Annotated in this window: 59 protein-coding genes and 1 tRNA gene (1 of these 60 running past the window's edge); 12 read left to right on the forward strand and 48 right to left on the reverse strand. The window is 34.7% G+C overall.

Features of this window, described 5'->3' with window-relative positions; translation table 11 throughout:
• The 3 genes from ACP5O9_RS00705 to ACP5O9_RS00715 form a co-directional block, all read left to right on the forward strand.
• The coding region (locus ACP5O9_RS00705) for a TIGR02186 family protein (protein WP_428723245.1) at positions 1-613 on the forward strand (613 nt) is incomplete at its 5' end.
• Positions 614-630: 17 nt separating this feature from the next.
• Complete coding sequence (locus tag ACP5O9_RS00710) at positions 631-1,488, forward strand: universal stress protein (RefSeq protein ID WP_428723246.1); 858 nt, start codon at positions 631-633, stop codon at positions 1,486-1,488.
• Positions 1,485-1,901 carry a universal stress protein gene (locus ACP5O9_RS00715; RefSeq protein ID WP_428723247.1) on the forward strand — a complete coding sequence of 139 codons (417 nt, stop codon included), beginning with the start codon at positions 1,485-1,487 and terminating at the stop codon, positions 1,899-1,901. Before ACP5O9_RS00710 ends, ACP5O9_RS00715 begins: the two co-directional genes overlap by 4 nt.
• Positions 1,902-1,932: 31 nt before the next feature.
• Here ACP5O9_RS00715 and ACP5O9_RS00720 read toward each other — a convergent pair whose 3' ends face one another.
• The 23 genes from ACP5O9_RS00720 to ACP5O9_RS00830 form a co-directional block, all read right to left on the reverse strand.
• Positions 1,933-3,309, reverse strand: a complete 1,377-nt coding sequence (locus ACP5O9_RS00720; RefSeq protein WP_424904717.1) for an NADH-quinone oxidoreductase subunit N — start codon at positions 3,307-3,309, stop codon at positions 1,933-1,935.
• The gene (locus ACP5O9_RS00725; protein WP_353686905.1) at positions 3,306-4,919 is read right to left on the reverse strand and encodes an NADH-quinone oxidoreductase subunit M; all 1,614 of its coding nucleotides are present in this window, start codon (positions 4,917-4,919) and stop codon (positions 3,306-3,308) included. Before ACP5O9_RS00725 ends, ACP5O9_RS00720 begins: the two co-directional genes overlap by 4 nt.
• A gap of 24 nt (positions 4,920-4,943) precedes the next feature.
• The gene (nuoL, locus tag ACP5O9_RS00730) at positions 4,944-6,845 is read right to left on the reverse strand and encodes an NADH-quinone oxidoreductase subunit L (RefSeq protein WP_428723248.1); all 1,902 of its coding nucleotides are present in this window, start codon (positions 6,843-6,845) and stop codon (positions 4,944-4,946) included.
• A 1-nt stretch (position 6,846) separates the two neighbouring features.
• Positions 6,847-7,149 carry an NADH-quinone oxidoreductase subunit NuoK gene (gene nuoK / locus ACP5O9_RS00735; RefSeq protein WP_353686903.1) on the reverse strand — a complete coding sequence of 101 codons (303 nt, stop codon included), beginning with the start codon at positions 7,147-7,149 and terminating at the stop codon, positions 6,847-6,849.
• Positions 7,146-7,658, reverse strand: a complete 513-nt coding sequence (locus tag ACP5O9_RS00740; protein ID WP_428723249.1) for an NADH-quinone oxidoreductase subunit J family protein — start codon at positions 7,656-7,658, stop codon at positions 7,146-7,148. Before ACP5O9_RS00740 ends, nuoK begins: the two co-directional genes overlap by 4 nt.
• Complete coding sequence (locus ACP5O9_RS00745) at positions 7,642-8,238, reverse strand: NuoI/complex I 23 kDa subunit family protein (protein ID WP_353686901.1); 597 nt, start codon at positions 8,236-8,238, stop codon at positions 7,642-7,644. The genes ACP5O9_RS00740 and ACP5O9_RS00745 overlap by 17 nt, the downstream gene beginning before the upstream one ends.
• 7 nt (positions 8,239-8,245) lie before the next feature.
• Positions 8,246-9,247 (reverse strand): NADH-quinone oxidoreductase subunit NuoH, encoded by a 1,002-nt coding sequence (gene nuoH / locus ACP5O9_RS00750; protein ID WP_428723250.1) that lies wholly within the window; start codon positions 9,245-9,247, stop codon positions 8,246-8,248.
• Positions 9,247-10,440: an NADH dehydrogenase (quinone) subunit D gene (gene nuoD, locus ACP5O9_RS00755; RefSeq protein WP_424904712.1), complete on the reverse strand. Its 1,194-nt coding sequence runs from the start codon at positions 10,438-10,440 to the stop codon at positions 9,247-9,249. Before nuoD ends, nuoH begins: the two co-directional genes overlap by 1 nt.
• Positions 10,424-10,963, reverse strand: coding sequence for an NADH-quinone oxidoreductase subunit C (locus tag ACP5O9_RS00760; RefSeq protein ID WP_353686898.1), 540 nt, complete (start codon positions 10,961-10,963; stop codon positions 10,424-10,426). The genes nuoD and ACP5O9_RS00760 overlap by 17 nt, the downstream gene beginning before the upstream one ends.
• The gene (locus ACP5O9_RS00765; RefSeq protein ID WP_428723251.1) at positions 10,932-11,531 is read right to left on the reverse strand and encodes an NADH-quinone oxidoreductase subunit B; all 600 of its coding nucleotides are present in this window, start codon (positions 11,529-11,531) and stop codon (positions 10,932-10,934) included. Before ACP5O9_RS00765 ends, ACP5O9_RS00760 begins: the two co-directional genes overlap by 32 nt.
• Complete coding sequence (locus tag ACP5O9_RS00770) at positions 11,528-11,905, reverse strand: NADH-quinone oxidoreductase subunit A (protein ID WP_428723252.1); 378 nt, start codon at positions 11,903-11,905, stop codon at positions 11,528-11,530. The genes ACP5O9_RS00765 and ACP5O9_RS00770 overlap by 4 nt, the downstream gene beginning before the upstream one ends.
• 97 nt (positions 11,906-12,002) lie before the next feature.
• Positions 12,003-12,959 carry a thiamine pyrophosphate-dependent enzyme gene (locus ACP5O9_RS00775; RefSeq protein ID WP_424904708.1) on the reverse strand — a complete coding sequence of 319 codons (957 nt, stop codon included), beginning with the start codon at positions 12,957-12,959 and terminating at the stop codon, positions 12,003-12,005.
• Between the two features lies 1 nt (position 12,960).
• Positions 12,961-14,142 carry a pyruvate ferredoxin oxidoreductase gene (porA, locus tag ACP5O9_RS00780; RefSeq protein WP_353686894.1) on the reverse strand — a complete coding sequence of 394 codons (1,182 nt, stop codon included), beginning with the start codon at positions 14,140-14,142 and terminating at the stop codon, positions 12,961-12,963.
• Positions 14,142-14,429, reverse strand: coding sequence for a 4Fe-4S binding protein (locus ACP5O9_RS00785; protein WP_353686893.1), 288 nt, complete (start codon positions 14,427-14,429; stop codon positions 14,142-14,144). Before ACP5O9_RS00785 ends, porA begins: the two co-directional genes overlap by 1 nt.
• Positions 14,426-14,998: a 2-oxoacid:acceptor oxidoreductase family protein gene (locus ACP5O9_RS00790; protein ID WP_353686892.1), complete on the reverse strand. Its 573-nt coding sequence runs from the start codon at positions 14,996-14,998 to the stop codon at positions 14,426-14,428. Before ACP5O9_RS00790 ends, ACP5O9_RS00785 begins: the two co-directional genes overlap by 4 nt.
• 51 nt (positions 14,999-15,049) lie before the next feature.
• A complete protein-coding gene (locus ACP5O9_RS00795) occupies positions 15,050-15,664 on the reverse strand; it encodes a DedA family protein (RefSeq protein WP_353686891.1) in 615 nt (204 codons plus the stop codon).
• 11 nt (positions 15,665-15,675) lie between these two features.
• Positions 15,676-15,767, reverse strand: a tRNA-Ser gene (locus tag ACP5O9_RS00800).
• A 22-nt stretch (positions 15,768-15,789) separates the two neighbouring features.
• Positions 15,790-17,424: a methyl-accepting chemotaxis protein gene (locus tag ACP5O9_RS00805; protein WP_428723253.1), complete on the reverse strand. Its 1,635-nt coding sequence runs from the start codon at positions 17,422-17,424 to the stop codon at positions 15,790-15,792.
• Between the two features lie 15 nt (positions 17,425-17,439).
• Complete coding sequence (gene ychF, locus ACP5O9_RS00810) at positions 17,440-18,489, reverse strand: redox-regulated ATPase YchF (protein ID WP_353686889.1); 1,050 nt, start codon at positions 18,487-18,489, stop codon at positions 17,440-17,442.
• Complete coding sequence (locus ACP5O9_RS00815) at positions 18,486-18,749, reverse strand: hypothetical protein (RefSeq protein ID WP_353686888.1); 264 nt, start codon at positions 18,747-18,749, stop codon at positions 18,486-18,488. Before ACP5O9_RS00815 ends, ychF begins: the two co-directional genes overlap by 4 nt.
• Positions 18,733-19,524, reverse strand: a complete 792-nt coding sequence (tatC, locus tag ACP5O9_RS00820) for a twin-arginine translocase subunit TatC (protein WP_353686887.1) — start codon at positions 19,522-19,524, stop codon at positions 18,733-18,735. The genes ACP5O9_RS00815 and tatC overlap by 17 nt, the downstream gene beginning before the upstream one ends.
• 6 nt (positions 19,525-19,530) lie before the next feature.
• Complete coding sequence (gene tatB / locus ACP5O9_RS00825) at positions 19,531-19,851, reverse strand: Sec-independent protein translocase protein TatB (protein ID WP_353686886.1); 321 nt, start codon at positions 19,849-19,851, stop codon at positions 19,531-19,533.
• A gap of 15 nt (positions 19,852-19,866) precedes the next feature.
• A complete protein-coding gene (locus tag ACP5O9_RS00830; protein ID WP_428723254.1) occupies positions 19,867-20,658 on the reverse strand; it encodes a hypothetical protein in 792 nt (263 codons plus the stop codon).
• Positions 20,659-20,724: 66 nt separating this feature from the next.
• Between ACP5O9_RS00830 and ACP5O9_RS00835 the strand changes: the two genes are divergently transcribed.
• Positions 20,725-21,615, forward strand: a complete 891-nt coding sequence (locus ACP5O9_RS00835; RefSeq protein WP_428723255.1) for a selenium metabolism-associated LysR family transcriptional regulator — start codon at positions 20,725-20,727, stop codon at positions 21,613-21,615.
• On the opposite strand, the gene ACP5O9_RS00840 is transcribed toward ACP5O9_RS00835, so the two are convergent.
• Positions 21,605-22,342 carry a thioredoxin fold domain-containing protein gene (locus ACP5O9_RS00840; protein WP_424904701.1) on the reverse strand — a complete coding sequence of 246 codons (738 nt, stop codon included), beginning with the start codon at positions 22,340-22,342 and terminating at the stop codon, positions 21,605-21,607. The genes ACP5O9_RS00835 and ACP5O9_RS00840 overlap by 11 nt on opposite strands.
• 78 nt (positions 22,343-22,420) lie before the next feature.
• On the opposite strand from ACP5O9_RS00840, the gene tilS reads away from it, so the two are divergent.
• Together tilS and ACP5O9_RS00850 are read left to right on the forward strand one after the other, a co-directional pair.
• Entirely contained in the window at positions 22,421-23,803 is a 1,383-nt protein-coding gene (tilS, locus tag ACP5O9_RS00845) for a tRNA lysidine(34) synthetase TilS (protein WP_353686882.1), read from the forward strand.
• Positions 23,770-24,939, forward strand: a complete 1,170-nt coding sequence (locus ACP5O9_RS00850; protein ID WP_353686881.1) for a PDZ domain-containing protein — start codon at positions 23,770-23,772, stop codon at positions 24,937-24,939. Before tilS ends, ACP5O9_RS00850 begins: the two co-directional genes overlap by 34 nt.
• Here ACP5O9_RS00850 and hemW read toward each other — a convergent pair.
• A complete protein-coding gene (gene hemW / locus ACP5O9_RS00855; protein ID WP_428723256.1) occupies positions 24,875-26,014 on the reverse strand; it encodes a radical SAM family heme chaperone HemW in 1,140 nt (379 codons plus the stop codon). The genes ACP5O9_RS00850 and hemW overlap by 65 nt on opposite strands.
• A 17-nt stretch (positions 26,015-26,031) precedes the next feature.
• Here hemW and ACP5O9_RS00860 point away from each other — a divergent pair, with 17 nt between their 5' ends.
• Positions 26,032-27,006, forward strand: coding sequence for a radical SAM/SPASM domain-containing protein (locus ACP5O9_RS00860; protein WP_424904699.1), 975 nt, complete (start codon positions 26,032-26,034; stop codon positions 27,004-27,006).
• A gap of 38 nt (positions 27,007-27,044) precedes the next feature.
• Here ACP5O9_RS00860 and ACP5O9_RS00865 read toward each other — a convergent pair whose 3' ends face one another.
• The 14 genes from ACP5O9_RS00865 to ACP5O9_RS00930 form a co-directional block, all read right to left on the reverse strand.
• Positions 27,045-27,788: a 4Fe-4S dicluster domain-containing protein gene (locus ACP5O9_RS00865; RefSeq protein WP_424904698.1), complete on the reverse strand. Its 744-nt coding sequence runs from the start codon at positions 27,786-27,788 to the stop codon at positions 27,045-27,047.
• Positions 27,789-27,798: 10 nt separating this feature from the next.
• A complete protein-coding gene (gene fdnG / locus ACP5O9_RS00870; RefSeq protein WP_428723257.1) occupies positions 27,799-30,861 on the reverse strand; it encodes a formate dehydrogenase-N subunit alpha in 3,063 nt (1,020 codons plus the stop codon).
• Between the two features lie 247 nt (positions 30,862-31,108).
• Positions 31,109-32,518 carry a sigma-54-dependent transcriptional regulator gene (locus tag ACP5O9_RS00875; RefSeq protein ID WP_428723258.1) on the reverse strand — a complete coding sequence of 470 codons (1,410 nt, stop codon included), beginning with the start codon at positions 32,516-32,518 and terminating at the stop codon, positions 31,109-31,111.
• Positions 32,505-33,668, reverse strand: coding sequence for a sensor histidine kinase (locus tag ACP5O9_RS00880; protein WP_353686875.1), 1,164 nt, complete (start codon positions 33,666-33,668; stop codon positions 32,505-32,507). The genes ACP5O9_RS00875 and ACP5O9_RS00880 overlap by 14 nt, the downstream gene beginning before the upstream one ends.
• Positions 33,665-34,687, reverse strand: coding sequence for a phosphoribosylformylglycinamidine cyclo-ligase (gene purM, locus ACP5O9_RS00885; RefSeq protein ID WP_428723295.1), 1,023 nt, complete (start codon positions 34,685-34,687; stop codon positions 33,665-33,667). The genes ACP5O9_RS00880 and purM overlap by 4 nt, the downstream gene beginning before the upstream one ends.
• A gap of 2 nt (positions 34,688-34,689) precedes the next feature.
• A complete protein-coding gene (gene nadC, locus ACP5O9_RS00890) occupies positions 34,690-35,547 on the reverse strand; it encodes a carboxylating nicotinate-nucleotide diphosphorylase (RefSeq protein WP_428723259.1) in 858 nt (285 codons plus the stop codon).
• The gene (locus ACP5O9_RS00895; protein WP_424904694.1) at positions 35,548-36,027 is read right to left on the reverse strand and encodes a hypothetical protein; all 480 of its coding nucleotides are present in this window, start codon (positions 36,025-36,027) and stop codon (positions 35,548-35,550) included.
• Between the two features lie 9 nt (positions 36,028-36,036).
• Positions 36,037-38,862, reverse strand: coding sequence for a valine--tRNA ligase (locus ACP5O9_RS00900; RefSeq protein ID WP_428723260.1), 2,826 nt, complete (start codon positions 38,860-38,862; stop codon positions 36,037-36,039).
• Positions 38,863-38,866: 4 nt separating this feature from the next.
• On the reverse strand, positions 38,867-39,343 hold the full coding sequence (locus tag ACP5O9_RS00905) for a response regulator (protein WP_424904692.1): 477 nt from the start codon (positions 39,341-39,343) through the stop codon (positions 38,867-38,869).
• 1 nt (position 39,344) lies between these two features.
• Positions 39,345-39,950 (reverse strand): MlaC/ttg2D family ABC transporter substrate-binding protein, encoded by a 606-nt coding sequence (locus ACP5O9_RS00910; RefSeq protein WP_353686869.1) that lies wholly within the window; start codon positions 39,948-39,950, stop codon positions 39,345-39,347.
• Positions 39,950-41,311, reverse strand: a complete 1,362-nt coding sequence (locus ACP5O9_RS00915) for a TolC family protein (protein ID WP_428723261.1) — start codon at positions 41,309-41,311, stop codon at positions 39,950-39,952. The genes ACP5O9_RS00910 and ACP5O9_RS00915 overlap by 1 nt, the downstream gene beginning before the upstream one ends.
• The gene (gene mlaD, locus ACP5O9_RS00920) at positions 41,292-41,735 is read right to left on the reverse strand and encodes an outer membrane lipid asymmetry maintenance protein MlaD (RefSeq protein ID WP_353686867.1); all 444 of its coding nucleotides are present in this window, start codon (positions 41,733-41,735) and stop codon (positions 41,292-41,294) included. Before mlaD ends, ACP5O9_RS00915 begins: the two co-directional genes overlap by 20 nt.
• Positions 41,716-42,471, reverse strand: a complete 756-nt coding sequence (locus tag ACP5O9_RS00925) for an ABC transporter ATP-binding protein (RefSeq protein WP_353687080.1) — start codon at positions 42,469-42,471, stop codon at positions 41,716-41,718. Before ACP5O9_RS00925 ends, mlaD begins: the two co-directional genes overlap by 20 nt.
• Positions 42,468-43,238 carry an MlaE family ABC transporter permease gene (locus ACP5O9_RS00930; protein WP_353686866.1) on the reverse strand — a complete coding sequence of 257 codons (771 nt, stop codon included), beginning with the start codon at positions 43,236-43,238 and terminating at the stop codon, positions 42,468-42,470. The genes ACP5O9_RS00925 and ACP5O9_RS00930 overlap by 4 nt, the downstream gene beginning before the upstream one ends.
• Before the next feature lie 101 nt (positions 43,239-43,339).
• On the opposite strand from ACP5O9_RS00930, the gene ACP5O9_RS00935 reads away from it, so the two are divergent.
• On the forward strand, positions 43,340-44,212 hold the full coding sequence (locus ACP5O9_RS00935) for a peptidylprolyl isomerase (protein WP_424904688.1): 873 nt from the start codon (positions 43,340-43,342) through the stop codon (positions 44,210-44,212).
• Here ACP5O9_RS00935 and mnmE read toward each other — a convergent pair whose 3' ends face one another.
• Genes mnmE through thrS form a run of 7 tightly spaced genes read right to left on the reverse strand, consistent with a single transcriptional unit; the run spans position 44,213 to position 50,176 of the window.
• The gene (gene mnmE, locus ACP5O9_RS00940; RefSeq protein ID WP_428723262.1) at positions 44,213-45,595 is read right to left on the reverse strand and encodes a tRNA uridine-5-carboxymethylaminomethyl(34) synthesis GTPase MnmE; all 1,383 of its coding nucleotides are present in this window, start codon (positions 45,593-45,595) and stop codon (positions 44,213-44,215) included.
• The gene (gene yidC, locus ACP5O9_RS00945) at positions 45,592-47,136 is read right to left on the reverse strand and encodes a membrane protein insertase YidC (RefSeq protein ID WP_428723263.1); all 1,545 of its coding nucleotides are present in this window, start codon (positions 47,134-47,136) and stop codon (positions 45,592-45,594) included. The genes mnmE and yidC overlap by 4 nt, the downstream gene beginning before the upstream one ends.
• A gap of 4 nt (positions 47,137-47,140) precedes the next feature.
• Positions 47,141-47,365: a membrane protein insertion efficiency factor YidD gene (gene yidD / locus ACP5O9_RS00950; protein ID WP_353686862.1), complete on the reverse strand. Its 225-nt coding sequence runs from the start codon at positions 47,363-47,365 to the stop codon at positions 47,141-47,143.
• The gene (gene rpmH / locus ACP5O9_RS00955) at positions 47,347-47,487 is read right to left on the reverse strand and encodes a 50S ribosomal protein L34 (protein ID WP_012545609.1); all 141 of its coding nucleotides are present in this window, start codon (positions 47,485-47,487) and stop codon (positions 47,347-47,349) included. Before rpmH ends, yidD begins: the two co-directional genes overlap by 19 nt.
• Before the next feature lie 15 nt (positions 47,488-47,502).
• Positions 47,503-47,703 carry a 50S ribosomal protein L35 gene (gene rpmI / locus ACP5O9_RS00960; protein ID WP_353686861.1) on the reverse strand — a complete coding sequence of 67 codons (201 nt, stop codon included), beginning with the start codon at positions 47,701-47,703 and terminating at the stop codon, positions 47,503-47,505.
• A gap of 59 nt (positions 47,704-47,762) precedes the next feature.
• A complete protein-coding gene (gene infC, locus ACP5O9_RS00965; protein WP_428723296.1) occupies positions 47,763-48,269 on the reverse strand; it encodes a translation initiation factor IF-3 in 507 nt (168 codons plus the stop codon).
• A gap of 17 nt (positions 48,270-48,286) precedes the next feature.
• Positions 48,287-50,176: a threonine--tRNA ligase gene (thrS, locus tag ACP5O9_RS00970; RefSeq protein ID WP_428723297.1), complete on the reverse strand. Its 1,890-nt coding sequence runs from the start codon at positions 50,174-50,176 to the stop codon at positions 48,287-48,289.
• Between the two features lie 284 nt (positions 50,177-50,460).
• On the opposite strand from thrS, the gene dapA reads away from it, so the two are divergent.
• The 4 genes from dapA (at position 50,461) to ACP5O9_RS00990 (ending at position 55,514) form a co-directional block, all read left to right on the forward strand.
• Entirely contained in the window at positions 50,461-51,336 is an 876-nt protein-coding gene (gene dapA, locus ACP5O9_RS00975) for a 4-hydroxy-tetrahydrodipicolinate synthase (RefSeq protein ID WP_424904684.1), read from the forward strand.
• Complete coding sequence (recN, locus tag ACP5O9_RS00980) at positions 51,333-52,967, forward strand: DNA repair protein RecN (RefSeq protein WP_428723264.1); 1,635 nt, start codon at positions 51,333-51,335, stop codon at positions 52,965-52,967. The genes dapA and recN overlap by 4 nt, the downstream gene beginning before the upstream one ends.
• Positions 52,968-53,029: 62 nt before the next feature.
• Positions 53,030-54,355 (forward strand): MBL fold metallo-hydrolase RNA specificity domain-containing protein, encoded by a 1,326-nt coding sequence (locus ACP5O9_RS00985; RefSeq protein ID WP_428723265.1) that lies wholly within the window; start codon positions 53,030-53,032, stop codon positions 54,353-54,355.
• Complete coding sequence (locus ACP5O9_RS00990; RefSeq protein WP_428723266.1) at positions 54,345-55,514, forward strand: radical SAM protein; 1,170 nt, start codon at positions 54,345-54,347, stop codon at positions 55,512-55,514. The genes ACP5O9_RS00985 and ACP5O9_RS00990 overlap by 11 nt, the downstream gene beginning before the upstream one ends.
• On the opposite strand, the gene ACP5O9_RS00995 is transcribed toward ACP5O9_RS00990, so the two are convergent.
• Entirely contained in the window at positions 55,480-57,120 is a 1,641-nt protein-coding gene (locus ACP5O9_RS00995; RefSeq protein WP_428723267.1) for a radical SAM protein, read from the reverse strand. The genes ACP5O9_RS00990 and ACP5O9_RS00995 overlap by 35 nt on opposite strands.
• A protein-coding gene (gene ftsZ, locus ACP5O9_RS01000) for a cell division protein FtsZ (RefSeq protein ID WP_428723268.1) crosses the window boundary here: on the reverse strand, positions 57,104-57,671 show its 3' end. It continues 767 nt past the right edge of the window; only the last 568 of its 1,335 coding nucleotides appear in the window; its start codon lies off the right edge, out of view — the gene reads right to left on this strand; the stop codon is at positions 57,104-57,106. Before ftsZ ends, ACP5O9_RS00995 begins: the two co-directional genes overlap by 17 nt.

Genomic DNA, 57,671 nt, shown 5'->3' on the forward strand with positions numbered 1-57,671 from the left:
ACCTGGCTCAGATATTGTTGTTAAAATAACATCTCCTGATGTATCTCAGGTGTTTAGAAAAAAGGGGAAAGTTCTTGATTTTGTATGGATGAGTGTGGAAAATCTTCAATTTGACAATGTTCCAAATCTTTATATATTAAGAAGCACTAAAGAGTTAAAAGACATTTTGAACGAACAGGAAGCAGTAAAAAATAAAATAGGTTACTCAGCGCTTAAAAACTTTGCACAAATTACTCCAGTTTCAAATGAAAATGAAAAAGAAGAATTGTGGAATGACTTTATTAAATTCAAAGAAAAGTCAAAATTATATAATGTGAAAGCAGATATTGCAAAAAACGAGGAAAACGGACAGACTCATTATTATACTTTAATTCAGTGGCCCTATCAGGCTCCGCCTGGCATATACACTGTTACTGCTTATGAAATAAAAGATGGAAAAGTTATTGATACTGCTCAAGCCCAGATTAACGTAGAAAAAGTTGGAATATTAAAAATGCTTTCAAATATGGCAAAAAATAACTCACTGTTTTATGGAATTGTTTGTATATTAATTGCAATACTGGCTGGTTTTTCAGTAGGTGTACTGTTTAAGAAAGCTGGAAAAGCTCATTAATTTAAGGAGGCAAATTAATGTATAGCAATATTTTAGTAGCCTTTGATGGTTCAGATTTCAGCAAAGCTGCTCTGTTTGAAGCTGTCAGATGGGTAAAAAAGCATGGGGGTCACATAATAATGGTTCATGCAGTATATTTTGACGAAGAAGAATTTATTATAAGTCCTGAACAGAGGGAACAAAGATTAATACTGGGTAAACAGATCTGTTATCAGATGACACAGGAAGTATCAGAGAAATACAACATACAGGCAGAACTTATAATATGTGAAGGAGATGCTCCTGATGTAATTTTACAAGTAGCAGAAGATAAAAAAGCAGATTTAATAATTATGGGAACTTATGGTAAAAAAGGGCTTAAGAAGCTTATTTTAGGTAGCACTACCTATAAAGTTATTGTGGAATCCCCAGTAGATGTAGTGTTAGTAAAAAAGGCTTCTACATCTGATGAATTAAGTTACAGATCAATTCTTGTTGCCTTTGACGAATCTGAATACAGTAAAAAGGCTCTTCAAAGAGCGTGTGAACTTGCAAAAATAGAGAATGCTACAATTTCTGTAATTTATGTAATTCCAAAGTATCAGGAAATGATGGAGTTTTTCAGTACCGAATCTATAAAACATGCTTTAATTGAGGAGGCAAAAAAAATTCTTTCAGAAGCTGAGCAAATTGCTTTAAAATTTAATGTTCCTGTAAAAAAGATTGTTCATGAAGGTTCAATATCGGAAAAAATCGTTCAAATAGCTAATTTAATGCTTTGCGATTTAATCATTATGGGAACATATGGATGGAAAGGTGTTGACAAGGCAATCATGGGTAGCAATGTAGAAAGAGTTATTATTAATTCATCTGTACCTGTAATAATTGTAAAATGAAAGGTTACAGAAAATTATTAATTGCAGTAAATGGTTCAAATGATGTTTTAAAATACGAAATAAAACTGGCAAAAGACGAAGGATGCTGGGTAACTATTTTAAAAATAATTCCACCTTATGATGGAGATTTACATTTAACAGGAATTAAAAATGTTGCTGATATAATAAATAGCAATATAAAGATTTTTTTTAATGAAGTAAAAGATATTGCTGAATCTGAAAGAGCTTTAGTAAAAATAAAAGTACAAGAAGGTGATATTGAGGAAAAAATTCTGGAAGCCGCAGTTGAGGAAAATGTTGATTTAATAATTTTACAGGCAGAAAAACCCAATCCAATCAAAAAGTTATTTGGTAAAGACCTGATAACTAAAATTATAAATCAAGCACCATGTCCTGTTCTCGTTGTAAGATAGATTTCCAGCCAATTATTGCATAAAAAATTGATTATATTAAAAATATCGGCAGAATACCAAGTAATATCACACCTGTTGCACAGACAACAACTGCTATCTCAAGGTCTTTTGAATAAATTGGGGCAGGTGATTTCACGGGCTCTTTCATATACATATACATCACAATTCTCAAATAGTAATAAGCTGAAACAACTGTAAAAAGAACGGCAATCACCACAAGCCATGTAAATCCTGCTTTTACTGCCTGAAGAAAAATATTAAATTTTACTATAAATCCCGCTGTTGGAGGCACTCCTGTAAGTGAAAACATAAATATCAACATTGCCAGGGCAAGGGCAGGATGAAATTTGTGAAGTCCTTTATAATTTTCTATATTTTCTTCATTAAAAGCTACTACCATCGCAAAGGCACCAATGTTCATAAATGTATAAATCAGCATGTAAACAACCACTGCATTAAATCCTGCATATGTTCCAACAATTAACCCAATTGTTATATAACCTGCATGGGCAATGCTGGAGTAGGCAAGCATTCTTTTTATGTTTTTCTGAACAAGAGCAAAAAGATTTCCCACTGCCATTGTAGCAATTGAAAGCACAATAAGAAAGTTGCTCCAGTCAATGTAGTAGCCTTTGAAAATTTCAACTAAAACTCTACCAAAGGCACCAAGAATAGCAACTTTCGGTAAAGTTGATATAAAAGCAGTAACAGGAGTTGGAGCCCCTTCATATACATCTGGTGCCCACATATGAAATGGAACAAGTGCTATTTTAAAACAAAGTCCGATCAGGAAAAGTCCAAGACCTGTATAAGCCAGAGCAACATGATTTGAAAGAGCTTTTATCATAACTGAAAAATCTGTTGTATTTGTTGCTCCATAGAGAAAAGCTATTCCAAAAAGCATAATTGCTGAAGAAAGCCCGCCAAGCATGAAATATTTAACCGCAGCTTCATTTGACCTTGAATCATATTTTCTTATCCCAACGAGAATATATATGCTCAGAGACATAAGTTCAAAAGAAACGAAAAAGCTTATCAGTTCTCTTGCAGATACAAGAAGCATCATGCCAATTGCTGAAAAAAGAACAAGGGCTATACTTTCATTAAGCAAAATAAGTTTTTCTTTTAAATAAGAAGCAAGCACAAGCAGAGAAATTATGGCTCCAAAAATTATTATCAGCTTTAAGTATACTGCGAGGAAATCATTTAAAAACATTTCTCCAAATGCTTCTCCTTCAAAGTATGGAACAACCAGAGCAAGAAACAGTAAAAATATTACAGAGCTCCATATTAAAATTTCATTTCTAATTTTTAATAAACCAACAAGTAAAATTAATGAAGCAAAACCTGTAAGAGCAATTTCAGGAATTAAGGCATCAAAATTTAAAGGAATCTGAGGTATATTCATTTTATCGCCCCCGCTTGAATTACATGATTAATAAGTTCTTTAACTGATTGATCCATAAAGCTTAACAAAGCATTTGGATAGAACCCTATCCATAACACTGCTACCAGAAGGGGAAAAAGTGTGATTATTTCTCTTGCATTTAAATCTCCATAGCCCTGGATGTGATGGAGAAACTCTGGATTTGTTTTTTCAAAGAAAACTCTCTGGTAAAGCCAGAGCATATAAGCTGCACCTATTATTAATGCAGTTGCTGCAAAAACACACATTAATTTCCATGCTTTAAATGCTCCAAGAAGGATCAAAAATTCACCAATAAATCCATTTGTTCCTGGAAGTCCAATTGAAGCAAGAGTAAAGGCCATAAAAAATGCTGAATAAGCAGGCATTACTGTGGCAACTCCTCCATAATGAGCTATCTGACGCGTATGGGTTCTTTGATAAACAATTCCTACGCATAAAAACAAAGCTCCTGTAACAATTCCATGATTGAGCATCTGAAGGATTCCACCTTGAATTCCTTGCTGATTGAGAGCAAAAATTCCAAGTGTTACAAATCCCATGTGACTTACAGAACTGTAAGCAATAAGTCGTTTTAAATCTTTTTGGACAAGACATATTAAAGCACCGTATATTATTGCAATAACTGAAAGAATCATCATAAAAGGCTTCATTGCCAGTGTAGCTTCTGGAAACATTGGAAGATTAAATCTTAAAAAACCGTATGCTCCCATTTTAATAAGAATTCCAGCAAGGATCACGCTTCCTGCAGTAGGTGCTTCTGTATGGGCATCCGGTAGCCATGTATGCACTGGCCACATTGGAACTTTTACTGCAAAGGCTGCAAAAAAAGCCCAGAACAGCCAAAGCTGCATCTTATAAGGATACGGTATTTTCATTAATGTAAGAATATCTGAAGTTCCAGTATGGAAATATAAAACAAGAATTCCAACAAGCATAAGTACACTTCCAACAAAGGTATACAAAAAGAACTTTATTGCTGAGTAAATTCTTCTTGGACCACCCCATACTCCAATAATCAAATACATTGGAATAAGCATTGCTTCCCAGAAAATATAAAAAAGGAAAATATCAAGACTCATGAAAACACCAATCATGGCTGCATGAGTAAGAAGTAAAGCAGCATAAAACTCCTTTATTTTTTTATCAATTTCTTTCCAGGAAACTGTTACACAGAGAATTGTAAGAAGACTGCTGAGAAGAATAAATAAAACACTGATTCCATCAACTCCCAGAGAATACTTGATTCCCCATTGAGGAATCCATAAATGCTCCTCTCTGAATTGCATCGCATGAGTGGTTCTGTTAAATGAGATATACAAAGGAATGCTAAAAATAAACTCAGCAATTGAAATCATAAGTGCTGAAAACTTTATAAGTTCTTCTCTTTCTCTTGGAATTATAGTGAGCAGAGCTGCACCAGCAACAGGAAAGAATATAAGAGTTGAAAGTATTGGAAACTCAAAATTTTTAACCGCAATTGCAAAAAATAAACTAACTCCACCAACAATTATAATAAGCACAAGAGAGATTAAAAGATGTTTTCTTAGTTCCATATTACTGTTATTTTTAAGGGCTAATTCTTCATGCATTTTTTAACCTCGTTTATTCCATGTTTAAAATTTTCCAAGATACAGAATTATTAAAACAAAAACAACCACTCCAGCAATCATAAATATTGCGTATTGCTGAAGCTGTCCTGTTTGAATTGGTCTTATCCATGAACCAAGTCTATAGATAAGATTCGGAATTCCATTGACTATGCCTTCAATGATTTTTATATCTGTAAATCTTTCAATGAATTTATCGGAAATCCATAAGGTTGGTTTTACAAACAGGAAGCTGTAAAGTTCATCAACATAATATTTATTCCACAGGATGTTATATACTCCTTTGAAAGACTCTGTCAGCTTTTTTGGAACATCAGGTTTTAAAATATACATGTACCAGGCAATACCAATTCCCAGCAAACCTGCAATAATTGAAATTGCCATTACGATTTTTTCATATGCATGAGGCACTGCAATCCCTGGCTCGCTAACCAGAGGTTCAAGAAAGTGAGGAACTGAAAAGTATCCAACAATGATTGAGCCAATTGCAAGAACTATCAGAGGAATAGTCATTATTGCAGGTGATTCATGAACATGTCTGAATTCCTCATCAGAACCTCTAAATTTGCCATGAAAAGCCACAAAAACAATTCTAAAAGTATAAAAAGCTGTAAGAGCAGCTGTAATTGTCAAAAGGATCCAGACAAATTTTCCGTAAGGTTTTGCAGAGGCAAAGGCATACCAGAGAATTTCATCTTTACTGAAAAAGCCAGAAAGCCCGGGAATCCCAGAAATAGTTAAAGCAGCAATTAAAAAAGTGATATAGGTAATGGGCATTTTCTTTTTTAATCCACCCATTTTATATATATCAAGCTCACCAGCCATTGCATGCATTACACTTCCTGCTCCAAGAAACAACAGAGCTTTAAAGAAAGCATGGGTATAAAGATGAAAGACACCAGCACCATACGCAGCAACTCCACAGGCAGCAAACATGTATCCAATCTGGCTAATTGTTGAGTAGGCAATAATACGCTTCATATCTCTTTGAACAACTCCTATAGTCGCTGAATAAAAGGCTGTTACAGCGCCTATAATTGCTACAACTGTTAGAGCAGTTTCAGAGAGATTGTATAAAGGACTGAGTCTGCTTACCATAAAAACTCCAGCAGTAACCATTGTGGCAGCATGAATGAGGGCACTCACTGGAGTGGGACCTTCCATTGCATCAGGAAGCCATACATACAGTGGAATCTGGGCTGATTTCCCAATGGCACCGCAGAAAAGAAGTAAGGCAATAAGAGTAATTAAATCAATATTCCATCCAAGTAAATTCACTGCATGACCCTGAAGCCCCGGGATTTTTGAAAAAACTTCATTATAATTCAAAGCATAAACATTGATAAACAGAAGAAATATTCCAAGAGCAAAGCCAAAGTCACCTATTCTGTTAACAATAAATGCTTTTTTGCCTGCATCAGCTGCTGATTTTTTCTCATACCAGAAACCAATTAAAAAGTATGAACACAATCCCACTGCTTCCCATCCAAAGTAAAGCATAACAAGATTATTTCCCATAACAAGCATAAGCATTGAAAACACAAAAAGATTTAAATAGGCAAAATATCTTGGATATCCTGGATCACCATGCATGTATCCAACAGAGTAAACATGAATAAGCCAGCCAACAAAACAGACAACAAAAAGCATTACAGCTGTAAGTTGATCTATAAGATATCCAAAGCTGATTTTTAAATCATCTGAAAGTATCCATGTATATAAATTGTATTCAATGGTTTTACCATGCATTACCTCTGAAATTGCAAAAAGTGAAATAATTAAAGACCCAAGTATTGAAAAAGTCCCCACCCAGCTTACCCATTTTGAGTTTACAAATCTGCCAACTATAATATTAAAAAGAAATCCAACAAGAGGAAAAAGAAGAATCAAAACATAGTATTCTTTCATCTTAACCTCTCATTTTATTAATTTCATCAGAATGATTTATTCCTGTATTTCTCACAACAGCAAGAACAATAGCAAGGCCAATAACAGCCTCACATGCAGCAATAGCTATTGAAAATAAAACAAAAATTTGACCTGTAAGATTTGCATTATAATAACTGAATGAGGCAAAAGCAATATTTACGGCATTAAACATAATTTCAAGGCACATAAGCATTACAATCAAGTCTCTCCTTATGATAAAACCTATCAAACCTATACTGAAAACCGTAGCACTCAGAATTAAATACCAGCTAAGAGGCGTCATCTGCCCTCCCTATCAACAGGAGTCTTTTTTGCAATAATAATTCCACCTATAAGAGCAACAAGTAAAACTAAAGAAAGTATTTCAAATGGCAAAAGATAATAAGAAAATAAAAGTTTACCAAGTAAGGTTGTATTAGACTCAATTAAAACATTTTCATAGGATTTTACATGGCTTAAGAAAATATAAAGACTTATAAAAAATATGATAACTGCAGCTAATCCAGCAGTAGAAAATTTTACAAATCTTTTATGTCGTAGCTCTTCCTTGATATTCATTACCATTATAGCAAAAATAAATAAAGCAAGAACTCCTCCTGCATAAACAATAATTTGAATAACCATTAAAAACTCAGCATTTAAGAAAAGAAATACTGCTGCCACATGAAAAAGAAAAATCAATAAATAAAAAGCACTGTGAATGATATTTTTAGAGGCAATTACAGCGATACTTAAAATACAAAGGCTTACAAAAAAATATATGAAAAAAGCATGCTCAACGGCTGGATTCATCCGATTCCTCCTTCTTTATCTCAATAAACCTTTTAATTGGAATAGGTTTTTGTTCTCTCTTAGTCTTGGGCCATCTTGATGGGTCTATTCCTGGAGGTTGCCAGAACTTATTAAAATAAACATCATGGGGCCATTTACTTGCAAATTCATCCCAATTTTTAAGGAGTTGTTCTTTGTTAAAAATGAGGTTTTTTCTCATATAGTCAGAATATTCAAAATCCTCTGTCAGCACCAGAGCACATACTGGACAGGCTTCAACGCAATAGGCACAAAATATACATCTTGAAGCATCAATAACATAGTCTGTTACAATCATTTTATTTTCTGTTTTTTCTCTTTTAATGTAAATACATCTTGATGGACATACTGTGGTGCATCTCATACAACCAATACATTTTCCATCTCCTGTAAATGGGTCTCTCACAAGAGCATGTCTGCCTCTAAATCCAGGATAAATTTTTCTTCTCTGGAAAGGATATTGAATAGTTACAGGTTTACTGAAAAGCATCCTTAATGTGAGAAAAAGTCCCTTAAATATTTCAATCAGAAAAATCTTATTTATAATTTCTCTCAGTTTCATAGGCATCTCACAAATAATACTTGAAAATTGAAGTAATTACAATGTTAAACAAAGCCAAAGGGATCAAAACCTTCCATCCAATCGCCATTAGCTGGTCATATCTGTATCTTGGTAAAGTGCCTCTCAACCATAAAAACAGAAATATGTGAAAATAGACCTTCAAAAGAAACCACACAATGCCTGGAACAAATTCAAGAACTGGTAAAGCTTTTATTAAAACTGGAGGAATTGTCCATCCTCCCCAGAAGCATATTGTGGCAAGGGCAGACATACAAAACATTGCGAGGTATTCAGCAAGATAAAATAGTGAAAATCTTATTCCAGAGTATTCAACAAAATATCCTGCAACAAGTTCTGTTTCTGCTTCTGGTAAGTCAAAGGGAAGTCTGTTGGTTTCTGCAAGCATAGCAACAACAAAAACAAAGTATCCAATAATCTGCGGAAATAAAAACATTCCATACCAGTATTCACCTTGTTTATTAACTATCTCTGTCAGATTAAAGGACTCTGACATTAAAATAACACCAACAAGACTTAAACCAAGAGCGACTTCATAGCTTATCATCTGCGCTGCTGAACGAAGACTACCTAAGAAAGCATACTTTGAGTTTGATGACCATCCTGAAAAAATTATTCCATATGTTCCAATCCCTGCTATACCAATCACATAAAGTAAACCCACATTTATATCTGCAATAACCCAATTTTTATTAACAGGGATCACAGCAAAGGTGCTCAAAGCTGCAGACAGACTTATGAGAGGCGCTATTCTGAAAATTGCTTTATCTACTTTTATCGGAATAATATCCTCTTTGAATATGAGTTTAACAACATCTGCAATTGGCTGAAGTAGTCCATGGGGACCAACAACCATTGGTCCAAGTCTCAATTGAATATGTCCTATCACCTTTCTCTCTGCATATGTAGCATAGGCAACATGAAGCATAAGAATTCCAAAATAAATTAATGTTTTAAGAGTCGCTACCAGGATAATATAAAGTGTTTCCATTATCTATCACACTCTCCTAAAACTATATCTACTGAACCTATGTTTGCTATAACATCTGCCACCAGGGAGCCTTCACATAATTTTGGTAAAACACCTGCATGAACAAAAGAAGGTGCACGAACTCTCATTCTATAAGGCTTTGAAGAGCTATCACAAACAATGTAAAATCCAAGCTCTCCACGGGGAGCCTCTACCGAGGCATAAACTTCTGTAAATTTTTGAATAAACTCCTGAATTTGTTTGTCTTCAGTGTATATTTCAAAAAGAATATCTTTTTTATCAATCTTAAGAGGAGATTCCGGCATCCTTATTCTTAAAGCATTTTCAGCAAGAATAGGACCTTCTGGAAGTTTTTCAATGCACTGTTTTATGATTTTTGCGGATTGTCTGAACTCAAGCATTCTACAACGATACCTGTCATATATATCACCATTTTTACCAATAGGAACTTCAAAGTCCACTTTATCATAAGCATCATAGGGGAAAAATTTACGAACATCATAGTAAACACCTGAACCTCTAAGAGTTGGACCTGTAAGTCCCCAGTTTATAGCTTCTTCTGCAGTAATTACTCCAACTCCTTTTGTTCTTTTTAACCACACTCTGTTACGGTCAATTAATGTTTCATACTCTTCAACTTTTCCTGGAAATTCCTCTGTAAATTTATAAAGTTTATCAAGAAATTCATTGTCCACATCACATCTTACGCCACCAACTCTTGGATAACTTACAGTCAGTCTTGCACCTGTTACCATTTCAAATAATTCAAGGAGTGATTCTCTGTCACGCATGGCATATAAAAATACTGTCATTGCTCCAATGTCAAGAGCATGGGTAGCAATCCAGACAAGGTGGCTGCATATTCTTGCCATCTCAGACATCATTGTTCTTATAAACTTTGCTCTTTCAGGAACATTAATACCAACAAGTTTTTCAACAGCAATACAAAAACCTACATTGTTTACCATACTTGAAAGATAATCCAGCCTGTCAGTAAGTGGAAGAGACTGAACATAAGTTAAATCTTCAGAGAGTTTTTCAACTCCTCTATGTAAATAACCAATATAGGGAGTACATTTTTTGATTACCTCTCCTTCAAGTTCAAGGACAAGCCGTAAAACTCCATGAGTTGCAGGATGCTGCGGTCCCATATTTACTACAAGTTCTTTTACTGTTTTAACTCTGTTCTGCATTTTCCTTCCAAGCCTTTGCAGCTTCTTTTAATTCTTTATAGACTTCCCATTCTTTATCTCCCAGATCACTTCTTATAGGATAGTCTTTTCTTAGAGGAAATCCATTCCAGTCCTCAGGCATAAGAATTCGTCTAAGGTCTGGATGTCCTGTAAATTGTATGCCAAACATATCAAAACATTCTCTTTCAAACCAGTTTGCAGTTGCCCAGAGATCTGTAACAGAATCTATACAACATCCTTGCTCTGGCACCTGTGCCTTTATTCTTATTCTATGTCCGTGTTTAATGGACATCAGATGATAAACTACATCAAAACGAGGCTCTCTGAAACCAAGATAATCAACTGCTGTAATGTCTATGAGATAGTTAAAATCCAATCCTGGAGTATTTTTTAAGTAAGCAAGGATTTCTTTTATTTTTTCTTTTTCTACTGTAATTGAACATTCATCTCCGAAGCATACAAACCATAAAATATTTTCAGGAAATTGCTTTTTAATCTTTTTCACTATTTCGGCAGGATTCATAACTGCACCTTCTCTGAGATTTATCAATTAAACAAACACCTGAAATGCAACCTCTTTTTTTATAAGGTTCATTTTTTATTTTCTCCTGCAATTTCAATAATCCCTCAATTAAAGCTTCAGGTCTTGGTGGACAGCCTGGAATATAAACATCCACTGGTAGAATTTCATCAACACCCTGAACAGTGCTATAGGTATTAAAAATTCCACCACTGCAAGCACAACTTCCCATTGCAATAACATATCTTGGTTCAGCCATCTGATGATATAGATTAACTATTATTGGTGCCATTTTTTTTGTTACTGTTCCCGCAATAATCATTACATCTGCCTGCCTCGGTGTAGCTCTAAAAATTATTCCGAATCTATCAAGATCATAATGTGATGCACCTGTTGCCATCATTTCTATAGCGCAGCAGGCAAGTCCAAATGTAAGAGGCCAGAGAGAAGAACGCCTACCCCAGCTTGCTATTTTATCCAGTGTTGTGATAATTGTATTAGCTGCTGGAATAACTTTAATGCCTTCCTCTACCTCTACAGGCTCTGTAATTGTGTCAACAACCTGAATCATTCTTTGCTCCAGTTAAAAACTTTTTTACCAATAGCGTAAAAATACCCAATTAAAAGAATAAAAATAAAAAGATACATCTCTATCAATGCATAAAAACCGATTTTTTTATAAACTAATGCCCAGGGATAAAGAAAAATAGTTTCCACATCAAAAATAACAAAAACAAGGGCAACAATATAAAATTTAACATTAAATCTTTCCCATGTATCTTCTATGGAAGGAATTCCACATTCATAAGGAGTGAGTTTCAGGGTATAAGCTCTTTTTGGACGAAGTAAACTGCTAATTAAAAGCATGGACAGTCCAATAACAATTGAAATAATTATCACTATCAGAACAGGTAAATATCTTTGCGTTAAAGCCTCCAAGCCCATTTACCATCCTTCAAAAATAGTATCAAACATTATAACAAAAAATGCTTAAAAAAAAAGAAGGGCTCTCTGCAATGTTCTCACAGAGAGCTGATAAGTTTTATTGACTGTCTTGTTTTGAAATAAACATTTCTTCTTCTTTTAAAAGTCTCTCCCAGTTTTTATCAACCATTTCCTGAATCTCAGCAACCATTTTTTCTCTTCCAGGTTCAAAAAGATGTTTAAATCTTCCCTGTGCTTTAAGGAATTCTAAAACTGGCTTTTTCTCTCTTGGTTTAAAAGTAACTCTTGTAACTCCATTTTCAACTTCATAAAGAGGCCAGAAGCAGGTTTCCACTGCAAGTCTACTTAAAAGTATGGCATCATCTGTTCTTGTTCTCCATCCACGATTACATGGAGTAAAAACATTTATAAATTTTGGTCCTTCAATTTCAAGGGCTTTTCTAACCTTTTTCATTAAATCAGCCCAGTGACTTGGACTGGCTTGGGCAACATATGGAATTCCATGAGCAGCCATAATCCTTGTTAAATCCTTTCTCTGCTGAGGCTTTCCCGGTATAACTGAGCCTGCAGGACATGTAGTAGTATCAGCATATGTTGGTGTTGCGCCAGAGCGCTGAATTCCTGTATTCATGTATGCTTCATTATCATAACATACATAAAGCATGTTATGCCATCGTTCCATTGCTCCTGAAAGACTCTGAAATCCTATATCATAGGTTCCACCATCTCCGCAAATAGCAATAAATTTAATGTCTTTGTCAATCTTTCCCTGTTTTTTTAATGCTCTGTACATTGTTTCAACACCACTAAGAGTGGCTGCAGCATTTTCAAAAGCATTATGTATCCATGGCACCTTCCATGCAGTATATGTAGATATGCAGGATGAGACTTCAAGACATCCTGTAGAAGATGCTACAACAACAGGCCAATCACAGGCTGCAAGAAGAATCATTTTAACCACAGTCGGTGCTGCACATCCTGCACAAAGACGATGTCCTGCTGTGAATCTTAATTCATGTTTTGAAAGTTCTTTTAAATTTAATGGTGTAGCCATTTTATTCCCTCACTCCAATGTATTCTTTAAGAATTTTTAGTTTTCCTGTTTTTGTAATTTCAATTAATTCATCAATTACCTGTGCAGCATGCTCTGGCATGTAGTCTCTTCCACCAAGTCCGTATATTCTGTTAATTAAAACAGGTTTTTCTTTAAAATTACACAAACTTGCAGCTATATCAAGGTAAAGGGGACCAAATGAACCTCCAAAGGCATCTGCTCTGTCAAGAACGCAAACTGCTTTCAGATGTTTAAGGGCATTTCCAATCTCTTCATAAGGAAAAGGTCTAAAAAGTCTTGGTTTAAGTAATCCGATTTTAACTCCTTTATCTCTATATTCATCTATCACATCTTTTGTTGTTCCAGCTGCAGAGTTTAAAATTACAATTCCTATCTCAGCATCTTCAAGTCTGTAGGATTCAAAAAGTCCATAGCTTCTTCCTGATATTTTTTCAAATTCTTTTGCAACTTCTAAGACAACCTCTGGTACTTTTTTGTAAACCTCTGCATGAGCTTTTCTTACCTCATGATACAGATCAGTGAGAATCAACGGACCATAGCTTTTTGGATTGTCAACATCTAAAAGTGGATAAAGAGGCTTATATTGTCCAACAAAATTTTTTACAACTTCATCATCAAGATATTCAATTCTTTCTATTGAATGACTTATTATAAAACCATCATAACAGACCATTACAGGAAGCCTTATATCCATATGCTCAGCAATTCTAAATGCCTGAATTGTATTGTCATAGGCTTCCTGAGCATTTTCACTCCAAAGCTGAATCCATCCGCTGTCTCTTGCACCCATTGCATCAGAATGATCACAATGAATGTTTATTGGTGCAGAAAGAGCTCTATTTACAACAGGCATAATAATTGGAAGTCTTAATCCAGAAGCAATAAATAAAATCTCCCACATTAAAGCAAGACCCTGTGAAGATGTAGCTGTTACTACTCTTCCACCTGCTGCAGCAGCACCAACACAGGCACTCAAAGCAGAATGTTCACTTTCAACAAGAATCATCTCAGTCTTTACCTGTCCATTTGATACAAATGCTGCAAATCTCTGCATAAGCTCTGTTTGGGGAGTTATTGGATAGGCTGCACATACATCAGGTTCTACCTGACGAAAGGCATTTGCAACTGCTTCATTTCCTGTTACTGCCACAACCTTCGTCATTATTTTACCTCCTCTTCCATCACAATTGCTTTGTTACCTTTTTTCCCCGGACATTCCCGAGCGCATATACCACAGCCTTTGCAGTAGTCATAGTCAAAATCCATTCTTTTTCCGTCTTTAACTTTAACTGCATTGTCTGGGCAGTAAAGCCAACAAAGTAAACATTGAATACAATTTTCTTCTATCCAGCGGGGTTTAAATGCTCTCCACGACCCTGTTTTAAACTTAAGAGCACTTCCTGGCTCAAGTATTACCATTCCTGGTGGTATGCTTTTCCATCCCATCATCCTTCTTTCACCTCCTCGTAACCTCTCTTTACAGCAAGAAGGTTACCATCGATTATTTTCTGTGAAAATTTTTTCCCAAAACTTTTCTTCACATCTTCAAGAAGTGTTTCTAAATCTACCAAGCCTGTGACTCTGTTTAGAGCGCCAACCATTGGAGAGTTTGGCATTGGCCTTCCAAAACATTCAATGGCAATTTTTGTAGCATCTACTGTGTAAAGCTTTTGAGTTGGTTTAAGGTTAAGTTTTTTTCTCAATTCAGCAGGGTCCTTAGAAGTATTAATTATAAATTTAGCATCATCTTTTGCTCCCTCAGTAATATCAATGCTTTCTATTAATGTGGGATCAACAATTACAACCACATCTGGATGTGTAACAGGACAATGCATTCTTAACTCTTTTGAGCTTATTCTATTGTATGCCCGTAAAGGAGCTCCTGCTCTTTCCGGCCCATACTCTGGAAATGCCTGAACATATCTACCTCCACTAAGACATGCATCTGCAAAAACTTTTGCTGCAGTAACAGTCCCCTGCCCTCCTCTTCCATGCCATCTTATCTCCATCTTTTCCATAAAACACCTCTCAAAAAAGAGTTTTTAAATATTATAACAAAAAATCACTTTTTACTGTATTTTATTATTTGATTTTGTGAGATATTTATAGGAAAGATAAATTATCATTAAAATAACAGCAATGACAACTAAAAAGCCAATAATGTATTCTATATACAACATACCTTTTTGCACACTTTCTAAAAATTTTCCTCCAAGATATCCTGCAGTAACCATAATTGAAAGTACAACTGCAGAACCGACAGAATCAATGATAAGAAATTTTGCCATAGAAACCTTTGTAATTCCTGAAAGTAAAAAAACCTGAGCTCTGAAACCAACAAGAAGTCTACCAAGCAACATTATAAGAGTGCTATGTCGTCGAAACTTTTTTTCAATTAAAAAAAATTTGGAAGGTGACAGAATTTTTTCAAATCTCCTATTTGTTACTATCTTTCTTCCAAACTTTCTTCCAGCTAAGTAAAGCATAAAATCAGAAAAAATAAGACCTGTGTAAGAAATCAAGACTGCAGGAACAGGTTTGATGATTCCCATTGAAATCATTACCCCACAGGCAATTAGAATTAAATCTTCAGGAAAGAAAGGAACTCCTAATCCGCCGAGAATTAAGAGAAAAAATAAACCTGGATAAGAAAATTGCTCTATAATTGAATAGGAATCCATCATGTTATAAAGAGCGGAGAGGCAGGGATTTGAACCCTGGGTGGAGCTTTTGGCCCCACAACCGCTTAGCAGGCGGCTGCCTTCGACCTGACTCGGCCACCTCTCCAACTCTTTAATAATAACACTGTTTATCTCAATCTTGCAAGATAGCCATTCTTAAGCTGATCTAAGAGCCTGTTTAATCTTTCAAAGTTTCTCTTGGCTTCATCAAGAAGTTTCTTTACTTTTTCATGGTCTCCTGCATTATGGGCTAAAACTATGTCTTTAGCAAGACTGTGACAGGCTCTGTGAACATCCTCAAGCTCCATAAAACCTGGCAGGTCCCTAAATCTCTGGGCTTCTTCACTATAATACCACTTACCCACTGCACAGGAGCGATAATCTGCAAGACGGTCTGGATCAAGTCTGTCAATACCTTTTATATGAGCATGAACTCTTATCATGAGGCGTTCATGATCTCCTTTAAATATGTCGAAAAGCATCTCCTGTGTTGTCTTTGTTTTTACTCGAGATGCTGTATGTCTTAAATCAGATGAGACATGCAAAATTTCATAGGAATCCTTAACTATTGTCTCTGCGAGTCGCTCTATTTGTGAGGCTATCTTTGCAGACTCTTCAATATTTCTGGTTACTTCCTCACTTGCTGCAGACTGCTCCTCCACTGCAGTAGCAATCTGAGTTATCTGATCTTTAAGCTTTGTAACAGCAGATACAATCTCTCCCAGAGCATTTCCTATGCTTTTAACTGATTCTGTGACTTCAGTAACCTCTGTAAGCTCTTTTTTCATTGATTGAGCAGTATCTGAAGTTTCTCTTTGAATCATATTGATTTTCTGAGCAATTTCATCAGTAGCTCTTATTGTTCTTTCTGCAAGCTTACGAACTTCGTCAGCAACAACGGCAAATCCGCGACCCTGTTCACCTGCCCTGGCTGCCTCTATTGCTGCATTGAGGGCAAGAAGATTTGTCTGATCAGCAATATCTTTGATAACTGTTACAATTTCTCCTATTTCAGAGGCAGAACTGTTAAGTTTTTCCACCATAGCGCCAAGTTCGTTCGTTGTCTGATAAACAACCTCTACCTTTTTCACAGCATCATGAGCTATACTCTGTCCTTTTTTGGCAATTTCCATTGTTTCCGTTGCTGTTTCAGAAGCTTTTGATGCATTGTTTGCTATATCAGTTATTGTCTGCGTCATCTCTTCAGCTGCTGTTGCAATTTGGCTTGCCTGCTGGGACTGCTTTTTTGCACCCTCTATGGTCTCATCAATTACTCTGTTACATCGGTCTACATTTTCAGCAAGCTTTTGTGAGTACTCAAAAGATTTGTCAGTAAGATTTATAAAGGTTTGTAAAACCTTGTCAATACTTGTTGCGAGCCTTCCTACAATATCAACCCTGTCTTTAAAACCAACATCCACAGTTAAATCTCCATCAGCTATTTTTTGTAATGTTTGAGCAAGAAGATTAACAGGTCTGTGAGTAACTAAGTAAGTTACATAAACTATTGCTGAAGCTGAAATAATACCCAAAAAACCAAGCACAGCAAAAATAATTTGAAGAGTTCTTACTTCATTCATTATTTCCTTAGGAACTTCTTTAGCACCAAAATGAATTGCCGTATCATAGGCAATTCTGTAAGCACCATAGCCAGTCACAATAACCGTTGCAATAACTCCAAAAGCAATAGCAAAACCCAGAGGAATAACCATTTTCCAGCGTAATTTTACCTTTCTGTCAAGCTCACTTAAAAATTTTTTCATCCCCCCACCCCCAAATTATACTTTAAATCTAAAAGTTATTATGTCTCCATCTTTTACTTCATATTCCTTTCCTTCAAGTCTTAAGAGTCCTTTTTGTCTGGCTAAATTTAAATCTCCGTTAACACAGACAAAATCATTGTAAGATATTACCTCTGCCCGAATAAATCCTCTTTGAATATCAGAATGAATTTTCCCTGCTGCATCAACAGCCTTAGTTCCTTTTTTAATACTCCAGGCTCTTACTTCCTGCGGACCTGCTGTAAAAAAAGATATGTAATCAAGAATTTCATAGGCTTTTCTCACTATTTTTTTACTTACAGGCTCATCTATTCCCATAGCATCAAGAAAATTTGAGATTTCATCCTGAGGTAGTTGAATGATTTCACTTTCCAGAGAACCACATATTGTTAAAAAATCTGCATCTTTAAATCTTCTTTCATTAAAAGACTTCTCATCTGCGTTTATAACAGCGAAAGCAGGCTTTAAAGTTAAAAAATTTAAATGTCTTATCTGTTTAAGCTCTTCATCTGTAATTTTTATTGTTCTTAAAGACTGTCCATTCTCCAGGTGATTTTTTAAAATCTCCAGAATCTCCATTTCAGCCTCGTTTATCTTCTGTCCTTTCTTTTTATTTTCGACCATTCTTTCAATTCTTTTAATTACAAGATCTAAATCAAGCATAATCAATTCATATTCAAGTTCGGTTAAATCCCTTAAAGGATCAATTTTATCAAATTGATAGGGTACTGAAAGATTGTCAAACCCACGCAAAATATATATTAATGCATCAGCATCCATTAGCTGTTTTATAACTTTTGAATTATGCGTTGGATTGTCCTTTATTAATCCTGCTACATCAATGCATTCGACCTGAGCAAAGGTTGTCTTCTTAGGATTTACAATTTCGCTTACTTTCCTTAATCTCGGATCATCAACATGGAGAACTCCTCTGTGAAAAATATCAGCAGGTGTTGGATATGAAGAAGTTTCAATCTTTTGTGTGGTAAGTGCATTAAAAATCGTGGTCTTACCTGAATTAAAAAAACCTGTTAAAGCAATCTTCATATTCTTCCTTCCATAAAGTTTTTGATAACTACCATGGCTTGATAAAGTCTCTGAAGCTTCATATTTCTTTTTCTTATTTGCAGAGGCTCATTAAAAGGGAAAGGCTCTGCTCTTATCTGCCGCTCTTTTTTAATTATCACATCATGAAGCTCCTTTAAATCTTTTTCTGAAAATTTTTTCAAAAACAGAGGATTTACTGTGATAAATCCTTCTGCAATATCAGAAGCAATAGCTGAAAGTGATTTACTTCTGCCCTCCATTGTTTTTACCTTTTTTATTCAGTAGTATTGAAACCCAAATTCCAAGTTCATAAAGTATAATCATGGGAACTGCCATAAGTGTCTGATTGAAAGCATCAGGAGTTGGTGTTATTATCGCCGCAACCACAAAAGCAAGAACTATTGCAAGACGTCGGTATTTTTTCAGTGTTTGAGGAGTTATCAATCCCATTCTTGTTGTAATTACAATCAAAATTGGTAATTCAAAAACCAATCCAAAGGCAAGAAGAAACTTCAACAAAAAATCTACATAAAGTCCCACAGAAAGCATGGGCATTAAAAAATCTCCAACTTTGTAATTAAGTAAAAATCCCATTGCAAAGGGAAGAACAATCAGATAACAGAAAGCAACACCAGTTAAAAAAAGACCTGTTGCACTTAAAACAAAGGGCATGACATATTTTTTTTCATGGGAATAAAGCCCTGGAGAGACAAATCTCCAGAGTTGATAGAAAATTATTGGAATCGTGAGAACAAATCCTGATACAAGAGCAATCTTCATATTCATCCAAAAAGCTTCAGCAGGACCTAAAAATACAAGCTTTGTATTATGAAGCTTTTGATCAGGAACAAAAACCAATCCTTCTTTTAATGAAATTTGGGGAGTAAACTGAAGAGGGAAAAGCAAAAGCTTAAAAATATACTCAGAATAGCTAAATGTAAATATAAAAGCTATAACCAAAGCTACAAGGCATATAATAATTCTCTTTCTGAGCTCTGAAAGATGTTCTATTAAAGACATCTTTTGCTCTTCCATTCATTATTACTCCTTTTTTTCAATCTCTTTTCTGGCAATGTTTTCAATGTGTTTGTCTATTCTTAAATCAGAAATAGAAGGCAAATCTTTAAAAACTTCTTCTTTTAACTGAAGTGGGTCTTTTATGTCCTTTTTGGCTTCTTCAACAGTCTCTTTAACTTCCTGAAGCTCTTTTTCCATCTCGGATTTTGCACCCTGAAAAGCCTTTCTTATTTCATTAATTGTTTTACCAAGAGTATATCCAAGCTCAGGGAGTCTTTTTGGACCAAATACAAGCAAAGCAACGATAAATATTACAATGAGTTCCTGAAATCCTAAATCAAACATAAAATTATTATAACACTATTCAACATATTCTACAATTCTTTTTATTTTATTTTTTTCTCCAGGTAGCACAACACTTATGCCAAACATAAATCTAATATCAGGAGTTCTGTTTTTTATATCAAAACCTGTGCTCACAGTTGTGTAGGAAAAATCTGTTACTTTTACTCTGTAGCCAAGCCTCCATTCTATAAAGTCTATTTTATTTTTATCAATGGCTTTTCTTCCTATAATTTCAAAAAGAATGCTTGAGTTATAACTTACCTTAAGCTCTGAACCAAAATTCATGTTCCATGTCTCTTTTAATCCCTGTTTTTCTGGACGAAAATAAATTATATTTCCATGAGCCTTCACAGGTCCTACCTTCTTTGTAACAATAAAGCCTCCACCAATTCCACCTTCTGTTGAAAACTCCTCATTTCCAAAATCACCTGAAACATAAAGCATATATGCAAAAGCTGGCAAATATGTTGTCTCATCAATTATTCTATGTTTAAAACCAAGATTAATATCCTCTGGACCATTGCCATTCAAAGAATTATGGTATGAAAGGTTATAGGGAAGATTAGCAATAATTTCAACATTATTGGTTAATCCATAGGATATGTTTAAATTTATTCTTTTTATATCAGGATCATTTGTAAGTTCAAAACCTAAATCAATGGCTACCTGATTCTGTTTTGGGGAGTCTGCAGAAAAAGTAGAGATTACTGAAAAGGGAGCAGTGGGTGAAAATCCTTTTCTGTCAAAGGCATAGGCACAGGGAGTTAACAGCAAAATAAAAATTGACAAAATGACCAATCGTTTCATTTAAAGAAAGAATATCAAAAAAAGCAAAATCTGTCAAATTAATTATTAATTCTGTTAAAATTTTTTATGGATATTCATCAACTAAGAATTTTTATTTCCGTATTCAAAAATAAAAGTTTTTCAAAAGCTGCCAGAGAACTTTTCCTCACACAGCCAACAATAAGTGAACATATAAAAACCCTTGAGGAAGAATTAAATTGCGTGTTGTTCGACAGATTCGGCAAACTCATTATCCCAACAAAAGAAGCAGAAATACTTTATGAACATGCATGTGCAGTGGTGGAAAAGTTAGAAAATTTAAAAGAGGTTTTGCAAAAAATAAAATCCGCACCCTCAGGCAATCTCCATATTGCAGCAAGCAGTATTCCTGGAACTTATATTTTACCCAGGTTAATATCATCTTTTAGAAAAATTTATCCTGAAATTTCAATTCAAATTGATATTTCAGATTCAAAAACTGTTATAGAAAGCTTACTTTCAGGAAAGGTTACATTAGGAATTGTAGGAACAAAACTCCATAAATCAAAAATTGATTATCTTCCCTTCATGAATGACGAACTTGTAATTGTCAGTCGTCAGTTTATTGAAGAATCCTTTATTGAGCCCCATGAGATTCTGAAATATCCATTTATAATGAGAGAAGAAGGCTCTGGAACAAGAAAAGAAATGGAAAGATGGCTTAATGAAATGGGAATTGATATTGAAAAGCTCAATGTAGCATGTACTCTGAGTAGTACAGATGCTGTAAAAGAGGCAATTAAAAATGGCATAGGCATCTCAATCCTTTCAATCCATTCAATTAAGGATGAAACAGAATATGGAACACTTAAAATTGTAAGAATAAAGAATTATACAATGAGTAGAACATTTTACATAGCTACCCATGCAAAAAGAACTCTATCTTACATATACAGGCTTTTTTACGAATTTTTGCAGGAAAAAGCCTTCAGTTTATAATACTGTCAAGTCCTTCAGGTGAAAAACCTATTATGCGTTTTCCATTAAAGGAAATAAAAGAAGGCGTACCATTTATATTAATTTTATTCATAAGAGCAATTGACTCTTCTATCTTTTTAACTCCCTGAGAGCATTGCTGTCCTGTCCATTTTGAATTAAGATAATCATTGAACTGCATTCCTGAACAGACTGCTCGGACAGCCTTGTCTTTTGCCTGAGGATGAAGTCTTTCAAGAGGGAAAAATATAACTTTCACTTCCACTTTTCTTGAATCTGCCCATTGCTTAATTGAGTTTTTTGCTCTTTCACAAAAGGGGCAATCTGGATCAGTAATCATGTAAACATATTTATTCGCACCTTCTGGTTTGTAGGAAAAAGCGACAATTTTTTCAATTTCTGACTGAAAATTTTTAAAACTCTTTTCCTGAATTCTTTCTAAGGTTGCTTTACTTAAAAATACACCATCTTTGTAAATATCTCCAAATATAAAAGTTTTACCATCAGGATATGCATAAAAAATATTTAATCCACCACCTCTTTGAATTACAATCTGGCAGAGATTTGTTCCTTTAATCTCATTTTTTTCAATAATTCTGTCAAAATCAATCTTTAATGCGTCCTTTAAATTTTTTTCTTTAATGTTTGAACAAGGATTAGTGGATAGATTACAAGATGAAAGTGTAAAAATTAAAAACAAAAACATTAAAAAAAATCCTGCTTTTCTCATCTCATCTCCTTTGTTATTTTAATTAGTTTAAAAACAAATGTTTCAAAAAAATCAAGACAGATTTGTTAAAATTGATAGATGGACATCATCAAAAAAGTCAAACAGACAATTGAAAAATATAACATGCTTTCAATAGGAGATCATGTTCTTGTTGGTCTTTCAGGAGGTCCTGATTCTGTTTGCCTTCTTTATATTTTAAACATGCTTAAACCTGAATACAGACTAAAAATCTCAGCAGCCTACATAGATCATGGATTAAGGCCTGAGGATGTTCCAGAAGAAATTGAATTTTGTAAGCATTTGTGCGAATCCCTCAATATCCCCTTTTATACTCAATCAATAGATGTCAAAAACTTTGCAAAAAATGAAAAAATGAATATCCAGGAAGCAGCAAGAATCTTGAGATATGCAGCATTAGAACAAATAAGCCTCAACATTAAGGCACACAAAATTGCAGTAGCACACAATGCTGATGATCAGGCTGAAACTGTTATAATGAGACTTCTCAGAGGAGCAGGGCCTGCTGGACTGAGCGGAATTCCACCTGTAAGAAAAAAAATAATAAGGCCTCTTATAGAAATTGAAAGAAGTGAGATTGAAAAATTTCTCTCTGAAAGAAACATTTCCTATATTACTGATGCTTCAAATGAAAGCTTAAAATACTTAAGAAATAAAATAAGAAAAACTTTAATGCCTGTCATAAAATCAATCTCTCCGCAGGCGACAAAAATCATTTCAAGAACAGCTGATATTTTAAGAGAAGAAAACGATTACATAAATATAGCAGTAACAAAGGCTTTAATGCGGCTTATGAGCAGAAAAACAGATAAAACAGTTGAACTTTTCTGTAATCCCATGGAAGTGCTTAATATAGTTATATTAAGAAGAGCTTTAAGAGTTGCCATTGATAGCGTGAGAGATTTAAAAGGATTGAGTTTTGATCACATAGAAGAAATAATAAAACTTATAAAAACTGGCAAACCAGGAGACAGAATTTATCTTCCAAAAGGAATTAGAGCTATAAAGGGATATTCAACTTTAACAATCACTGCAGAGGCTCCAAAAAAACTGTCTACCTATGAAATAGCTGAACCCGAGGATGTGTATCTTAAAGAAACCAATGTTGTTGTTAGTTTAAAAGAAATAAAAAAAGAGGAAGTTAAAGATTTTGGCGATGGAAAACATACAATTTATGCTGATATGGACAAAGTTAAATTTCCATTAATTGTCCGAGCAAGAAAAGCAGGAGATTACTTCTATCCTTTTGGTTTTGGTAAAAGGAAAAAACTTCAGGATTTCTTTGTTGATGAAAAGATTCCAAGAGATGAAAGAGATGCTGTTCCAATAATTGAAAGCAATGGAGCAATTGTTTGCATTGCAGGCTACAGACTTGACGACAGATTTAAAATTGATGATAATACAAAAAGATGCTTACAGATAAAAATCTTACCAAAGTTGTAACTAAAATTTTCATCATTATAGTTGCTGTTATTTCATTTTCAACTGATTGTGTTCATTGTGAAGAAAATTTCTCAACATCAATAAAAAATAAATTTGATACAATCTATCAAAAATTTTCAAATTCTCTTATTCCTCTTCAGGAAGCAGTGGCTGTTGCAATAGATAAGAACTATGCCATACTTCCTGCTACAATTGTTGAAAAAGTAAAAAATCCTGTAGTGGCTGTAGATTCAAAATTAAATATAGCAGTAATAAAACTCGATAGAGATTTCAATCCAGTAAATTTTGCTCTGCCTTCAACAAAAGATGAAATATTTTTTCTCGTAACGGTTTTTGAAGAACCGTCTTTACTAATTGTAAAAGGAATCGTAAAAGACAATAAAATTCAGATTCAGGGCAAACAAATTCCAGGCTCTCTTGTTGTTTCTCTTGATTTAGTGCCTCTTGGAGTTGTAACTGAAAGTGGCAATGTTTCAGAAGTTTTGTTAATTAAACCAGTTTATTCAGAGATCAACAAATTAATAAAAAGAACACCTGGCTGGTTAGGGCTTCAAGGACAGACAGTTACTGCTGAGCTTGGGAAAATACTGCTTACTTCTCAGGGAGTTGTAATTACAAATATTTATGAAGGCGGTCCCTCTGACAGAGCAGGATTAAAAAGAGGAGATGTAATTGTTGAAGCAGATAATTTCAAAATCAAAGAATTAAAGGATTTGCAAAATATTATGTCAACAAAATTTGCCGGAGATATTATAAATTTAAAAATTTTAAGAGATGGAATTCAAAAATTTTTTTCCATAATTCTTGAAGAACCTCCAGAGGCATTGCTTCAAACAAAATCATCTTATACATCCCGGATAAAAGGTGTTGAAATTACAGAAATTCCTGAAAAAATAAAGGCAAATTTAAAAAAATCTATAAAGGGTGTATATGTTAAAAAATTGAGTGAAGACAGCCCTGCCTTAGGAATACTGAAAGAGGAAGATATAATTATGGAAATAAATAAAAAACCTGTAAATAATATTGAAGATTTCAATGAGATTATTTCAAAGTTAGCTGGATCTGACCTTCTTATTCTTGTTTACAGACAGGACAGTTTTCAATATGTAATAATACCTGCGCAAAAATCTCATTAGAAAGAAGCATTCCCTTGAGTGTAAGTTTCACTCTGTTGCCTGAAATGGTAAGCAGTTTTTCCTTTTCAAAATCCTTCAAAAACTCAAGCAAACATTTTTTTTTGATAGTAATGCCTTTTGTCATTCTCAGCCCGAGAAAAATCTTTTCTTTTAATTCTTCCACCTTATCAACAGAATAATCAAATACCCATCCTGCTTTACCATCAATAAAAAAACTGGCATAAATAAATAAATCCGGAGGATTGTGAAACCTTTTTTTATCAAAAAATGAATGAGCTGAAGGACCAAGCCCAAGATATGGTTTTCTTAACCAGTATGAAATATTGTGTTTGCATTCAAATCCTCTTCGGGCAAAGTTTGATATTTCATATTTTTTAAAGCCATTTTCTTTGAGAAAATCTGAAGCAAATTCATACATAAACGCAACATCATCCTGTAAAGGAAGTGAAAATTTTCCAGCATTAAGCTCTTTTCCAAGTAAAGTATTTTCTTCTATCGATAGTTCATATACTGAAATGTGTTTAACAGGAAGACTCACTGCTTGCTTAAGAGTTTCCTGCCAACTTTTTAGTGTCTGTCCAGGAATACCATAGATTAAATCAATTGAAATGTTTTCAAAGCCTTCCTTGTAAACAACTTCCACTGTTCGAGCTGCTTCATCTGAATTATGAATCCTTCCTAAAAATAAAAGCTCTTTATCATTAAATGACTGAACTCCTATGCTTAATCTATTAACTCCACAGGCTTTCATTAAACCAAGTTTTTCCTTATCAATTGTTTTAGGATTTATCTCCACTGAAAACTCCACATCTCGGGCTGTTTTAAAATTTTTTGTCAAATCTGAAAGAAGACTGTTTAAGCTATCAATGCTCAAACAGGAAGGTGTTCCTCCGCCTATGTATATTGTTTTAAGAAAATGGGGAAAATCTTTTGTAATTTCCATTTCTTTCAAAATTGCCTTAATATAGAGCTTTTCTAAATCTTCATTATGGCGCAATGAATAGAAACTGCAGTATTTACATTTTTTAATGCAAAAAGGAACATGCACATAAAGAGATGAAAAAAATGCAGCCATAGTTTATAATAACTTAGATGAAACTCATTGAAAAAATCCTAATGCCTCATCTTGACTGGATTCAAATTGAAGTTTCAGGACTTTGTAATGCTTCATGTTTTTACTGTCCCCATACAACACACAGAAAATCATGGAAAGGCAGAAATTTAACTATAGATGAATTTTTAAAAATTGTGCCTTATCTTAAAAAAGTCAAACTTCTTTATCTTCAAGGATGGGGTGAACCTTTTTGTAATCCCAATTTCTTTAAATTTGTAGAGATTGCAAAAAAATCAGGATGCATGATTGGAACAACAACAAACGGAATGTTAATTGAAAACTCCCACATAGACAAAATAATTGAGCTTGAGATGGATATAATAGCCTTTTCTCTCACAGGGATAGAAAAAAACGACATATTACGTGCAGGAACAAAAATTGACAAAGTCTTTAAAGTAATTGAACAATTAAATGAAAGAAAAAGAAAAAATAGAATCTCAAAGCCAAAAATTCACATTGCCTACATGCTTCTAAGGTCAAATCTTGATGAATTGGAACAAATTCCTGAGATTTTCAGTAAAATAGGAATTGATCATGTTGTAGTTAGCCTTCTTGATTTCATTCCTGATTCTTCTCTTAAAAATGAATCCCTTATTCCTGAAACAGAGGAAGAATTCAATACTTTAAAAAACAAAGCAGTCAATGTTATAAAAGAAGGTAAAAAACTTAATTTATCAATATCTTTTAATATTCCACATCCATTTAAAAAGGGAGAAAGCTGTTCTGAAAACCCATTGAAAGCAATTTTTATAAACTCTCTTGGATATGTTTCTGCCTGTGTTTTCACAGGAATTCCTGCAGAAGGATTTAATAATCTTTATTTTGGTAATATAACTGAAAAAACTCTACCATCTATTTTGAAAAACTCAAAGGATTTCAGGAAAAAATTTATTTCGAATAATTCCACTTTGCCATGCAATAATTGTCCAAAACACAGGATATTAGAATTATAAATTGAGGGGAGGACTTAATAACCTCCCCTCAGTCAAAATTATTTCTTCACTTCTTCTTTAGTTTTCTGAGTGAGATATCTTATGAAGGATGAAGTTGTTGAACCACTTCTTCCAACAAGTGTTCTTAACACAGAGCCCCAGAATGCGACAGACTCGGATATACGAGGATTTTCAGCAAGCTTGTAAACCTTTGGTGAATCCTTAAGTGCATACACAACTCCTAATCCTCCAAGATCTGTCTCTCCATAGAGTTTGAATCCCTTTGACTTTGCTTCTTTAATCAATGCATCTCTGTCTCCAAATTTTATTGCTCCTGTTGGGCAGGTTCTTGCACATGCAGGTGTAAGTCCAGCACGAACTCTATCAATACACATGTGACACTTTGCAATTTTGCCTTTTCCACCTTGATCATATCTTGGAATATCAAAAGGACAGGCTGAACGACAGGCATGACAGGCTATGCATTTGTTTTTGTCATAGTAAACAATGCCTGTTTCTTTGTCTTTCTGAAGTGCACCCACAGGACATATCTGAACACAGGCAGGCTCACCACAATGCATACACCGCTGGCTTACAAAGAGCCAGCGAACTGTCTTTGAATCAGTATGCTCAATAAAACGAATTCTATTGAAATTATTTTCATCAAGATCAGGTGGGTTTTCATGGGTTCCTCTATTTTTTGTCTTTGTTGCAGGAAGTTGATTCCAGTCCTTACATGCAATCTGACAGGCTCTACATCCTATGCATATATCAGGTGTTATTAATAATGCTTTGCGTGCCATGTTCAACCTCCTATGCCTTTTCTATGTTTACCATGAATGCCTTTGTCTCAGGTATCATGGTATTTGCATCACCTACTGTTGGAGTAAGAAGATTTGCACTATCACCACCAGAACCATCTTTTGGAAATCTCCATCCATAATGCCATGGAATTCCTACAATATGAATAGTCTGACCCATCACCTTAAATGGTTGAAGTCTTGGAGTAACAATCGCGATTGCCCAGATTTTTCCTCTTGGAGATGAAACTATTACTTTGTCTCCACTTTTTATTCCTTTTTCTTTAGCAAGCACAGGATCTATTTCTGCAAATATCTGGGGTTCAAGTTCCATTAACCAGTCTTGATGTCTTGTCATTGCTCCAGTCTGCCAATGCTCTGTTACTCTATAGGTTGTTCCGACATAGGGATATCTTGAATCACAATAAACAAAAACATCAGCTTTTGTTCCAAATATTTTTATCGTAGGATTGATTCTTGTCTTTTTATAAAGAGGATTCTCCATAAATGGACACTCTAAAGGCTCATAATGTGTCGGGAATGGTCCATCTGCAAGTCCTGCCCCAAATATTGTTCCAACTCCTGATGGCTTCATTATGAATGGAAGTTTTCCTCCTTCCATTGCAAGTGGTGGTGCCGGTCCATCAGGAACATCGCCTATCCATTTCTTGTTAACAGGATCCCATTTTATAACTGCTCTCTTTGGATCCCATGGATTACCCTGTGGATCAACACTTGCACGATTGTAAAGTATTCTTCTGTTTACAGGCCAGCACCATGCCCAATTTGGATAAAGCCCCAGTCCTGTTGGATCTTCTTTCCCTCTTCTTGCCATCATGTTGCCAGCATCTGTGTAACTACCCGAGTATAGCCAGTTACCACAAGCAGTCCTACCATCAGCAAGCAAATATACAAATGACGGAACTTGCTGACCTTTTTTATATGATTTTTTGTCTATTGGATGCTCTGGCACATCTTCTGTAAAGTATCCATTTATTGCCTTTGCAACTTTATGAATATCAATATGTTTTACTTTGCCGCTTTTGTCTTTTTCTCCATAATCCCATGTAAGATAAATTATTGGATCAGGGAAGGCTCCTTTTTCTTTTTCGTAAAGTTTCTTTACTCTCCAGTAAAGTTCATTTATTATCTCCTCATCTGGTTTGCATTTACCAATTGGTTTTACTGCTTGATACAGCCACTGAGCAAGTCTACTTGAATTGGTTCTGCTTCCTTCTTTTTCAAGGGATGATGCTGCAGGTAGTAAAAATACTTCTGTTTTAATTTTCTTTGGATCCATTCCAGGACCGCGCCAGAATGATGAAGTCTCAGTATCCCATAGATTTACACATACAAGCCATTCAAGCTTTCCAAGAGCCTCTCTTACTTTTCCTGCATTTGCAGATCCGCATGCAGGATTCTGCCCCCATGCAAAGAATCCTTTAATGTTTCCCTTATACATTTCGTCAAATAGCACTAACCATGAGCAGTTTTGATTATCATCTCTCTTTGGCAGGTAGCTATAACAAAAATCATTGTCTTTAGTTGCTCTTTCTCCATAAAGCTCTTTAAGATAGCTGATAATATATTTTGGTCTGTTTGACCACCAATTAACACTCTTTGGCTCCTTTGTCTTTGGTGTGTATTTTTCAATGTATGTCTTTAAATCAACATCAGAGGCAACAGGTGTAGGATTATAACCAGGCAGTATATGGAAAAGAAGAGCATGGTCAGTAGAACCTTGAACATTGGGTTCACCTCTTTGTGCATTAATTCCTCCGCCAGCTACTCCTATATTTCCAAGAAGTAGCTGAACAATTGAAAAAGCTCTAATGTTTTGAGTGCCAATTGTATGTTGAGTCCATCCCATTGCATAAGAGGAAACACATGTTTTATCAGGCTTTCCTGTTGAACCAATAATTTTATAAGCTTCTTCAATTTTATCCTTTGGTGCTCCCGTAATATTTGATACTGTATCTATAGTGTATCTTGAGTATTGTTTTTTAAGTAGTTGAAATACACAATGAGGATCCTGAAGTGTTGGGTCTTTCTTTGGAATTCCATTTTCATCAAGCTGATATTTCCATGTTGATTTATCATAGGCTCTCTTTTTCTCATCATATCCTGAAAATACTCCATCAAGGTCTTCAGCAGTCTTAAAGTTAGGATCAACAAGGAATGATGCATCAGTGTAGTTTATTACATAATCCTTGAAGTAAAGATTGTTATCAATTATGTATTTTATTAATCCACCAATAAATACTATGTCTGTTCCTGGACGAATTGGAACATAAAGGTCTGCCTTTGAGGCTGTTCTCGTAAAACGAGGATCAACAACAATAAGCTTAGCTCCTCTTTGTTCCTTTGCCTTCATTATCCACTTCATTGACATTGGATGGCATTCAGCAGTGTTACCACCCATGTTAAGTATTACATCTGCATTTCTGAAATCAATCCAATGATTTGTCATTGCCCCTCTACCAAACGACTCTGCCAGAGCCGCTACAGTAGGGGAGTGTCATATACGCGCTTGATGTTCGATATAGACAAGCCCCCATGAACGCATTAATTTTTGAAGAAGATAGCATTCTTCATTTTCTAAGGCTGCTGAGCCAACATGAGCAATTGCATCAACTCTGTTTACTACCTGGCCCTTTGAATTTTTTGTAATGAAATACTTATCTCTTGTTTTTTTCACAAGCCGTGCTATTCTGTTTAAAGCCTCTTCCCAACTGATTTTTTTCCACTCTGTTGCTCCAGGTGCACGATACATTGGCTCGGTTATTCTATTAGGATTATTCACAAGTTGATAAAGTGCTGCACCTTTTGGACAAAGAGAACCTTCATTTTGAGGATTATCAGGATCACCTGCTATGCTCTGAACCTTACCTTCTTTTACATAAGCAATTACTCCGCAGCCAAAACCACAGTAAGGACAAATGTGGGTTATCTCCTTTGCGCCCTTTGTTCTTAGCTCTGCTGCATAGGCTTTTGCAGGCTCAAGATTAAGCCCCAGTGAGCTAAGAAGCAGGGCACCTGTGGAGATTTTCAGAAAACTTCGTCTGGTAAGTTCCATATAACCTCCTCCTTAATTTTTTTAATAATAAAGAGAGAAGCCTTGAGTTTTCATACCTCAAGTGCTTCTCCTGTCCACCGATTAAACTTATCAGGGGGCTGTATGGAAAAGTTAATCGGTTCATCTAATTACTCTATTAACAATCTATATGCCAAATAAAATTTCTAAATAATTCAGAGACTTTTAAATAAAAAGGGTGCAACTATAGTTGCTAAAAAGATGATTTATAAAAAATTTTTTCAGGGGGTTATTTTTTATGCAATTTATTCAATCTTTTATTCAATGCCTGCCTTGTTATACCAAGCATTGAAGCTGCAATTCCCTGATTTCCTTTGGCTCTTCTTAATGCTTCATTGATAAGTAGTTCTTCCATCTCCTTTAATGTGGGAAGTTTATCGGGAAATCTCATTTGTATATAAAATTTTACTATCTCATTTTTAAGCTCTTTATCAATGGAATTGCTTATGTCTATCATCTCTTTGAAGACTTCCAATGATAAAATAGAGGATTTACACCGAGCAACTGCATCATAGACTATCATTTTAAGCTCTCTTATATTGCCTGGAAAAGAGTAATTTGTTAAAAGAATTATTAATTCTTCTGGATATTTAGGTGGTTTCTTTCCCAGTTCCTTTGCAGATTCTTCAATAAAATGGTCAAGCAAAACAGGTATGTCATCCTTTCTCTCTCTTAAAGGTGGAAGATGAACATGATGTGCTTTGAGTCTGTAAAATAGATCCTTTCGGAAGGCTCCTTTGTTAACCATATCATGTATATCCTGATTTGTTGCAACTATAATTCTTGCATCAGTGCTTTTTGCAATATCGGAACCAAGAGGATAATAAACTCTTTCCTGAATAACTCTTAAAAGCTTGAGTTGAGAGGCTTCAGACAAATCTCCAATCTCATCAAGAAAAAGAGTTCCACCTCTTGCCCTTGAAATCATTCCTTCTCTGTTGGATATTGCTCCTGTGAATGCTCCTTTCCTATGACCGAACAAAGTATCAGAAAACATTGTATCATCAAGCCCTGCAACATTTACTGCCACAAACTCACCTTTCCTGCCACTTATTTTATGAATTGCCCTTGCTACAAGTTCCTTTCCTGTACCTGTTTCACCTGTTATTAAAACAGGTTGCTCTGTTTTGGATATTACTTCTATGTATTTAAAAATACCTCTCATTTTCTGATTTACAGTAATAATTTCTGAAAAAGCCTCTTCATATTCAAGTTTATCTTCTATTAATCGGTGTTTTAATCCTAAAATTTCCTCTTTCAGACGATTCATTTCCAGTGCTTTTTTTATTGATGAAATCAGCTTATTTTTTTCAACAGGCTTTACCAGATAATCTGAAGCACCTATTTTTATGCACTCAACAGCTGTTTCTATGTCTTTTATTGCTGTTAATATAATTACAGGAATTTCTGGATATTCCAGTGATAAGTATTTTAAAAGTTCAAAACCTGAGATATGGGGCATTGAAAGGTCAAGGAGTAAAATAGAGAATGATCTTTCTTTTAGAACAACAGGAAGTTCCCGTGGATCCTCAATCAAAACAACATCATTAATTCCCGACTGTTTCAGAATTAACGAATAGGTATATAAAGACTCCCTTTCATCATCTATTATTGCAACAGAATAATTAAAATTTTCCATCTCTGTCATAACAAGGCAGATAAATAATTATTTGCGTACCTTTGCTTTCTTCTGATTTGATGGTGATTTCTCCGCCAAGCTCTTCTATAATAGACTTTGAAAGATAAAGTCCAAGCCCAGAGCCACCTGATGCATATTTTGTTGAAAAAAATGGTTCAAAAATATAAGGCATTATATCCTTAGAAATTCCAATACCTTCATCTCTGATTTCAATATATATCTTGTCTCCTTTTATCCCTGTGGATAGGAAAATTCCTCTTCCTCTATCTGGCAATGCCTGTAAGGCATTCATTAACAGATTTATTATAACCTGCTCAAGCTTTTGCGTATTGCCTCTTATTTTTGGCAATTCTTCGTGGAGATTAAGATTAAAATTTTCAGTATGCATAAAAATATGATGATTGAGTATTGTTACTACTCTCTTTATCACTTCATTTACATCAATAATTGAATATTCAGATTTTAAACCTTCTTTAATGTATTTTCTGAAGTCATCAATTGTATCTGAAATTCTTGTTATACCTTCCATAATTGACAGCATAAGTCTTGGAACAATTTTATCAACTTCCTTAGAAGAAATTCCTCCCAATAAAAATTCACCATTTTCGCTCTCATATTCTTTAATAAGCTTAAAAACATCATGCCAAGTATGCAATGTAATTCTGAGATTATTAACCATAAAATTACATATGTTGTTTATTTCGTGTGATATGCTTGAGGTAACCAGATCAATTGATTTTAGTTTATCCTTCAGTATCAATTGAGCATTTCTTCTTTTCTTTGCTTCCTTTTTCTTTATCTTTGCCGTTATGTCATTAAATTTAAAAAACACAACCCTCTGGTCCTCCCACATCACTGGATATAAACTGAAAAGCAAAACTCCTTTACTGCCATCATGTTTTCTATAACTTATAACCCTTTGCTCTTCTATTCTATGGCAATCATGAATTAATTTAATAAAATTTCTATACTCCTGTTCTTCAAAAAATTCCGATAAATCTGAATGTTCACCTAAAAAATCTCTTGCAGACTGATTCAGGTAGATTATATCTATTCTTTCAGGATCAAAGAGAACTAACGGCTCTGAATAGGAATCTATAAATTTAAAAAAAACTTCTCTTAATTGGATTTCTCTATGAAATATCTTCATTCTATTTTGATTTTTCCTTTACCTTTGATTACTTCACCGATTAAATAAGCTCTGTATCCTTTTTTATTTAAAATATTCAATGCCTTTTTCACATCTTTACTGTCAATGATAAAAACATAGCCTATTCCCATATTGAAAACTTTAAACATCTCTGATTCTTTAACTTTTCCTGCTGTCTGAATAAGCTGAAATACTGGATGAATATGCCATTGATTTTTATATATCACAGCAGTTTTATTTTCAGGAAAAATTCTTGGCAGATTTCCAGGAATTCCACCACCTGTTATATGTGCCATGCCTTTAACTTTAACCCTTCCCTTAAGAGCAAAATAGGCTTTAACATAAATTTTTGTTGGCTTCAGTAATTCATCAGCAAGACTGCAACCCAGCTCTGCAACATATTGATCAATTTTCATTTTTGCTCTATCAAAAAGAACTTTTCTTACAAGAGAAAAGCCATTGCTGTGAAGTCCTGAAGAAGCAACACCTATTATTGAATCTCCCTCTTTTATTTCTGTTCCATCAATAATTTCACCTTTATTCACTACTCCAACAGCAAAACCTGAGAGATCATATTCATTTTTTTTATAAAATCCTGGCATCTCAGCTGTCTCTCCTCCTATGAGAGCACAACCTGCCTGTCTGCATCCTTCAACAATGCCTTTTATGACCTGAGTTGCTCTTTCAGCATTAAGCTTACCTACAGCAAAATAATCAAGAAAAAATAAAGGCTCTGCACCTAATGTTAAAATATCATTCACACACATGGCAACAAGGTCTATTCCAACTGTATCATGTCTGTTTGCTTCAAAGGCAATTTTAAGCTTTGTCCCAACTCCATCTGTGCCACTGACAAGCACTGGTTGTCTGTATTTTTTCATGTCCAGCCTAAATAATCCTGCAAAAAGCCCTATATCAGTAAGAACCTCTTTCCGGAAAGTTGTCTTCACCAGAGGAGAAATCATTTTTATAAATTTGTCTGCTTCATTAATATCAACACCAGCCTGTTTATATGTAATGCTCATAAAACCTCCTTAATTTTCATACTTATATCAACAGCTCTGGCAGAATGAGTTAAGGCTCCAGCAGAAATAAAATCCACACCTGTTAAAGCAATGTCTCTTACATTTTCAAGATTAACACCACCTGAGGCTTCAAGTAAGACTCTGCCTTTTGCAATTGCTACAGCCTTTTTCATTGTTTCAATATCCATATTGTCAAGCATCACAATGTCTGCTCCTGCATCAATTGCTTCCTCAAGCTCTTCAATACTTTTTACTTCAATTTCAATTTTTTGATAAATACATGATTTTTTAGCTTTAAACACTGCCTCTCTTACAGAGCCTGCGATTTTAATGTGATTGTCCTTTATTAAAACTGCATCGTAAAGAGCAAAACGATGATTGTGTGCTCCTGCAATTCTTACAGCATATTTCTCCATAAATCTTAATCCAGGAGTTGTTTTTCTTGTGTCAAGAATTTTTACCGGAATGTCTTTGATTTTTTTAACAAATTCTCCTGTTAAAGTGGCAATCCCTGAAAGTCTCTGTAAAAGATTTAAGGCTGTTCTTTCTCCTGCAAGAAGCAATCTTGCATTGCCTTTAAGTGTGGCAATTGCATTGCCTTTTTCAATAAAATCACCATCTCTGTAGTATTCCTCAAAGCATAAGTTGTCAGGCTGAAGACCGAAGACTGAAGACAGTATACTGAAAAATCTTTTTACAAAAGGCATTCCTGCAAGAATCAAATTTTCTTTACATATTATCTGAGCAACAGCATTACACTGTTCAGGGACAATTACTTCTGAAGTTATATCACCTTTTCCAATATCCTCTAAGATGGCTATTCTGAAAACTTCATCAATCAGTGAAGTATACATTTATCTTTTTAAAAGAAGTCTTAAAAATCCATAAATTCCTCCTGCAACTGCTGTAATTGCAAGAGCGCTCTTCCAGTCAAAAAGCGTGGTAACATTTCCCTGAATGTTTTTACCTATTAAAATAACACTGGCTGAATTTTTAACCTCAACATTACTTCCTATAATTATACCTGCTGCTGATCTTTTCACTTCAGCTTCATCTCTACCAATAGCCACAGGACAGAGAGAAAAGTTAACATCAGTTTTCTCTCCCATTGAAACTCCACTTATGCACTGATTCATACTCAATTCATTAGCTCTTACAAATCCTATTGCTCCTTGCGTAATTTCCGCTTTTTCTGAATCAATACTTAATGCACAAACTTGCTGCATTTCTGCATTGCCTGCTTCAACAGCCCTTGCTGTACTTTGTTTTATAGTGAGAAACTCTGCTTCAACTATATCCATACTCTGTCCTTCAATTTCTATTTTTTCTTCCATCTTTTCCTCCTAATCTGATAATTCTTCAAGAACCTTGAGATTCTCTTTTATTTTATCACTTTTAACCAAAAGCTCCTCATATTTTTCTCTATCTTTCTCAACTACTTCTTTAGGTGCATTTTTTATAAAATCTTCATTCATCAATTTTTTGTTAAGAAATTTTATGTCTGCTTCAGTCTTCTGAAGTTCCTTTAAAAGCCTCTTTTTTTCCTCGTCTATGTTTATCATTTCTTTTACAGGAATATAAATTTCAAACTCTTTTTTTACTGAAACTGCTGAGCCTTTTTGCCTGACAATGTCCTTGCTGATTTTTAATGTTTTTGCTCTGGCAAGTTTTAAAATAAATTGATATCCCTCATTTAAAACCTGCTCAGCCTCTGCAGATATTGGCTTGATAAATACTTCCAGATTTACTGATGGAGATATATTCAATTCTCCACGAATGCTTCTTACTCCAGAGATTGCCTCTATTATGTAGTCCATTTTTTTAATGGCTTCTTCATCTGTGGTTACTGACTCAATAGATGGATAAGAAGAAATCATGATTGATTGTTCTTTCTTTAATACATTAAGCCATATGTATTCTGTTACATAAGGCATAAAGGGGTGCAAAAGTTTTAAAACACTTTCAAAAACATAAAATAAACAATTAACAGTTTCTTCCTTGTTTTCAGATTCAGAGTACAATACAACCTTGCTTAGCTCTATGTACCAGTCACAGAATTCATGCCACAGGAATTGATAAACTGAGTTTGCTGCATCATTAAATCTATATGCATGTAAAGCTTGATTCGTTTTTTCTATGGTTTCTGAAAGTTTTGACAGAATCCATCTGTTTTTGAGACTTAGCTCTTGCAGTGTAACTTTTTCCTTTGTTCTTAGATGAGCAAAGCTCATTATAAACTTCATGGCATTCCATATTTTGTTTATAAAATGCCTGTATCCTTCTACTCTATCCTCTGAAAATTTTATATCTCTGCCCTGTGCTGCAAAGGCTGCAAGGGTGAATCTAAATGCATCTGCTCCATATTTTTCAATCATCACAAGAGGGTCTATTACATTACCCTTTGATTTGCTCATCTTTTGTCCCTTTGAATCCCTAACAAGGGCATGAATGTAAACATCTCTAAATGGAACATCCTTCATGAACTTAATTCCCATCATTATCATTCTTGCAACCCAGAAAAATATTATGTCAAAACCAGTAACAAGAACACTTGTAGGATAAAATCTTTTTAAATCTTCTGTTTCCTCAGGCCATCCAAGTGTAGAAAAAGGCCATAGTGCTGACGAAAACCATGTATCTAAGACATCAGGATCCTGTATCAATTCTTCACTGCCACATTTTGGACAAACCCGGGGTTCGGTTCTGCTTGCAAAATGAGAAATTTCCTTTGGAATTTTGATCATCTTTGCTGTCTGTTCAATGTCTTCTTTAGTAATGCCAAGTCTTCTTAATTCATTGTAGGTACCGCTCCATATTTGTCTTCCATTAAAGATAAAGGGTTTATAGAATAAAATTTCTATCAGATCGCCATGTTCAACGCCTTTTTCTGTTTTGCATTTTGCACAATACCATACAGGAATTCTATGCCCCCACCAAAGCTGCCTTGAAATGCACCAATCCTTTATATCACGCATCCAGGCATAGTAGTTGTTAACCCATCCTTCAGGAATAAATCTTATTTTATCCTCCTCTACAACCCTTACTGCTTCCTCAGCTAAAGGTTTTATTTTCACATACCACTGAACTGTTTGAAATGGTTCAATAACTGTTTTACATCTGTAGCAATGTCCAACAGCATGTTTGTGCTTTTCTATTTTTTCAAGAAGTCCAAGTTGTGCAAGGTCTTCAATTATTCGCTTTCTCGCCTCATATCTATCAAGTCCCTTATACTTACCAGCTTCCTCTGTCATTTTTCCTTCTTCATCAATTACACATAAGTAGGGAAGATTGTGTCTCTGAGCAATCTCAGCATCATTGAAATCATGGGATGGAGTAACTTTTACAGCACCTGTTCCAAACTCCATATCAACAGCACTGTCTGCAATTAAAGGAATCTCCCTGTTCATAAGAGGAAGAATGAGAATTTTACCAATCAAATTTTTATATCTTTTGTCTTCAGGATTAACAGCAACAGCTGTATCACCAAGCATGGTCTCTGGACGAGTTGTTGCAACTGTAATGGATTGCTCAGGATCATCTTTTAAAGGATACTTTATATAGTAAAGCTTTCCTTCAATTTCTTCATGTTCTACTTCAAGGTCAGAAAGAGCCGTATGACATCTTGGACACCAGTTTATGAGTCTTAAGTCTCTGTATATCAAGCCTTCTTCAAAAAGTCTTAAGAAAACTTCTTTAACAGCTCTTGAAAGTCCTTCATCCATTGTAAAGCGAAGACGGGACCAGTCACAGGATGCACCTATTCTTTTAAGTTGGTCTATAATTCTTCCACCGCAGGATTCCTTCCAATTCCATACTCTCTGAAGAAAAGCGGTTCTACCAAGTTGATACCTATCCAGTCCCTCCTTTAAAAGTTCTCTTTCCACAACATTTTGAGTGGCAATTCCAGCATGGTCTGTGCCTGGAACCCATAAAGCAGCATATCCGAGCATTCTTTTCCACCGGATTAATATATCCTGAAGCGTGGCGTTTAAAGCATGTCCCATATGAAGACTGCCTGTTACATTTGGAGGCGGAATTACAATGCAGTAAGGCGTTTTCTTGGGATCAGGATCGGGTTTAAAAAAACCATTTTCTTCCCAAAATTCATAAAGCTTTATTTCAACTTCTTGAGGCTGATAGGTTTCACTAATGAGTTCTTTGTTAAGCATGCTGCTACAGAACCTCCAGAATTTTCTTGAAAATATTTTGCATTTCTCTTTTAACTTCCCTGCTTATATAAGGTCTGAGCTTATTAATTAATTCATCTTCTTTTTCCCCAACAAAACACTGTTGTTTTATGCCCAGTAGAGATTGTATTTTTTGCTTAAATTCTTCTAAAGTAAATGGTTTAACAATGAAATCAACTCCCAGGTTTCTTAATTGCTCAAAATTTATGGAAGAGTAAAAATTCAGAACTGCCAGAACAGGTAATAAAAGAGAGTATTTTTCTCTGATTTTTTGAAGAAAGTTTATTAAATCTGACTCTTTTACATCAACACCTAAAACTATTAACTGAGGACTGAGCTCTTCAATGCTCTGCAAAGCTTTATCAGTCTCTGAAAAGGTTATAATTGAAAAATTATTCTCCTTTAAACTGCCTAAATAATCCGACAAAAAGGGTAATTTTTCCAATAAAAAAATTTTATACATATCACTTCTCCCTCATCAATTCTTCTGCTTGTTTTGTTTTCATCCTTTTTACAAGTTCCTGATATGAATGAGTGCGAATTATCTTGTTAAACTGGCTGCGATAGTTACTTACAAGGCTGACTCCTTCAATAACCACATCATAGACCTTCCATTCTTTTCCATTGAAATAAAGTCTGTAGTCAATTGGAATCTCTTTTTTGTCTTTTGTAATTATCTTTGTTTTTACTTCAGCATACTTACCATTTTCAATTCTTTCATCGGTATAAACTACTTCCTCAGTAGTGTAAGACTCAATTTTTCCACTGTAAGACCTTTCAAGAAGGTCCTTGTAAAGTTCAACAAACTCTTTTTTCTCCTGAGGTGTTCTGTCTCTCCAGTAAATACCAAGAGAACGTTTTGCCATTTCATCAAAATCAAAAACTTTACTGATTTCTGCTCTCAATGCAGCTCTTCTCTGCTGCCTCTTTTCTCCCTTGTACTTAGGGTCTTTGAGAATGCTTATTACCTTATCCACAGTTTTTTTAATCTGTTCCTTTGGCGAAACAATAGCAAAAGCAACGGATATGGTAAAAATTAAAATTAACAAAATTATTAAAGATTTTTTCATTATTTAACCTCCCTTTCTCTGTCAAGTCCAGATGCCTGAAGCAAATTTGCAATAGCCATTTTTTGATTATAAAGTGCTTTTAAGTGATTTACTCTTGTAGTGGCATATGCAAGCACAGCATCAGCTAAATCCTTTGTTTCTCCCAATCCCATATCAAGATTTGCCTGAGCAGTTATAAGCCATTTTTTCGCATTTTGATAAGCATCCTCCATATCCCTGGCAGATTTTGTTGCTTCCTCGAGTTCATAATAGGCTTTCATAATCTGAACTGGAATTCCCTGTTCAGCAAGTTTTTTCTTTTCAAGAATTTTTTGATACTCAATCCGAGCCTCTCTTACTTTTCCCTTTGTTATTCCAAAATCAATGTTAAGTTTCATACCAACTACTGCAGCCAGCATTGAGTCATTAAGAGGATCAGAAATGTAGGGATTATGTATTCTGTCTCGGTTTGTAGCACCTGCGAGAGAGCCTTTAATAAGGAAAAATATCTGAGGATAAAAGTTGCTCTTTTCAACATCAACCAGAGCCTGTTTTGCTTTAAGTCCTTCTTTGATCTGTATCATTTCAGGTCTTAGCTGAAAAGCCTTTGCAATTAACTCATCCGGTCTGATGTATGCTTCTTCATATTTTAAAGGTTCTGTAATTATCTCAAGCTTTGTATTCTGTGGAGTTCCTGTCATGAATTTCAAAGCTTCTATTATTATTGCTTCATTTTTGTCAATTTCATTTAAATTTCTTTTAACTTCACCTAAATAAGTTTTAAGTTTGTAAAGAGTGAGTTCATCAGTAGAGGGAATATCTTTTTTTAAATCCTCTTCAGTTCTTTTTATTGCCTTTTCAAGTTCATCCTTTATCTCATTGGCAAGCATCCTCAAATCCCTTATCATAGAAAGGCTCCAGTAAAGTTCCTTTGTCTTTAAAATAATTTCTGAACGTTTTTTTTCAAGCTCTGCCTCTGAAACCTTTATCCCTCCTTGGGCTGCTTTCTTGTATCCTGAAATCTTTCCAAAGGTATAAATTGGCTGAAGCAGCTGCATTGTAATCATGCCAAAAACACCATTAATTGTGGTTGATTTAACATCAGTTCTTATCTCTGGAGATATTGCTTCTTTGCGTGCCTCAGGAGATGGACCTGCTAAAGCCATAAGCTCAATCTGTGGAAATACTGCAGCCTGAGCCTCACTAAGTTTTGCTTTATAGATTTCAATGTCCTGTTTGTATTCACCAAGCTCTGGATGAAATTTAACAGCTCTTTCAATGCACCCTTTAAGGTCAACAATAACTTTATCTTCTGCAAAACAAACTGAAGAAAGCAGAACTACAGTAAAAATAATTAAAATTTTAAATTTTCCCGAACACATATTTTGATAATACCTCCTCTATATCTATAGATGACTCTGTCTCTCTAATTTTACCATTGTGTGCAATATATTGCTCAGAACCACCAGGTGTAATCTGAATATATTTTTCGCCAATTAATCCTTTTGTTCTTACAGAAGCAATAGAATCCTCGGGAAGTTTGATTGAATTTAGTATTTTAAGCTCTACCACTGCCTGGTATCTATTGTTAAGAGTAACCTTCTCAACAGAACCAACAGGAACTCCTGCAATCTCGACAACAGAGCCTTTTTTAATTCCTCCTACTTTGTCAAACTCTGCATAAACAGTGTAATAACCACTCTGAAACATATCAATCTTACCAAGTCTGAAAGAAAGCCAGCCAAGTGCAAGAATGCCGATCAAAACAAATACTCCAACTATTATTTCAAGATTTTCCCTTTTCATTGCTTCCTCCGTTTTCTATTCCCATTATAAAATTTTTTACAACAATGTTTTCACTTTTTTGAATTTCTTCTGGAGTTCCAATTTCAACAATTTTTCCATCATGAAGCATAGCAACTCTGTCTGAAATCTCAAAAATCTCTGGAATTTCATGACTTATTATTAATCCAGTAAATCCATACTGTCTTTGAGTGTCTCTTATAAGCTTATGAATTGAGCGAACCAGAATTGGATCAAGTCCTGTTGTTGGTTCATCAAAAAGAATTATCTTTGGATGAGCTATTAAAGCCCTTGCAAGAGCAACTCTTTTACGCATTCCTCCACTAAGCTCAGCGGGATATTTGTATTCCATGCCCTGAAGTCCTACATCACTTAAAGCTTTCATAACTCTGTCGTTAATCTCTTTTTTATTCAATTTTGTTTTCTCTGTAAGAGGAAAGGCAACATTATCATACACAGTCATTGAATCAAAGAGAGCTCCTCCCTGGAAAACAACTCCAATGTCTGCTCTTATTTCATCGAGTTGGCTGCCTTTAAGCTTTGTTATGTCCATGCCTTTTATAAAAACACTTCCTTTGTCTGGCTTTAATAATCCCACAATATGCTTAAGAAGAACAGATTTACCACCCCCACTTCTTCCAATTATAGCAGTTACTTCACCTTCATTTATAATTAAATTAACACCCTTTAAAACCTGTTGTTTTCCAAATGATTTGTAAAGCTCTTTTATTTCAATCACAATAAAAAGGCTCCAAGCATATAATCCCATATAAGTATAACAACAGAAGAAAGAACAACAGCATTTGTTGTTGCTCTGCTTACTCCTCTTGCTCCATAACCAGCATAATAACCCATAAATGTGCATATCCATGTAACAAGTAAACCAAAACTCAGTGATTTGTATAAGCCAATTCTTATATCTTCCATATCCACATACAACTCCATCTGAGAAAAATAGGTGCCTTCACTGAGTCCAAGAGCATGAACAGAAACCACATAGCCACCATAAATTCCAACAACATCAAAAATTGCTGTTAAAAGAGGAAAGGTAACTATCCCTGCAAGAATATTTGGAACAACCACATATTTCATGGGATTTACAGCCATAACAGTCAGAGCATCAATCTGTTCAGTGATTCTCATAATTCCAATTTCAGCTGTTACTGCAGAACCAGCTCTTCCTGTAACCATCAATGCACATAAAACAGGACCAAGCTCTCTTATGAGAGAAAGAGCAACAACAGGACCGAGTAAAGCATCTGCACCAAATTTATTTAATGCGTAAAATCCTTGAAGAGCCAAAACCATTCCACTGAAAGCACCTGTAAAAATCACAACAATCATTGATTTATTTCCAAAAAACCTTACCTGTCTGAGAAAATTTTTAAATTTAAATGGAGGGGTAAAAATGTAATAAATTGAATCAACAAGAAAAATAAACATTCTTCCAAGAAATATAAAAAGCTCTATTGCGTATTTACCGAGAAATTTTATAAATTTTGTCATTGAATTTTTAAAATATATATTTTGGTCTTTTTTTGTCAATATTTGCTTAAAATTCTAATTTAATGTTAAAGTAAAAAAATTTTTAAAAAAGGAGATGTCCAATGAAATATTTAAAATTCTTTATTTTTTTAACAATCTCTTTAATGGTTTTTTCCTGCAGTAAAAGCGATGAAGTGGTTGTAAAAGCTGGCTCATCAAAGCTAACAAAAAAAGAGCTTCAGGAAGACCTTAAAAGCCTTCCTCCCCAAACAAAAGCCTTTCTTGCCACTCAAGAAGGTATAAATCGTCTCAAGGATGAATTAATTAAAAGAGAAGTTTTATATGAAGAAGCAAAGAAAAAAGACCTGGCAAAATCAGAGGACTTTAAAAGACGAGTTGAAGAATTTAAAAAAATTACACTTATTAATATGTTGCTTGAACAGGAATTGAAAAATTTACCTCAGGTGACTGAAAAGGATGCAAAAGATTATTATGAAAAAAACAAGGACCAGTTTATTAAACCAGTAGAGGTGAGATTGAGCCAAATAGTTGTAAAAAATGAACAAGAGGCTAAAAAAGTCTATGAAAAAATAGACAAAGGTGAAGATTTTGCCAAAATAGCCAATGAGCTGTCAAGGGATGAAAAAACAAAATCCATTGGAGGAGATATAGGATTTTTTAAAAAAGGTCAACTAAATCCACAAATTGAAAATGTTGCCTTCAGCTTAAAAAAAGGACAGGTAAGTATGCCACTGAATTTAAAGGGACAACTTTACATATTCAAAGTTACTGATGTAAAAGGGGTTCCAGTTGATTTTGAACAGATTAAACCACAATTAATGGAGCAGCTTAAGGCAAAAAAACAGCAAGAGTGGTTTCAGAGTTACATTGAAGAACTAAAGAAAAAATATAAAGTAGAAGTAAATGAAAAGGCTTTACAGGAAATACTAAATCAAGCTTTGATTGGAGGCAAACCTGAACAACAGGCTAAATAATTATTTACCAATGCAGAATTCACTGAAAATTAAATTTAATATATCTTCAGTAGTAACAACACCTACAATCTGACCAAGAAAACTTAGAGCCTCTCTGAGAAACATGGCAGTTATCTCAAGAGGCTCTTTTTCTTTAAAACTTTGAAGGGCATTATTCAATGCCTGCAGTGCATTCTCAAGTGCTATTTTATGCCTCATTTTTGTTATAACTACACCTTCCTGTTCATATTTACCTGAAATCGTCGTATTGAAAATAAGCTCCTTTAACTCTTCTATACCTTCTCCTTTTAAGGCTGAAATCTCAACTCGTGGCTTATCTTTTAAAACCTCTGGCAAACAAAATTCCTTACTTCTTATGTCTTTTTTATTTATTACAACAATAATTTTTTTATGAATTACCCTGTTTATTATTTCTTCATCAAGACTATCAATGGGTCTGCTGCTGTCAAGAACAAGAAGAACAAGCTGAGCAAGCTCAACAGCTCTGAGAGTTCTCTTTATTCCTTCTGCTTCTACAAGGTCATGGGCTTCACGAATACCAGCAGTATCAACTATTTTAAGAGGCATGCCCTTAATATTTACATACTCTTCAATAATATCTCTCGTAGTACCTGGAATTTCTGTAACAATAGCTCTGTCTTTCATTAAAAGAGCATTCAGCAGAGATGACTTACCCACATTTGGTTTCCCAACAATTGCAGCTCTAAGGCCTTCCATGTAAATTTTTCCTTCTTCATATCCTTCAATGAGTTTGTTAATTTCCTCTTTTATACGATTTATTTCAGTTTGAATCTCCTCCTGTGTTAATCCATCTATATCTTCTTCAGGAAAATCTATATAAGCTTCCACATGAGCACAGACTCTCATCAAAGAATCTCTCAATTCATTGATTTTTTTTGAAAGCCTTCCACTTAAATGCTCTAAAGCAATTTTTTGAGCCTGTTCAGTTTTAGCTCTGATAAGGTCTATTACTGATTCAGCCTGACTCAGGTCAATTCTTCCTCTTAAAAATGCCCTTTTTGTAAACTCACCTGGTTCAGCAAGACGAGCACCCTGCGAAATAACCAAATCAAGAATTCTTTTTAAAGTTACATATCCACCATGACAGTTTATTTCAACTACATCTTCTCGTGTATAAGTATTTGGAGCTCGCATAACAGTTACCAGTACTTCATCAATCTTTTGCCCTGTTTCAGGATCAATTATAAAACCATAGTGAATAGTATGAGTTTTTACCACCAAGAGATTCACTCCCTTTGAGCTCTGAAATATTCTGTTTGCAATAGAAATTGCCTCTTTCCCGCTTATACGGATTATTCCAATACCACCTTCTCCTAAGGGCGTGCTTATGGCAGCAATTGTGTCAAACTCTGAAGAAATCACTTAGCTTTTTTTATCTTCTGGTTAATATAAAATTGTTGGGCTATTCCAAATATGTTGTTTACAAGCCAGTAAAGAACAAGCCCTGAAGGGAAACTCAAGAATACAAATGTAAAAACTACTGGCATAATCAGCATTATTTTTTGCTGAGTTGGATCTGCAGTAGAAGGTGTCATCTTTTGTTGAATCAGCATTGTAGCACCCATTAAAATGGGCAGAATATAATAGGGATCCTTTGCTGAAAGATCATGAATCCATAACATAAATGGAGCCTGCCTGAGCTCAATTGCTATTGTAAGGATTTTATAGAGAGCAAAAAATACAGGAATCTGAAGAAGTATTGGAAGACATCCACTCATTGGATTGATTTTGTATTTTCTATAAAGTTCCATCATCTCCTTTTGAAGTCTCTGAGGATCATTCTTGTATTGTTCTTTCAATTGCAGTAACTTGGGTTGAAGCTCACTAAGCTTTTGCATTGACTTCTGCCCGCGGTTAACTATGGGAATAAAGGGAATTCTTACAAGTATTGTGAGAATTATTATGGCTATTCCGTAATTTCCAACAAAACTATAAAGAAGCTTTAAAAACCAGAAAAGAGGACGGGCTATAATTGAGAAAAATCCAAAGTCAACAATGTGCTCAAGCCCGACATTGAATTTTTTGAGATAATCATAGTCTTTCGGTGCAGTGAATACTTTATACTGATTTATTCCATCCTGAAACTCTGCTGCTATGAGAGTATTTCCATTATAAGGTAAAACAACGAATTGTTGAGCTTTACTGACAGGTACAATGGCTGAAAAAAAGTATTTATCCTCTTGAGCAATCCATTTTACACCTTCTTTGTATGTAACAGGTTCTTTTATTTTTGAGGGATTGAGCTCAATTCTCTGAGCTTCTTTTAAAATTACAGGACCCCAGTGAGGTGCATTTGTTTTCTCAAAAATTCCAAAATCCTCTCCCAGTGTTACATAATAAGAACCTATACCACTTACTTCTTCTTTTACATCCATTGAATAATCAGCTTTATTAAAAATAAAACTTCTTTTAATTGAAATGCTACCATCGCTCCAGTTAAATACAACCACTGCTTCCGTGGAATTCTTAAATGTTGCCTTTGAATCGTCTACATTGAAAATAATCTTTGCATAATCAACTTTACCGTCCTTAATTATTGAAATTGCTGGAATTTGACCAGAAGAAAGTTTAATAGGATTACCATTTGAATCTTTATATTTTTTCAATTCCACTGATTTAATAGTTGCACCTTCATTTGAAAGAACCACTTTGAAGACTTCATTTTCTACAACCACTTCCTTATACTTTACATCTTTGACTATTGGTTTTGTTTCTTCTTTTTTGTCAGAAGGAAAATGAAGGATTTGTGAAGTAACAGGTTTTTCCTCTTTTTTAACTTCTTCCTTTTGCTGAACTGGCTGATTTTGTGGCTTATAATACTTTGTGTATAAATACTGGCTACCAAAAAGTATAACCATACTTAAAATTACTGCTAAAAATGCTCTTAATCCTGTTTTTTCCATGTCCTCACCTTAATGGATCATATCCTCCTCTATGAAATGGATGACATTTAAGTATTCTTTTAATTGCGAGTAAAATCCCCTTTACTCCATATTTTTTTATAGCCTGTTCAGCATATTCTGAACAAGTTGGATAAAATCTACATGCAGGAGGCATAAGTGGTGATATAAACCTCCTGTAAAATCTTATTAAAAACAAAGAAACTCTGGATATTAAGGAGTTAATCTCCATCTACCTTTCGCTCTTCTTCTTTTTATTACTCTTCTTCCACCCGGAGTGCTCATCCTTTTAAGAAAACCGTGAGTTCTTTTCTTTTTAAGCTTATGGGGATGATAGGTTGTATAGGCTCCCAATTTTTAACCTCCCTTTTAAAATTTGTAAGGAATAAGAGTTCTTATAGCCTTATATTGAGTTTCGTCAACCTGAGCTGGATGCCTTAAATGTCTTGTCCTCTTTGAAGGTTTACCTGTAAGTAAGTGGCTCTTGTTAGCTCTCCTGCGCATAATCTTGCCAGTTGCTGTAACTTTAAATCTTTTTGCCGCTCCTCTGTGTGTTTTGAGTTTTGGCATAAATAATCTCCTCCTAACTGAGTTTAGATGGATATTTTAATAAAATTTTAATGAAATTATCAATCTTTTCCAGGAGCTATAATCATGCTCATGTTATTACCTTCAAGGCGGGGTTCCTGCTCAATTCTATGAGCAAAACCTATAAGAAGAGCCTTTATTTTATCAAAAACTTTAATCCCCAGTTCAGGATGAACAATTTCTCTTCCTCTGAAAAAAAGTGTTACTCTTGCTTTATCTCCGTCTTCAAGAAATCTTTTAATATGTTTTACTTTTAGTTGAAGGTCATGGTCTGAAATCTGTGGCCTTATCTTTATTTCTTTTACTGTAGGAGTCTTCTTTGATGAGCTCTTTTTGTCAAGTTGATACTTATATTTTCCATAGTCCATTATTCTACAAACTGGTGGATTTGCATTTGGTGCTACTTCTACAAGATCGTAACCTCTTTCCCTTGCTATCTGAATAGCCTCTCTGGTGCTTATCACTCCAATCTGTTTACCATTTTCATCAACCAATCTTACTTCCTTTGCCTTAATAGCTTCATTTACTCTAATTTCCTTTGTTGCTATCTTCTCACCTCCTCAATTTATTTTCTCTGCTGTATTCTTTCAAAAAGCTGCTGTGAAAACTCATCAATTGTTATAAGTTCAAGATTCTTTCCTTCTGTCAATCTTACTGTAATTTTACCACTTTCTATTTCCTTATCACCAACTATTACCATATAGGGCACTTTATTCAAAGTTGCCTGCCTTATTTTATAACCTATTTTTTCATTTTCAGTATTGAGTTTTACTCTAAAACCTTTTTCCATAAGCTTTTCATAAACCTGTGTTGCGTAGTCCACATGTTTTTCAGAAATAGACATAACCTCAACCTGTACAGGAGCAAGCCATAATGGAAAGGCACCAGCATAATGCTCAATCAACACTCCCATAAATCTCTCAAGAGAACCCATTAAAGCTCTATGAATCATAATAGGTCTATGTTCTTTACCATCTTTTCCTCTATATGTGATATCAAATCTTTCTGGTATATTAAAATCAACTTGAATTGTGCTACACTGCCATGCTCTGTTTAATACATCTTTTATTTTTATATCAATCTTTGGTCCATAAAAAACTCCTTCTCCAGGATCAATCTGATAGGGGAGACTTCTTTTTTTAAGTGCCAGTTCCAGAGCTTCTGTTGCTTTTTCCCAGTTTTCAGGGCTTCCAACATATTTTTCCGGTCTTGTAGAAATGTATATTTCATAATTGTCAAATCCAAAGGTCGATAAAATAAATATTGTAAAATCAAGAACTTTTTGAATCTCTTCCTCAAGCTGTTCTTCTGTGCAGAATATATGAGCATCATCCTGAGTAAATCCCCTCACCCGGAGCAGTCCGTGTAAGACTCCAGATCTTTCGTATCTGTAAACTGTTCCAAGTTCTGCAAATCTTAATGGAAGATCTCTATAACTGCGAAGTTCAGATTTATATACCTGAATATGGAAAGGACAGTTCATTGGTTTAAGCTGGTAGGCAATTTCATCAATATGCATGGGAGAAAACATATTTTCTCTGTAAAAATCAAGATGCCCGCTTTTACTCCATAGCTCAAGTTTTGCAATATGAGGCGTATAAAGAAGTTGATATCCTGCTTTTAAATGTTCATCTTTCCAGAAATCCTCTATGATTTTTCTGACAATTGCTCCATTGGGAAGCCATATTATAAGTCCAGGACCTACTTCTTCGCTTATTTCAAAAAGTTTGAGTTGCCTACCAAGTCTTCTGTGGTCTCTCTTTTTAACTTCTTCAAGAAATTTAAGATACTCATCAAGTTCCTGTTTTGTTTGAAAAGCTGTTCCATATATTCGCTGTAACATCTTATTTTTTTCATCGCCACGCCAGTAAGCTCCGGCAACACTAAGAAGTTTAAAAGCCTTGACCATTCCAGTATGAGGTATATGAGGTCCTCTGCATAGATCAATAAATCCGCCTTCTTCATATACTGATACCCGGTCATCTTCTATTTCATTAAGAATCTCAACTTTATAGGATTCACCAAGGCTTTCAAAAATTTTAATTGCTTCCTGTTTTGAGATTTCCTTTCTGATAAAGGGGTTTTTTGCTTTTATAATCTCCTGCATTCTTTTTTCTATTTTGTTAAGGTCTTCTTCTGTAAAAGGTTCATCTTTGTCAAAATCATAGTAAAATCCATCTTCAATGGCAGGTCCTATTGTAACTTTTACCTCAGGAAATAAATCTTTTACAGCATGAGCCATTATGTGGGCAGTGCTGTGCCTGAGGATTTCAAGCCCTTCCTTGCTTTCAGATGTGATTAATTCAATTTCTTCCTCTCCATTGAGAGAAAATAATGAAGATAAATCTTTAGACTGTCCATTAATTTTGATTGCTATTGCCTGCTTTTCCTTAAAAAGTTTCTCTAATTGCTCAGGCTCTAACTCAAAAATACTGTCGTTAACTTTTACTTTTATGCTCAACCTCCTAAAATTTTTTTTCAAGTTTTATATTAATCTAAAACTCAAGTAATAATCAATACCTAATGTTACTGATAGAAAATCATCTATTGGAATGACTGTAGCGTTTTTGGGTTATAAATCTCGAGTAGCAGAGCGTTCAACAGAAGAGATTATCCTTTGCTACTACTGTTGGAAATATAGAGAAAGAAAACTCAGTGTCATGAAAAGATTTCACTTGACAAAGTCGGGTCAGATATAAAAGAATTAGACAAAAACAAAACTAAGTAAGGAGGGAAAAGATGTTTAAAGGTTCAATGGTTGCAATAGTAACACCTTTTAAGAAAGGCAAAGTGGATGAAAAGGCTCTTGAAGAGCTTATAGAATGGCATATAAAGGAAGGAACTCATGCTATTGTTCCATGTGGCACAACTGGTGAGGCATCAACTCTTGATTATGAAGAGCATTACAGAGTTATTGAAATTACTGTAAAAGTCGTAAACAAACGAATTCCTGTTATTGCAGGAACAGGCTCAAACTCAACAGAAGAGGCAATAATGATTGCCCGCAAAGCAGAAAAACTCGGCGCAGACGCTTGTCTTTCAGTAACTCCATATTATAATAAACCTACTCAGGAAGGACTGTATAGACATTTTAAAGAAATCGCAGACAAAACAGGACTGCCGATGATTCTCTACAATGTTCCTGGAAGAACTTCAGTGAATATGTTACCGCAGACAGTGGCTCGCCTTGCTGAGCATCCGAGAATTGTTGGAATTAAAGAGGCTACAGGAGATATGAAGCAAGTAAGCGAACTTATAAGACTCTGTGGAGCTGAGTTTGCTGTTATTTCAGGAGATGATTTTACAAATCTGCCTCTCCTGTCGCTTGGTGGAAAAGGCTTTATATCAGTAACTGCAAACATCTGCCCAAGAGACATGGCAGAGCTATTTAATGCATGGGAAAGAGGAGACATTAATCTTGCGAGACAATTACATTACAAACTGGAGCCTCTTAACAAAGCAATGTTCATCGAAACAAATCCCATTCCAGTTAAAACAGCCCTTGCAATGATGGGTAAAATAAAAGAGGAATTCAGGCTTCCTCTATGTGAGATGTCGGAAGCGAACAAACAAAAACTTGCGGAGGTTTTGCGTAGCGCTGGTCTTATTAAATGATTGAAGAGCTTATAATTAAAAACTTTGCAATTATTGACAGTCTTTCAATTCCGCTGGCAGAGGGATTTAATGTCCTTACAGGTGAGACAGGAGCTGGAAAATCTATAATTGTTGATGCCATAGGAGTTTTGCTTAAGGAAAAAGTATCAGCCTCTGATTTTGTGAAACACGGTAAAAATGAGGCTGTCATAGAAGTGGCACTCAGTGATGTAAAGATTGCAGAGTCAGAGGATAATCTTGTAATTCTTAGAAGAGTTCTTCCAGTTCATGGAAAGACAAAGTCATACATAAATGATTCAATTTACACATCTCAGGGATTTGTAAAAATTGCTTCTCAGCTTATAAACATTCATGGACAGCATGAACATACCTATCTTTTAAAAAAGGAAAATCACATTGATTTTCTTGACACAATTGCAGGATTAAATGAAGAAGTAAATGCCTTTGCTGAAATTTATGAAAAAGTTCTTACAATAAGAGAAAAAATTGAGCTACTTAAGAAGGAACTCATAACAAAAAGGCAGAAAAAGGAGCTTATGGAGTTTCAACTGAAAGAGATTGAATCTGCTCAACTTAAAGAAGGAGAGGAAGAAGAACTAAATGAACAGAGAAAGATACTTAAAAATGTTTTAAAGCTTAAAGAGCTTGCTGAAAACGCCTTCAGTCTTCTTTATGATGAAAAAAACTCGGTTCATGAAAATCTTTCTCAAACGCTAACAACTCTTAAAGAGCTTGCTCGTTTTGACTCAAAAGCAGAGGAGATAAAAAATCTCGTAGAATCAGCTCTTGCCCAGATTGATGAAGCTATTTACTCCTTAAGAAAACTTAAAGAAAGCTATGAGCCAGACCCATTTACTCTTGAAAAGATAGAGGAAAGACTTACACTACTGAACAAACTTAAGTCAAAATATGGAGGCTCAATAAGAGAAATCCTTGAATACGCAAAAAACACTGAGAAAGAACTCAGTATTGTCAGTATTTCAGAGGAAGAAATTAAAAAACTGCAAGAAGAACTTAACACTGCTCAAGCAGAGATGCATAAACGAGCAGAGGAACTTTCACAAAAGAGAAAAAATCTGGCAAAAAGAATTGAAGCCCAGGTCAATGAAGAGCTTAAAGAGGTTGGATTCAGTAATCCTCAATTTGAAATAAGAATCAGCGAAAAAGAGATTTCATCAAAAGGCAAGGACGATGTGGAGTTTTATTTTTCGGCAAATCCAGGAGAACCTCCAAAACCTTTAAGCAAGGTCGCATCAGGAGGAGAACTGTCCCGTTTAATGCTCGCTCTTAAATGTGTTGAGCTTAAGGAAGCAAAAAAGGATATAAAATCAATGACTTTGATATTTGATGAAATTGATGCTGGAATTGGAGGAAGTGTGGCAGAAAATGTTGGGAAGAGACTTAGTGAGCTTGCAAGGTATTATCAGGTGCTTTGCGTAACTCATCTTCCGCAGATTGCAGCAAAGGCTCAGCATCATCTAAAGGTAGAGAAAGTTATATCGGATGAAAAAACAGTTGTAAAGGTTGAATTGCTAAATAAGGCAAAGAGAAAAGAGGAAATTGCCCGAATGCTGAGTGGACGAATCACAGAAAGTTCCCTTTTTCACGCTGAAGAACTGCTTCAGGATTGAAATAAGTTAGTTGTTGCACTGTAGTCAAGATAAATCATTAAATTTATGTTATTATTTATATTATGAAAATTCAATTTTTCGGAGCAACAAAGACTGTTACTGGTTCCTGCTTTCTTCTTAAAGCTGAAAACCATAGCATCCTCATTGATTGCGGACTGTTTCAAGAAGATGAAAAAGAGTATTTAAACTACGAACCCTTCACCTTCAATCCAAAGAAAATAGACCTGATGATTCTTACTCATGCCCATCTGGACCATTCTGCCCTTATCCCAAAACTTGTAAGAGAGGGCTTGAGATGCAAAATTATAACAACTCCTGCTACAAAGGACCTTCTTGAAATAATGCTCTTTGATGCATTAAAGGTACAAAAAAATGAAAACTACAAAAAGCCCCTTTACGATGAAGAAAACATATACAGGGCATTAAAACAAATAGAAACACTGCCTTATCAAAGAACTTTAAAATTCAACGAAATACAGATAACCCTCTTTGATGCAGGACATATTCTTGGAGCAGCTACTGTTCAGTTAAATATTAATGGTAAAAAAGTTGTATTTTCAGGAGACATTGGAAGAAGTGGTTATCCTATTTTAAGAGATCCCGAAACTCCTGAGGAAGCAGATTGGCTTGTTTTAGAATCCACCTATGGAAACAGAGTTCATAAAAGTCTTGATGAAAGCATTAACGAGCTTGTTCAGGCAATAAAGGATACTTTTCAAAAAGGTGGAAATGTAATAATTCCAGCCTTTGCTGTAGGAAGAACTCAGGATTTGCTTTACATTCTTAACAAAACCGTAAGACAGGGACTTCTTCAGCCTGTAAATGTCTATCTTGACAGCCCTCTTGCTGAAGAAGCAACTAAAATATATCTCTCCCATCCAGAGCTTTTTGATGATGAAGCTTTAAGAGAAATGAAAAACTCCAATCGTTTATCTATAAAACTTCACTTTGTAAAAACTGTGGAAGAATCAAAAAAGCTAAACTCAATCAAATCAAATGCTGTTATTATTGCTGGAAGTGGAATGTGTCAGGGTGGAAGAATTGTATATCATCTTTATCATAACATTGATAGAGAGGAATGTAGTATCATTTTTGCAGGATTTCAGGCTAAAGGAACTCTTGGGAGAAAAATTGTTGATGGAGAAAAAGAAGTTTCAATTCTCGGTAAAATGCTACCTGTAAGAGCAAAGGTTTACACAATTGGTGGTTTCTCAGCCCATGCTGACAGGGATGAACTTCTCAAGTGGCTTCAGTCAATAAAAACAAAACCGGAAATCTTTCTCGTCCACGGTGAAGCAGAAGTTATTGAAGCTTTCAAAAACTCCATAGAAGAAAAATTCGGATTTCCATGCAGGATTCCAGAAAGACTCTCCGTTTATGAAATTTAACAGATACTTCATCAATGAAAATTTCTTTATAAAACTTATTGAATTTCCAGCACTTTATAACATAAAAACAGACGAGCTTTACAGCATTGATGAAAAGGCATTAAAAATACTTAAAAGTATTGAAACCGGCAACCTCTTAAATATCAACGGAAAAGATGAAAAAGAATTCATAACATACTGCATAAACGAAGGAATCCTTACTGAAAAGCCTCAAAAAAGAATTAAAACTGTAATTAAACAATCACCAATTCCCTCACTTAGATATCTTGAGTTACAGATTACAAATCAATGTAATCTCCGATGCAAACACTGTTTCGTTGAGAGAGATAAACCGCAAAGTCTGTCTTTTGAAAAAATTAAAAAAATTCTCAAAGAATTTGAACAGATGCAGGGATTGAGAGTTCTAATTACAGGTGGAGAGCCTCTGCTACATCCTGAATTTGAAAAAATCAATGATTTTATAACAAACCTTGCCATAAGAAAAATTCTTTTTACCAATGGAGTTTTGCTTACTGATGATGTATTGAAAAATCTGAATGTTGAAGAAATCCAAATAAGCCTTGACGGAATGAAAAAGGGACATGAAATTTTAAGAGGAAAAGGAACATTTGATAAAACTCTGCAGGCAATAAAAAGGGCAATTGAATACGGATTTCAGGTATCCGTGGCAACAGTAATTCATAAAGGCAATCTTACAGATTTTAAGGAGCTGGAAAACCTTATTAAAACCTTAGAAATAAGGGAATGGACAGTGGATGCCCTCACAATAACAGGGAATTTAAGGCTTCATCAGGAACTGTGGGTACCTCCAAAAGAGGCATATAAAATCATGCAAAGATACGGATTCTCTATGGAAGACCATCCAAGAGCAGAAGAATACGGGTGTGGTAGTCATTTGCTTACTGTGCTTTCAAGCGGTCTTGTAGCCTTTTGCTCTTTCTATGAAGAGGAACCAATAGGTAGCATTGATGAAGGATTGGAGAATCTATGGAAAAAGAAAAAACAGATTATATTAAGTGAGCTTGAATGTGCAAAAATCAAATGTCCCTTTCTTCAGGAATGCAGAGGTGGTTGCAGATTCAGAGCAATGGCTTTAACTGGCAGAAAAAATGCGCCAGATTTTTTTAAATGTTACCAGTTTGGCAGGCTAAATCCTTAGCCCTTTCATATTCCTTCCATAAAGCCTCTTTAGTTAATCCTTCATGTTCAATGAAATCCCATGGTAGATAATCTCTAAAAGATTTAATTTCATAGAGGCTGTCCTTGACTTCATCAAAGATTTTCCCGAAGTTTTCTCCCTCTGAAATCCTCTCAATCACTGAAATTGCCTTTCTTGATGCTCTTGCAAAGTATCCCTCCATGTAAGAGTATTTTGGAACTTCATGAACAAGCTTGAATCCCTTAATCTGCAATGTATCTCTTTTCAATTTTTTCAATTTCTCTTTAACTTTCTCATACTCCTCCATCCTGTGCCATTGAAAGGGAGTAAAAGGCTTTGGAACAAATATGCTTACACTTGCTACTGTCCTGCGAGGGAAAACATCTCTGATTTTTTTAATGAGTTTAACTATTTCATCAATCTCTTCATCTTTTTCAAAAGGAAGGCCTATCATAAAATAAAGCTTCAGAGTTTCTACACTGGTTTGTTTAAGTTTGTCTGCTATGGTGAGAAGATCTTCTTCACTGATTTCTTTTTTTATTATTTTTCTTAATCTCTGAGAACCTGCTTCTGGAGCAAGAGTAACGGTTTTCTGTGATACAAGATTTTTTAGGATTTCAATGGTTGTTTTATCTGCCCTCAGGGAAGTAAAAGATAATTCAACGCCTTGAATTTTGAGTAATTCTTTTAGCTCACTGTAAGCTGTCAGAGAAGGAGCTATTATTCCTGCTTTAATGGGTTTTAGATTTTCAATTATTTCTCTTAATTTTTCAAAAGAAGCTTTCCTTACAGGCTTATAAACATATCCCACAAGACAGAATCTGCAACTGAAAGGGCATCCACGCATACTTTCTAAAAGAAACATGTTGGAAAATACAGCCTCTTCAGTAATTATCTGGGAAAAATTGAATTTTTCTGCAAAATCTTTACAGTAAACCTTCTTAATTTTTTCTGGAGCATTTTTCCACAAAATTCTCCTTCCTTTTAATTTTCCCTGAAAATATACTTCTTCGTATGCTTCAGGAACATAAAAACCATCAAGGTTCATAAGCTCTTTTTTTAAATTCTCCTTAAAATCTTCCAGATAGCAACCTTCCTTAATAGTTCTGTAAACTTCTATGAATTTATCAATAACTTCTTCAGCCTCACCGATAAATAAAGCATCAAAAATTTCTGCAACAGGTTCAGGATTGCTGAAAGCTCCAACTCCACCTGCAACAACAAGGGGATGATTAAAGTCTCTCTCTGAAGTATAATGAGGAATTCTGCCAAGTTTTAATATTTTTAGAATATTTGGATAGTCATTTTCAAAACAAAGACTGAAAGCCACTATATCAAACTCATAAAGCGGTGTTTTTGATTCAAATGACACAAGGGGATGATTTATAAAATCCTGCTCTTTCTCGGGAAGAAAAGCTCTTTCACAGACAACATCCTTTCTTTGATTAAAAAGCCTGTAAACAGCTTGAAACCCCAAGTTTGATATGCCAACCTGGTATAGATTTGGATATATGAGACATATCTTTATTCTGCCACCATGCTCCTTAAAAATCGTACCCTTTTCTTTTTTCAGAAGAGCATCAATTCTGTTAAATATTTTTCTCATTCAGAATTTTATATTTCTTTCTCAAATAAGCTGGTATATCAATCTCATCTTCAATATCTGTAGGAATCTCTTTTGAGGGTTCCTTTAAAATTATAGAGTCTTCAGAGGACTGTATTTTTAATTTTTCTTCTGGAGAATTTGATTCCGTCTCACAAGAGATATCAACTTCCTTATTTTCAGAGGAAGTAGATAAATGTTTTTCTGAATTTGGTGGATTTTCCACTTTTTCATTTACTGAATGAAGATTTAACGAAGAAAGAGATTGAATATCTTTTGAGATGATTCTCTTTGTTTGTTTTAAAGAAATACTACTACCTTTTGGCATCCACTTCTCAGTGGAGCTTAAATTTATCTCCTCAGTTTTGTCTTCAAATCCTGTTGCAATAACTGTAACATATATCTCGTTTTCTATTTCAGACTTTATTACAGTTCCAAATATTATGTTTGCCTCTTCATGGGCAACATCGTAAATTGCTCCTGCAATTTCCTGTACTTCATCAAGAGTAAGATCAAATCCTCCTGTAATGTTTATCAATATTCTTTTTGCTCCC

Origin of the sequence: Thermodesulfovibrio sp. (assembly GCF_049969575.1) — a bacterium.
Lineage (GTDB): Bacteria > Nitrospirota > Thermodesulfovibrionia > Thermodesulfovibrionales > Thermodesulfovibrionaceae > Thermodesulfovibrio > Thermodesulfovibrio obliviosus.

What these genes read in the sequence shown, in the direction of transcription:
- ACP5O9_RS00995 (WP_428723267.1), bottom strand. Translation starts at nt 57,120, where the DNA reads ATGAGAAAAATATTTAACAGAATTGATGCTCTTCTGAAAAAAGAAAAG.
- ACP5O9_RS00835 (WP_428723255.1), top strand. Translation starts at nt 20,725, where the DNA reads ATGGATATTCATCAACTAAGAATTTTTATTTCCGTATTCAAAAATAAA.
- ACP5O9_RS00770 (WP_428723252.1), bottom strand. Translation starts at nt 11,905, where the DNA reads ATGGGCTTGGAGGCTTTAACGCAAAGATATTTACCTGTTCTGATAGTG.
- ACP5O9_RS00805 (WP_428723253.1), bottom strand. Translation starts at nt 17,424, where the DNA reads ATGAAAAAATTTTTAAGTGAGCTTGACAGAAAGGTAAAATTACGCTGG.
- yidC (WP_428723263.1), bottom strand. Translation starts at nt 47,136, where the DNA reads ATGGAAAAAACAGGATTAAGAGCATTTTTAGCAGTAATTTTAAGTATG.
- ACP5O9_RS00910 (WP_353686869.1), bottom strand. Translation starts at nt 39,950, where the DNA reads ATGAAAAAATCTTTAATAATTTTGTTAATTTTAATTTTTACCATATCC.
- ACP5O9_RS00785 (WP_353686893.1), bottom strand. Translation starts at nt 14,429, where the DNA reads ATGATGGGATGGAAAAGCATACCACCAGGAATGGTAATACTTGAGCCA.
- ACP5O9_RS00795 (WP_353686891.1), bottom strand. Translation starts at nt 15,664, where the DNA reads ATGATGGATTCCTATTCAATTATAGAGCAATTTTCTTATCCAGGTTTA.
- hemW (WP_428723256.1), bottom strand. Translation starts at nt 26,014, where the DNA reads ATGGCTGCATTTTTTTCATCTCTTTATGTGCATGTTCCTTTTTGCATT.
- ACP5O9_RS00905 (WP_424904692.1), bottom strand. Translation starts at nt 39,343, where the DNA reads ATGTATAAAATTTTTTTATTGGAAAAATTACCCTTTTTGTCGGATTAT.
- ACP5O9_RS00715 (WP_428723247.1), top strand. Translation starts at nt 1,485, where the DNA reads ATGAAAGGTTACAGAAAATTATTAATTGCAGTAAATGGTTCAAATGAT.
- ACP5O9_RS00895 (WP_424904694.1), bottom strand. Translation starts at nt 36,027, where the DNA reads ATGGAAGAAAAAATAGAAATTGAAGGACAGAGTATGGATATAGTTGAA.
- mlaD (WP_353686867.1), bottom strand. Translation starts at nt 41,735, where the DNA reads ATGAAAAGGGAAAATCTTGAAATAATAGTTGGAGTATTTGTTTTGATC.
- ACP5O9_RS00935 (WP_424904688.1), top strand. Translation starts at nt 43,340, where the DNA reads ATGAAATATTTAAAATTCTTTATTTTTTTAACAATCTCTTTAATGGTT.
- ACP5O9_RS00765 (WP_428723251.1), bottom strand. Translation starts at nt 11,531, where the DNA reads ATGATTCAGGTTGTTGACACAATTACAGAGCCTGTAGAGGTAGAGGAA.
- ACP5O9_RS00760 (WP_353686898.1), bottom strand. Translation starts at nt 10,963, where the DNA reads ATGAATCCTGCCGAAATAGTGAAAAAGATTAAAAAGCAATTTCCTGAA.
- ACP5O9_RS00775 (WP_424904708.1), bottom strand. Translation starts at nt 12,959, where the DNA reads ATGGCTACACCATTAAATTTAAAAGAACTTTCAAAACATGAATTAAGA.
- rpmI (WP_353686861.1), bottom strand. Translation starts at nt 47,703, where the DNA reads ATGCCAAAACTCAAAACACACAGAGGAGCGGCAAAAAGATTTAAAGTT.
- ACP5O9_RS00985 (WP_428723265.1), top strand. Translation starts at nt 53,030, where the DNA reads ATGAAAATTCAATTTTTCGGAGCAACAAAGACTGTTACTGGTTCCTGC.
- ACP5O9_RS00725 (WP_353686905.1), bottom strand. Translation starts at nt 4,919, where the DNA reads ATGCATGAAGAATTAGCCCTTAAAAATAACAGTAATATGGAACTAAGA.
- ACP5O9_RS00710 (WP_428723246.1), top strand. Translation starts at nt 631, where the DNA reads ATGTATAGCAATATTTTAGTAGCCTTTGATGGTTCAGATTTCAGCAAA.
- nuoD (WP_424904712.1), bottom strand. Translation starts at nt 10,440, where the DNA reads ATGCAGAACAGAGTTAAAACAGTAAAAGAACTTGTAGTAAATATGGGA.
- nadC (WP_428723259.1), bottom strand. Translation starts at nt 35,547, where the DNA reads ATGTATACTTCACTGATTGATGAAGTTTTCAGAATAGCCATCTTAGAG.
- ACP5O9_RS00880 (WP_353686875.1), bottom strand. Translation starts at nt 33,668, where the DNA reads ATGAAGATATTTCATAGAGAAATCCAATTAAGAGAAGTTTTTTTTAAA.
- ACP5O9_RS00720 (WP_424904717.1), bottom strand. Translation starts at nt 3,309, where the DNA reads ATGAATATACCTCAGATTCCTTTAAATTTTGATGCCTTAATTCCTGAA.
- ACP5O9_RS00850 (WP_353686881.1), top strand. Translation starts at nt 23,770, where the DNA reads ATGCTTACAGATAAAAATCTTACCAAAGTTGTAACTAAAATTTTCATC.
- nuoL (WP_428723248.1), bottom strand. Translation starts at nt 6,845, where the DNA reads ATGAAAGAATACTATGTTTTGATTCTTCTTTTTCCTCTTGTTGGATTT.
- ACP5O9_RS00875 (WP_428723258.1), bottom strand. Translation starts at nt 32,518, where the DNA reads ATGGAAAATTTTAATTATTCTGTTGCAATAATAGATGATGAAAGGGAG.
- ACP5O9_RS00990 (WP_428723266.1), top strand. Translation starts at nt 54,345, where the DNA reads ATGAAATTTAACAGATACTTCATCAATGAAAATTTCTTTATAAAACTT.
- ACP5O9_RS00790 (WP_353686892.1), bottom strand. Translation starts at nt 14,998, where the DNA reads ATGGAAAAGATGGAGATAAGATGGCATGGAAGAGGAGGGCAGGGGACT.
- tatC (WP_353686887.1), bottom strand. Translation starts at nt 19,524, where the DNA reads ATGGAAGAGCAAAAGATGTCTTTAATAGAACATCTTTCAGAGCTCAGA.
- ACP5O9_RS00930 (WP_353686866.1), bottom strand. Translation starts at nt 43,238, where the DNA reads ATGACAAAATTTATAAAATTTCTCGGTAAATACGCAATAGAGCTTTTT.
- ACP5O9_RS00740 (WP_428723249.1), bottom strand. Translation starts at nt 7,658, where the DNA reads ATGAATCCAGCCGTTGAGCATGCTTTTTTCATATATTTTTTTGTAAGC.
- tatB (WP_353686886.1), bottom strand. Translation starts at nt 19,851, where the DNA reads ATGTTTGATTTAGGATTTCAGGAACTCATTGTAATATTTATCGTTGCT.
- ACP5O9_RS00830 (WP_428723254.1), bottom strand. Translation starts at nt 20,658, where the DNA reads ATGAAACGATTGGTCATTTTGTCAATTTTTATTTTGCTGTTAACTCCC.
- ACP5O9_RS00815 (WP_353686888.1), bottom strand. Translation starts at nt 18,749, where the DNA reads ATGGAGGGCAGAAGTAAATCACTTTCAGCTATTGCTTCTGATATTGCA.
- ACP5O9_RS00860 (WP_424904699.1), top strand. Translation starts at nt 26,032, where the DNA reads ATGAAACTCATTGAAAAAATCCTAATGCCTCATCTTGACTGGATTCAA.
- dapA (WP_424904684.1), top strand. Translation starts at nt 50,461, where the DNA reads ATGTTTAAAGGTTCAATGGTTGCAATAGTAACACCTTTTAAGAAAGGC.
- nuoK (WP_353686903.1), bottom strand. Translation starts at nt 7,149, where the DNA reads ATGACGCCTCTTAGCTGGTATTTAATTCTGAGTGCTACGGTTTTCAGT.
- recN (WP_428723264.1), top strand. Translation starts at nt 51,333, where the DNA reads ATGATTGAAGAGCTTATAATTAAAAACTTTGCAATTATTGACAGTCTT.
- ACP5O9_RS00900 (WP_428723260.1), bottom strand. Translation starts at nt 38,862, where the DNA reads ATGCTTAACAAAGAACTCATTAGTGAAACCTATCAGCCTCAAGAAGTT.
- yidD (WP_353686862.1), bottom strand. Translation starts at nt 47,365, where the DNA reads ATGGAGATTAACTCCTTAATATCCAGAGTTTCTTTGTTTTTAATAAGA.
- ACP5O9_RS00840 (WP_424904701.1), bottom strand. Translation starts at nt 22,342, where the DNA reads ATGAGAAAAGCAGGATTTTTTTTAATGTTTTTGTTTTTAATTTTTACA.
- porA (WP_353686894.1), bottom strand. Translation starts at nt 14,142, where the DNA reads ATGACGAAGGTTGTGGCAGTAACAGGAAATGAAGCAGTTGCAAATGCC.
- tilS (WP_353686882.1), top strand. Translation starts at nt 22,421, where the DNA reads ATGGACATCATCAAAAAAGTCAAACAGACAATTGAAAAATATAACATG.
- ACP5O9_RS00745 (WP_353686901.1), bottom strand. Translation starts at nt 8,238, where the DNA reads ATGAAACTGAGAGAAATTATAAATAAGATTTTTCTGATTGAAATATTT.
- ACP5O9_RS00915 (WP_428723261.1), bottom strand. Translation starts at nt 41,311, where the DNA reads ATGTGTTCGGGAAAATTTAAAATTTTAATTATTTTTACTGTAGTTCTG.
- nuoH (WP_428723250.1), bottom strand. Translation starts at nt 9,247, where the DNA reads ATGGAAACACTTTATATTATCCTGGTAGCGACTCTTAAAACATTAATT.
- ychF (WP_353686889.1), bottom strand. Translation starts at nt 18,489, where the DNA reads ATGAAGATTGCTTTAACAGGTTTTTTTAATTCAGGTAAGACCACGATT.
- ACP5O9_RS00865 (WP_424904698.1), bottom strand. Translation starts at nt 27,788, where the DNA reads ATGGCACGCAAAGCATTATTAATAACACCTGATATATGCATAGGATGT.